The following is a 57,671-nucleotide window of genomic DNA, read 5'->3' as shown; positions in this document are numbered from 1 at the left end:
TGATCGTTCATTTTTAAGTACTTGGTAAGCCATATTCCATGCATCAACATCAGAAATCAAGTCTTCTCTTGAAAAGAAGCTCTTGGCATTTTCACCCGTACCACCAATCCAATCATAGCTAAAGTTATAAACAGATTCAATTATATCTTTTTTATTCCAATAATCAATTAGGAAAGTATCTAAATCACCCAACCAGCCACAGCCATCGCCAAGGTTTGCTCCGTTAATATCAGGTAACCCATGCTGTAAATAACCTGCAATAGCGGCGAAACAATGTGCGCCACCAATAGTATCGCCACTGCTAGGATCAATATAATCAAAATATCGTTCATTTTCAGGTACTTTCGAATGAACAAGTGCTACAAAGTTATCATCAATTGTACCAACACCTGTATCTAAGTAAAAGTTGCTGAATGAAGATAAAAATAAAACTTAGTAATATCGATGAACTCAGATTCTTCTATTTTTATATGTATCCATTGATTTGTAATACACATGTAAATATTATAAAGATAAAATAACCGAAGATATGTATAATGGAAGATAAAAGATACAAAAATCAGAAAATCTAGTAATAGTGCTGTCGCCGCAATTCCAGCTGAAGCCAAAGAGCATTTTGGAATAAAACAGGTGAAGCGATTAGCTACATTTTTTCAGATAACGGTACAGTGAAAATTATTAAGGCAGGAGAGAAGGTCGATATCAATTCCATTGTTGCTGCTATGGCGGAGCAATAGCAGCTATGATTAAGGTCTTAGTCTAACTAAAAAATGTGAATAAAGGAGAGATAAGATTGCTATTTTATATTGCGTCAGCATTGTTAGGAGTTTCATATATTACAATCTTTATCAACAGAATCAGAAATGATAACTATTTGAAGACAAAATCCAAGCTGATAAAAAACAATTTGAATAATGGTGAAACGAAACTATCTTATTTGGTAAATGATGATCGCCTTAATTTATATAAGAAATATAACAGAATTGCGAATATTAGTGCTATGATTGCGTTGTTGCTATTAATACCAATGAGTATTTTTGCATTAAATGGATATTATTTAGTCAGCTATATTGCGTTTATTATAGCCATCGCTGGATTTTTAGCGGGGTTTAAAAAGTTTGTTTATACCTATCATTTAATAAAAGAAAATTTTGTTGTAGCTAAGCTTGAGAAACAAAATATTTTGATTGAAATTGACGACACCGAAAAAGAATATATACGAAAAGTATATCTAAAATATATCTGTGGAATTTTATTCGGGATTATATGTTTGGTCACAGCTTTCTCTTTTATCCTTTCACTATGAAAAGAAGCGCCGCCCAAATGAAAAATAGGACGGCGCATTTATTTTAACCTGCTATTTTTGCAAAAATTCCCATTATTGAATTTCCTATTACTAATAATGCTTCAACGACAGTTACGATGACAGCAGTAATTCCAATAATTATTGTTCCAACAAAAGTTATAATCTCAGAACCAAAGAAGATTAAAGCCAATGTTGCTACTCCAACCATGCCAATGCCGAGAATCTGTATTACTGTCGGCTTGAACTCTCCAGAAGTGATATCCTCAACTAGTTGATTATAAGCTGGGTCTGGAATAGGAGAGCCAGCAAACGGTCGATTATAAAGCTCAATTTCTAATTGGAATTTTGATTCTATTTCGACTCCAGAATCTTCAACGGTTTTACTGAATGTTAATAGAATTTTTGTTCCAATTAAACCATCTCTTGTGGAAATACCGACTGCGATAGCTCCATCTCCAACTGTAGGAGCGAACTTATTTAATATATCTTCGAAATTTTTCGAATCACCTCTCAAGTATTTACTATATTCCAATATTGAACTATCCAGCTCATGATAGTAAGGTGTGAGATCCGCTTTATTATTTGATACTTTCACAGACAATCCATAATTTTCACCTGAAATATTCCATTCCATATGAGGCGTTACATACAAAATAGTATTGGTTGCTGGTTCTGTCCTTACAGTTTTTTCCCATTCGAATCCAGCAGAGTTTATATTTAAGGCTTTATATGTTTTAAGCAGCTCTTCTTTGGCAATAGTTTCCTTATTTACTAAAGAATTAGTTGTAACCAACGTATCAACGATTGCGGAATTTCTACTTGGCATTGGTGCAAAGTCTTCGAAATTTCTTCCATAACCTAATCTAATTTGTTGTGGCTTGGAAAGACCCAAAATTTCTAAGCTGACCGTAATTTCTACAAATCCATTAGTTTTTATCATTTTTGCATTACCAATTTCATCCCAATTGAAATCGCTGCCAGTGCCAGCATATTTATATACTTTATCATTTTGAATCATATAATTCATTTTAGCGTCTGGCCATGACCAGATATTGGCACCAGTATCCATTCCTGTATCAAGATAGAAATTACTAGATGTATTCATATTTGAACCACGAGCATATAGATATAAATTCTCTGCATCTTCTGCTGCACTCAAATCAAAAATTTCACCTGAACCAATTGCAAGAGATTTAATATTTACCCAATCGGAAAAACTTCCTGTTGAAGTGATTTTATCAGGCAATTCTTTAGCCATAGGAATTGTATATGAGAAAATGACACTTTCAGAAATAAAACCGCCGTCTACATATGCGATACGAATGTCTGTTGTCTTATCAATTTCAATAGGACTACTATAGATTTGACCAGTCTCCATTGTCGGATCTAAGCCGTTTAGCGTATAAATTAGTTGATCCGAATCACATGAGAAGCTAACCTTGAATGGTTGTGTATAATTCCCTCCTCTATGTGATGAGTAGATAACTTTAGGCTGTTTCCAGTTATCTCGCTTAACTTGAGCATAAGCCCAAATATATACTTCCGCAAAAGATTCATTAAAACCATCAACTAGAGCCTGATGGATATTTTTCCATACAAATGAATGCTCTTCATCTAAAACAAAACCAGAAAAATAATGAATTTTTTCCGAAGGATAGCCCAAATTATTTTGAATGAATTCTAATACATCTTGATGTTCACGCATCTGATTCTTAATCAAGTAATCATAATCTTCCAGCATAAAGAAATCAAGATTTGGATATGCCCACTCTACTTTAGGAAAATTTACCATTCCCATCATCATCGGTGTTCGAGTCTTATCCATAACAGAAGGTGGGAAGAATAATACTGTGAACTGTGCATTTGAATAATTTACTTTGACTGCGTCACGCAACATTAATGTAAAGGAACCAATTTTTGTTTGCAACCATGAAAGCATTGATTCATGACCAACGATTGATTCGTTAACTGTATGAAATTCATGCATATCTAATCCAGTTTCTGCTTTATAAAGATTTCTAGTGGCTTGGTCATAAAAACAAGGAGTTAATTCATCTTGATGCCACCACCAAGGTTCTCCTAATTGCACGATAGGCGTTAAGCCAAATTGATTGGAAATGTCAGCTAGGCCAACTGCTAGTCGTTGATAAAATGCTTGAACTTCTGCATTTGTGAAACTTAAAAAATGCGGGGTAGGTGTCCAACCACTTGTCCCTGGTGTTCCATCATATGTTCGTTGCCACCATTCTTCTTTCGCATCTACATTTTCCATGGAAATTGAATGAATAATAGCCATTTGGTTATCAGCTAATCGTCTTACATAGTCTTTATACCAAGCTTCAAATGCCTGATTGAACAATTTATCTTCGAGTAAAATCCCAGTACCATCTACAATTTTTTTATCATAGTAATGGGAGGCACCAATGTAAAAGTTCACAATTTTGGTATAACCTAATTGGAGATAGCTATCAATAATCCGCTCAGGTGTTAAATTATAACTATCATCATAATCATCACACATTCTGATTACTCCAGGAGAAGCGGCTACTGTTTCATTGCCAAGAAAGGTGTCCCCTGTAACTTTCCAGTTCGTCATACTCATAGCAAAAGGATAAGAATCATCTAAATATTGAGTAGTTCCTCCACCATTTCCAGTATAGCCAATTGGTGTGAACGCCCACATGATCGTTTTGATATTCGTTACATCAATTTTTTTCCATTCAGGATTTTTGTTCCATTTTCCATTTGCATCAAACGTATATGGACTCCAACCTTCATAAAGATTATCAAAATCTAATTGGATTGTCCCCAAATTTCCTGTTCCATTACCTGGTGTTCTTCCTTCTGGAAAGACAATTCCTTCTTGTTTCTCCCATTCGTCTTCTGGTCGATTAGTCACATAATTCCATAGTCGAATATAATGAATTTTTCCATCAACGGTTTGAATCGTTAAAGCTGATGCTTTATCAGAATCTAAGGCTTCTGTATACCCACTTAAAGCATAGTCATAGCTTAACGATACATTTTTAAAATTCGGATTTGTTGGATATTTTAAAGATTCATGGCTGTGAGTATCTTCCGTCTCCCAAATAAGTCCAGCCAAATCGTCTGTTGTTCGAAAATGTCCTTGTACGGAAAACGAATTTTCATTTTGTGTCACAACTGAAGCTGTCATTTCAAAATTGAAATTAATAGTTAAATACTTTGCTTGTAATTTGTACATACTCAAGATCACTTCTTTCCTGTTGAATCATCAACATAATTTTCATTTGATTATTTACATCTAAACTAACAGCACAAAATTGCAAAACACTTTTATAATATTTTATAATAAAAAATTGTGCGAACATCTCTGCAGACGCTGATAAATCACCTCCTCGAAAACAATTATACGAACATAAGTTCTTTTTAGCAAGCGTTAATCTCGGATTTTCACAATAAACTATAAAAATAAAATAAAAAAATAACTTAATATTTTTTTATTTCGTTATATTGTAAGTTAGCTAATTAAAATAACGTTTTTTAGATAGACTTTATTTAAAATTTTTTTCTTATTCATAACTGTGCACAAAAAAACTGTAAACAAAATTCCAAACTTGGATGGTTTACAGTTTTATTATTTTATTCAATTTTTTATCTGCGATTAGCTGTTGAAAAAGTTAATTGGCTATTTTGGTTACATTGGCTATGACATATTCTCTGATTTTTTCAGTATCATTCGTAAAGTACAGATTATAAGGAATGCTGAATCCTTTTTTCTTGGTTTCTTCATCAAGATATTTTTCATCTACATCTGTATAAATAATTAAATCTGCATCTAACACCTTAGGCTCTCTTATATCATAACTAATAAATTCTAAATCAACTTCTGGCATTAATTCCGCTTTGAGTTCCTTTTGAAATTTCATGCCATTTCCGAAAAGGTATTGCCCAGCTTTCGTTCCCATGTATCCTAATGGAGGTACTCCGTCAGCGTTGACAGAAAAGATCCATTTAGCTTTTTTCATGATATCCACCTCAATGTTTTGAAATTTTATGATAATCAATCCGGTATTTCCAAACGATTGACTAACCAAGTTGCTCTTAAAAAAAATAGGTATGAAACTTTTTTCAGTTAAGTTATTCTCTTACTCCACTCCATCATACTCCTTATTGCAGAAATGTAAAAGGATAAGCAGAATCAGATAAATTCGTTATTTGATAGTCCTGAGTAGGTTTTTTTATGATAGATACAAAACATAGCAATAATCTTTATGTAAGTGTATACTTTCTCTATAAGGAGATGATTACGTGCGTTATTTGTTCGGATTTATTTTTTTATTCTTAAGTGTTTGGCAATTCATTATGTTTAAGCGAGCATTCACGAATCTGAAAGAAAAAGGAAACCAGAATACTTCCCCTTTCATTATGTTAGGTCTGTGGAGTGGCTTGGTCTTTGCCATCATATTCTTAATTGTTGCCATCAATTGTTTTTTCGCTGATTTTTCAACTTTTTTGTAAAAGAATTCATGTAAATGATTGATTAAATCTTAGTAACACTTTATTTGTTTTGTTCATATAAATCTTCCAGACTTTAGTGACAAATAAAATGCTTTCCTTTTGTGTTATCCAAAGATGTTTCTTACGTGAACATCTTTGGATAACATTTTTTTACAATTATGTTTATATATTTTTCACCAAAAATTTTGATCAACTTGGTTTGCTTGATTCCAAAAAATCCCTTATAAATGATCTCTAACGGCTTTTGCCCACTATTACTATTCATGGAACAAAACAAGTTAGAAACAGATTAGTTTTACTAATTTTATTGAATTGGGTAGAGCAAATAAAAAAAAGGAAGCCTACAAAGAAGCTTTCCTTTTTATAGCATTAACGAAAATTAGAGTTGCTTACATAACTTCATATCCATTTACCTTTGCTTCACAGCAAAGGAATGAACAACTCACTCAACCGCTCTTTGATAATTGTCCATGTTGACCGCGTTTGATAGTAATGGTCCACGCTTATCGACTGTTCCAGATCTGTTGCAAACTGTCGATTTAATTCGTCAATCGTTTTTGAGGGACCATAAATAAACGCAGATACTTCGTGATTTAAGTGAAAGCTACGAATATCAAAATTCGTTGAACCAATCGTCGCAATTTCATCGTCCACAATCATTAATTTACAATGGATAAACGACTCTGGATCGTAGAAAAAGACCTCGATTCCTACTGCTAACAAACGGTTAATGAATGAATTCGAACCATGAAAAGAAATCCCTCGATCCCCTTTTCCAGGAATAATCAGTTGGATTTTGATGCCACAACGTGCTGCCCTTCGTAAAGCAGACAACGCTTCTTCATCTGGTACAAAATAAGGCATGGCCAACTTGATGGATTTCGTTGCTTTCCCAATGATGTCAATGAATGCATCCTTGATGACTCTTTCTGAATCATAAGGTCCTCCATATAAAATCTGAACTGCTTCTCCCGCCGAATATTGTTCTGTCAACAAAGGAAAATAACGATCTGTCTGTTTCAATAATTTATCTACCACTGTCTGATTGTCGTCTAGAAACAACCAATCATAGATAAAAATTTCTTGCACTTCAAGAACTGAAGGCCCTTTGATTCGCAGATTCGTATCACGCCAATAGTGAAACTTTTCTGTTTTGCTTAGGTATTCATCTCCGATATTCATGCCACCCATATGCGCAAGTTTTCCATCAACAACCACCATTTTTCGATGGTTTCGCCAATTGATACGTGTACTCAACAAAGGGGAATTAACGAGATCATATGCTCGCACTTCTCCACCAGCTTCTTCCACGAGATGGATCAATTCATAAGGAAGTTTGATTGAGCCCAAGCTATCATACATCAGGCGAACAGTCACTCCCTGTCGCGCTTTTTCAGCTAAAAGATGCAACAACTTTTCACCTGTAGCATCCCCTTTAATAATAAAATAAAATACATGAATGTGATCTTGCGCAACCCGAATATCTTCGAGGAGTTCAGCGAAAGCTTGCTTTCCATCATGAAACAGATCAACTTTGTTCCCAATCAACGCACGCTTACCTGATAATTGAAATAATTCTCTTGATAAAGGATGGTCTAAATCAGGAAAGCGGCTTTCATCACTGATTATTTTTGATACATGTTGTTGCAAAGTACGTTCGTTTCTTTTTTGTTGTTCAGAGAATTTTCTTGATTTTGGATTTTTTCCAATCAAAAGGAAACACAAAAGTCCAATATACGGAATAAGAATGATTGTTAAGATCCAAGCAAATTTTGATGTCGTATTTCTTTGGTCAAAAAAGACTAAATACCCACAAGTCAAAAAGGCAAACAGTTCAACAATCATTGTCACATAAATAAATTGTGGCACATACCAATAGAAAAGGATTAGTACACCTATCGTAATTATCGTTAACAATGCAAATTGTTGGAATTTATTCTTCATGGGCAGAGTCCTTAAGAACCGTTTTGCTTTCCGCTTTTCTGATTCGATAAACCTTGATTCCATAATCAATAATCACTTTCAGCGCGGCTACCAACGGCAAGACAATAATCATCCCTAAAATACCAAAAACTTGTCCCGTAATCAGCAAAATAATAATCACTGCTAATGGATGCATTTTTAATTCCTTACTCATGATATAAGGAGAAACCAGGTAAGACTCGCCTAATTGGACAATTAAAATACCAATAATAATAATAAAGATATTGACTTCATTGGACACCAAGGCTGACAAAATTGCTGGCAATGTACCAATCCAAGGTCCAAAATAAGGAACAATATCCATCAATCCGGCAATTACGGCAAAAACTAACGCACCTTTTAACCCCGCAAAGTAGAACGTCGCCCAAGCACCAAAAAAAACATAGAGACAAACCAGTGACTTTCCACCAATATAATCGGAAAGCGTCTTTTCAAGATCGTAGAAAAACTGTTTGGAAACACTTCGATATGATTTTGGAATCCACGCCGGAACTTCTTTTGGTTTATTTGTCTTTTTCAACATAAACAGCACCATGATCGGCACTAAGCTTACAACCAAAAATGAACTAGCAATGATTGCCATAATAATTTGGATACCATTTTGCAAGCCAAGAAAAATCAGATCAATCAGGTCTTCTATCGAGGTGTTAATCAATGAAAGATAGTATTGAACATTTCCTTCACCTAATAACTGGGACTGAATAAGCCACTTGTCAAATTCTTCGATCCATCTCGGAAACTCAGTGAGAATGGTATCTATTTGTACAAATAGTACCGGAATGACTTCTCTGATTAAAAAATAAATCAGCAAAGATAACACCGCAAAGGTTCCGATCAAACTAATGGTTTCGTTCTTCCCAACTTTCAAAAGGAAGAGATATAAAGGCCGTAACATGTAATACAAAAAAATTGAAATAATCACTGGAATTAATAACGTACTGAAAGTAACCCCCACTATCCTTGATAGAAAGTCACTATTTTTAATTTCCGACCAAACAAGCAAGCTGCTAAAAAGCAACACAAGAATATAAAAATATTTTGATTTTTTTAGATAATCCATTCTCGTTCCACCTTCTTTTTATTCTAATTAGAACTCTTTTTCTCAATTTATTGAGCATTTAAGGAGGTGTGACAAAAGTTTTGTCACACCTCCTTTTTCCGAATAAACGGTGTTCCCAAAGCAACTCCTACAGATAGCTTACATCCGCTTCAAAACACGGAAAGCTATTTTGAGCGTCTGCTCGCTATCTTGTCGAAGCTAAACGCTTTGCACCACAACCTCTATTCACGGTGTTCCCAAAGCAACTTCTTCGGTAATAAGTCCTCTTTTTATAAAAATATGAGAAGCTATTTTTATAAAAGATTCCTTATTACTTGAAGCTAACCACTTTGTGCCACAACCTTTCATTATGATGAAAAACGAAGTCCTTGTACTAGTTGAACAATCCCAAATAAGATGGCAAACCAGCCAACTAAAATTGGTAACGCCAATGTCACCACTAATGGGTTTAAAATAAGCATGACTGCAATGACTAAACAAACAATGTCTAAAATCAGAATGCCGATTTTGGCAATCCCTGATCTTTTAGAAAAACGCGCGGTCAAAAATAGATTTCCGATACTTTCAACAAAGAACCAAACGGCAAAAAAGATTCCCAGCCAAAAAGCACCCTTTGCTAAATTTGCGACAAAAATAAATCCAATAAAGATATCCACGATTCCGATAAACAGTCGCACACCTCGTGACTTGCCATCACCGTAAGCACCCATTCCAGTAAGTGTGGCAATTCCTCTGATAATCGAAAATACACCAAACCAGATAACTAACGCACCCAACGTTGCAATTGGGCGGTTTAATGAAAAGATACCTAACCCAATAAAAACAATTCCTAAGATAATCTCGACAATTCTACTTCTCTGACTTCTATCCATACATATTCCTCATCTCTTTTCTTTTTATTGACTCATTTCGTTGTTGGATGTTATTTTTACTAACAAATAACCTATTTTACCTAACCAAACATCAAACCAACAATCAAGCCACCGGTAATCACCGAAGTAATCGTAATCGTTGAAAAACCTGCGGTAACCATGATTGGTAAAATATTTTGTTCAATCACGGCAATTTCTTCGTCTGATTCGCCAACAGCTGCTGCTGCTTCTTTCGTTAACACCATCGTCCCCGGAAATCCGAAGAACGTCGTCATACCAATTGCTAGTGAAAGTGGTCCTGAGTACCCCACTCTTTTCCCAATTACGTAGGAAATGGCCAAAATAATTACGACTCCTGCCACTAAATAAAACAGAATTGGCCAAACTAACGTCAACAAATCGGCTGGGACGATATCAGCCAATGGACCAAATGCAATGACCATGATTGAAATCATTAATAACCCAAAGGAATCTGTCGTTGACAACGCATTAGGTTTCAACACTTTAAAGTGACGTAATAAAATACCAAGTAGTAAAGCAATCACAAACGTATTCACATAGCCATCTGTTAAACTACTCAGCAAACGAGCAACATAAACCGCTACCCCTAACATGAAGAGCGTTCCATAAGGCGTTTGTAAAAATTCTGGCAATACACTTTCATGTTCTGTTTTCGTATTTTCTTCTACTTCTTTTTCATAAAAAGTCAGATTTCCTTTACGGTATTCGCCTCGCACACGTAACGCTTCTTTTTTCAAAATATTGGCAGTAACTAAGAAACCAACTAAATTTTTCAAATTAAGAATCAATAATGGAAAAACCGCTAATAGGTAGCTGGATAACATACCTAAATTACCACCGGCAGAATTAATTTCATTTACCTTATCTTGGACCATCAAGATGGATAAAGTTCCTCCTGTGATTGAGGCAGTTCCTGCAATTGCAACATTTCGATCAAAGATTAATTCACCCGCAAAAATCAAGATGACCGTCATCAGAACAACTGTTAACGAGCCAATGACAAATGTCCGCCACTGTGCTTTTAAATCCTCAAGACTCATCATCGTTCCTAAATGAACGATAATGATACCAATTACTGCATTTCCGAGTCCTAATAGTCCAGAATCTTGAATCAAATCATGTGGCAGAAAATCTCCGGCAAACCCAATTAAAAAAATCATTGATGCCACGAGCATCATGGAGACAAGTGCTTTCGTTTTAGTTGAAACAAATTCACCAATCGTCCAAATCAACATAACAATCGTAAACGCTAAAATTGGTTCCATCTTTTTGCCCTCCTATTTTACTGTATTGGATGATACGTAAATCCTGCCCCATGAACTTCAGCAACATTGTACGTCATCATAAAACTTTTTGGATCAATCTCATCAACAATTCTTTTCACCTCTGGGTATTCTTGATTTGAAACAACAATCAACAACATTTCACGCGCTTGTTCCTGTCTACCACCTCGAATATCTAAAATCGTCAACCCTCTATTCACGTTTTCCATGAGACTAGCTCGTAAAACTGCAGCTTCTGTTTGACTAATAATCATAATAGCTTTACGTCGCTTCATCCCTGTTTCAATGTACGTCATCACAATGGATGTAATTCCGATTGATAAAATAGCAAACAAAAACTCTTCAAAGCCAAAAACGTATAAACTCATGGAAACAATAATAAAGTCGGTCACAAACAAACCTACGGACGTATTCAGATTAAAATACTTTTCAAAGATCAACGGCGGAATCGTCGTTCCACCACTGGACGCTTGGATTGTGTATAGAATGGAGACCCCCACCGCAAAAATCAAACTCCCAAAAATAACCGATAATAGCCGGTCACTCGTCAACATCACTTCCGGAACAATTCGTAAAAACAATGGAAAAACAACACTACCAACCACTGTATTTAAAAAGACAGTCTTGCCAAGAAAAATGGCTGCTAAGACCAAAACCAGAATATTTAATGACAAAACGACCCATGATCGCCCAATACCCAAAGCTGTTTCGGCTAAGATACCAATTCCACTGACACCACCGGCAGCAATGTGATGAGGGCCCAAAAACATGTTGATACTAACGGCCAAAATGAGCACAGCCAAGACGATTTTCATAAAATGTTTCACTTGTGCTACCATAGTTGATCACTCTGCCTTATTTGGTGAATTTTTTACTAATTCGATGACCAATTGAACAGCCTTTTCCATTTCTTCCACAGGAATGTATTCATCTGTCGTGTGAATTTTTTCATATCCTATAGACAAATTGACGACCGTCTTGCCTTTTTCATTAAAGACATTGGCATCACTACCGCCACCACTGACTTCACGAATTGCCTCAAACCCAAGATTTTTTGTAGCCTCTAAGAATAACTGCATTACTTGTTCCTCGTCACTAACATGAAAACCAGTTGCCATTTTTTTCGTGTCAATTGTTACCGAACCATTGTGTTTTTCTGCTGATTGTTGGAAAGCATCTGTCATTTCTTGAATCAATTTGTCCGCTTTTTGAGGATCTACAGCGCGAACTTCTCCTTTCACTAACAGATGGTCCAGCACAACGTTTGTGGCTTCCCCACCTTGAATTACCCCAATATTAGTCGTCGTCGTTTCATCTAACCGACCAATCTTGATAGTTGGTAAAGCATCTGCCAAAATGGCGACCGCAGAAACACCTTTTTCAGGTTCGATTCCTGCATGTGCAGCGACACCTGTGATTGTTACGTCATACATGTACAATGTCGGACTAGCAATTGTTACTTTGCCTACTGCTCCGCCACTATCTAATACATAGCCATTCGCAGCTTCGATTAAATTCATATTCAAAGCCGAAGACCCAATCAAACCAATCTCTTCTCCTGGAGATAACACGAATTCCAACGTGCCATGGGGGATAGATTGTTCTTTGATTTGTTGGATTGTTTCAATCATGATCGCAATTCCTGCTTTATCATCTGCCCCTAATATGGTATTTCCTTTAGAGAATAGCTTTCCATCTTTCTCAATTACCTCGATGCCTTCTCCAGGAGGAACTGTATCCGTGTGGCTCGAGAAAAATAGAGGCTCGATATCACTATTTCCAGCTAAGGTCGCAATAATATTGTTTCCGCCTAATCCAGTCTCTTTTTTACTATCGTCTTCTCTTACCGTTAAGCCCAACTCTTTGAATCCCTGAATCAAATATTCATGGACTTTTGCTTCATTTTTGGAAACAGAATCAATTTCAACAAGTGTGGAGAATGTGTTAATCAATCGTTCACGTGTCATTTTTTATTCCCTCATTTCGTCAAATTATTGTTCAATATCGTCCTACTTTTTTATGATTCTAGGATTATCAGAATGTCTTCGCGCATTTATATGAATTTCGTTGGAAAACGAAAGAATTTTTTGAAATTTTTGATTGTAGAAAAAATCACACTCGATATAGCTTTTCTACAAGAGCTTCCCATTCTTTTTCATTGGGGTTATCTGACAAACGAATCAGTTCACATCTTTTCCGATCCAATTGACGCTGGTTGATAATGACATTGGTAACGATAATATCAATATCTAGCGCTTGCAGTAACTCATTGGACACTGGCTTATTAAATAAGAAATGAGCACTAGCTTCATGTGGTAATAATCGATGGATAATCCCCTTATAATAAGGGATAAGTACGGGTTCACCGGTTAAAACGAATAAAACATTTTTGTAATTATAATCCCTTTGCATCAGTGATGTACAAGTCAAATAACTTAGACTTCTTGCCACATCATGTTTAAATTTCCAGTCGGAATTTTCCAACAATTCTTCCCACAAATTATATATTGGCGCATACGTTTCAGGAAAATGAGCCTCTACACCAAGCCGTTGATGTAATACAGTCGTATCTGTCAAAAAAGATAAATTCGTTAAAAAAGCTTTCAATTTGAATTCTAGTTCAGAATAGACGACACGATTCAATTGGTATTGGGAAAAAAACTCCGAGACAATTCCATGGTATTTTTCTAATTCTTCTATATATTCATCTACAAAATAGACTTTTCCATCTTCATAAACAACTGTACTTAACCTTGTTATATAGGCATAAACCAACTCAGACTTTGAACTATTTTTCCAAATTTCATTTGTCGAAAAAAAGAGTTGAAATGCTTTCATATACTGCTGAAAGTAAGATGTGTTCCAATATTGAGTAATGATCTTCTCATCGATTATCACTGTGTTTCCTTGTGACAATCGAGTTTCGATTACAAACATCCACAGCAACACTCGCGAGTAATCAACATATAAAGGAATTTGATATTCTAAAGCAAGATAGTCCAAATAATCGTATAAGCCTTTGGCGTTTATTTGATATTGTGGGCTTTCAGTAGCTAATTCGCCTGAATAATGAAAAAAATGAAAATAAAAATAACGAACATCAGCCTCCTTTCCTATCAAAATAACCACTGGTGATAGCTTCAAGGTCAGGTTATACTCCTCCACTATGTTTTCTAATAGTTTTAGATATGTTCTAGTCGATGATTCAGACAAAAAAAGTTGATCCGCATATTCCGTGATTGTTAGTTTTTCGCTATAGAAAAGTGCTTCAACGACATTGAACAGTGGACTATCTCCTGCCCAAGATTTCATTAGCGACGAAAAGACAAAATAATCCGAGACCTGTAAGATTAGAACAGATGATCTTAAAATTTCTACTTTAATCTCACTTGGTAACTCATCTTCTAAAATAGCTAATAATCGCCGAACTGTTTTTTCTGAAGCATGAATGTGTTTTGCAGTATCCTGAATGGTCTTTGGTCCTGCTAATAAGTAATTCAGCATAGCTATTTTTCTTTTTGACGTCTTACTTAAAACTAATCGACGACCAATTTTGTACACATCCTTTCCCCTCCTTACTTAATGCCTTTTTATGTATTTCAGCTCTCTCAGCACATTATTTGTGGGCGTTTACAGTATTTATAAAATTATCATACCATGAATTAGAAAATTCTCCTTTTTTGAGCTACTTATCGTTCACCTTAGCGAATCAAATGTTTATTTAATAAGTCTGTACTTATAAATAAAGTCTTATGCTAAATACTTTGATAACAGATAATCAAAGTATTTAGCTACGACTTCATATATAGATTGCATTGTTCATGACTATTCATTGATATTTTCGTCAGTGTCTCGACTTTTTTCATTTTACTGTTTCATCAACTCAGTCATTTTCTTAATATTAGACAATAGTCTCCTGTGTTTTTCATTGTGTTAAACCAACTAAAAAAATGCTATGGTCCTGTCACTAACTGCCAATGAACAGTTGTTTCGTAGCTGTTCACCCCAGTTTTTCCGGGCACTCTGAGACGCATTGGCTTCCCTTCACTCTCCATTCCCATCGAAACAATACCAAATGGATTTGATTGGTTAGTGGTGGTTCCTGCGAATCGTTGAGGTGCATCATTTAAAACTAACTCTGAAGACGGGTCTATGAGTAAGTTGTCTTGATTGGCTTGATGAATAAATGGATTCATCACGATTTCTGCACCATTCATAAACGATGTATCTTGACTCACCAACAATTCCCAGCCAGAACGTTCTGATTTTGGTCGCATATCTTGGATCGTTACCATTGGTTGATTTTCTTGAGTATCTAAAAATAAATCTTGGTCAGATACGCTAAATGGTGCTGACTTGAAGTGAATGTCACTTGCATAGCGAATCGATAATCCGGCAACATCTGGGTTCACATTTTCTGGTGATGCAGGAGGCTCACTTGGATCAATCGCTGGAATTTCCGGTTCTAATTCTGGAATAACTTCTAGCTGTAAATCAGGAAACGGCGTTCCATCCACAATTGCTTTATAGATTCCACTGTCTGATTCTTGAACATTTAAAAGCTCTAGGAATGGAGAAGTCGCTCCCTCAATAGCTGATTCATTTTTTTCCCATTGTACTTCTGGTAGATGCGCATCCCATACGCAAGTGTCCACTGATCGAAGTCGATACTGTTGCGAAATTGCATAATCAATCGTTTGGCCAACTAAAACAGATCTTTCTTTCTTCGTTCCGATTTCGTACTCAAGTGCACGAAGAACCGTTCTGTCAATAACGCCATTCATAACCGTTGAAGTTAGTAGGTTCTTTAATGTATCAATGTTTTCTAAACTGGTTTCGATATATTGTAGCGGACTTCCTTGAAATACGCCTGTCCCAAAACTTGTTACAGATTCAGGAATATAAATATCTGTTAACTCATTCAAGGCAAAGGCATTATTTCCTATACTTATAATGCCCTCTGGAAGGGTTACATTTGTGAGATTATTTCCTAGAAACACGTGATCTTCTAACACTGTTAGATTCTTTGGGATATTTACATGGGTAATTCTATTATTGGCAAAAGCATAAGATCCCATATTCGTTATAGTATCTGGCAATTCCACATTTGTAAGCTGATTATCATAGAACGCAAAGACACCTAAGCTCGTCACGCCATCTGGTACGTTCACGTTGGTAAGTTGCTTACCGTAAAACGCATTGCTTTCAATTACAGTAACTGGTGAAGGCTCATCCCAGCCTGCTTCTGTATTCACAGTTTCTGATGGAATCACTACATCTCCACCTGCACCGTTATAACCAATAAGAGTTGCAGTCGAATTTCCATCTGTACCGCTAAATTCGAACTCAAATTCGTTCTGTCCTTCTACTTTTAAAGTGAGTTCAGGAAATATCACGCCATCAACTACCGCATGATACACACCACTGTCGTTTGCAGTTACTGAATCAAGGGCTAGTAGTGGATTGATTTCACCAGATAAGGTAGCTCCGTTTTTCATCCACTGAACTGTTGGTGTATACTCTTTCCAAATTTCATTGGATATTGATTCAATCTGATATTGTTGGGAGATTTCATAGCCGACATCTTCACCAAGTCCCACCTCAAGTGCCTTTTCAGTCCCGGATTTATAGTCAAGTGCACGTAGAATTGTTCTCACACTCACAAAGTGCATTGCCGATGGATTGAGCACTTCTAACAATTTGTTTACACTTTCTACCTCAGTTTCTATATACTGTACCGGACTATTAGCAAAGACACCGCTATCGAAACTTAATTCATCATGGGGATTGAGAATTTTTACATTTGCCAAGGTACTATTACTCGAAAACGCATTGGTTCCGAGACTTGCTATACTAGCTGGGATTTCTATACTATTAAGTTTATTAAACGAAAATGCAGCCGTTTGGATCTCTTCTATTCCGCTGGATAGATTTATGCTTGTTAGGTTATTACCTTGAAACGCGTTGTTCAAAATCACCTTCACGCTAGCTGGAATTTCTAAACTAGTAAGGTCATTTTCTCTAAATGCACCAGATCCAATCATTTCTATACTATTGGGTATTTTTACACTCGTTAATCCTTTCTTTTTGAGCGCATTAGATCCGATTCCTGTAACTGGCGAAGGCATCGTCCAACCATCAGCACTGTTTACAACCTCCGATGGAATTACTACGTCACCTCCGCCACCATGATAACCTACAAGCTTTGCAAATGAATTTCCCTCGCTCCCCCCAAAACTAAATTCCATATCGTTCACGATTACATTAGTTGATGTAATCTCCAGCTTCGGTTCAACTTGTTCACTTTCAGACTCTTCCGTATTTACGGTTTCCTCTTTTATAAACTCATTTTTATTTCCTGTTCCCGGATCTGGTGACTCATTTTCATTTGAGTGATTATCTGTTTTTAAATCAGCAGAAGCATCCCCTTCAACAATGTATTCTGCTTCGCTATCTTTGTTCACCAGTTCCTCATCGAAAATTTCTATCTCCTCTTCAGTTTCAGAAGTTTCTTCTGCAATTTTATCAGTGCTTACTTCCGCCTCACTTGTGGCGACGATTTCTGTTGCTTGCACGATACTTGGCATCATCAAAGCTAAAACCATACACAGAACGGAAAACTTCTGCCAAATTTTCTGTTTCATATTTTCACCTACTTCTTTTTTCGTTTTGAGTACACTAACCAAGCAATCACTAATAATAACAACACGACCACACCACTAGCAATTGCCAAGTAAAGACCGGTTCGATTCGTTTCTAAATTCACCGCTTGTTCATTTAGTTCTCTGGCTTCTTTTGCGGTGATGGTAAAATTTTTTTCGAATTGCCACTCTTCCTTGCCAGAAGCAACAACCATTTTTAGTCGATAGTCGCCAGCCTGTAATGGTTTCGTCCCTGTACTAATCCCAAAAGGTAAAGTCGAATTAGGTGCCATGCGCATATCGCCTCGTGCCTCTGTATAAATCGGTGTCTCGTTTCCTTTTTCAAACACTTGTGCTTCTACCTGTACGTCATTCAAAATCATTGCTGCTTGATTTTGAATCGAACCAATCACAAAACTTCGACGGTTTCGTTGGTCTACGTTTACTTGTGTTAGGTCTACCACAGGTGAAATTTCTTGATCCGTTTGGTTAATGACCACAGCTAAGGAATAGGAAAAGCGGTTTGTGATTTGGCTCTCATTTTCCGATACTTGTTCAGAAACCGTGATTCCCCCCAGTAAGATGCCATCAAAAGATTGTTCTGGCATCTTTACTTTCGCTTCAACCGTGCGCGTTTCGCTTGCAGCTAGTGTGATTGATTGGTCTTCAAGTTCAACGATTCCAGCAAAATTAATCGGCAAGGTATCGTCTGGTTCTGCCTCACTAAATCCATAGTTGATCACACCATTACTATTGGTTGTTGCAGTATTCACACCTATGTCAAGGGTCATTTCTTCTTCCGAATTGTTTGTAACTTGAACTGCCAACATCTCTTCCTGTTTTGGTTCTAAGTTGATATCAAAATACGAAACGCCTTCATTCGTTTGGCTTTCGGGCAACACTGCTTGTACACTAAAATCAGGTGAACTTGCTTCTACTACACTGCCTCCCGTAAAAAACAAACCTACTACAGAGGCAACGCAAATCAATCCCACTACTACTCGTCGCACGTATGCATCTTCCTTTCTTTTTTGACTGTTTTTTAGTTATGAACAAGAAAAGGGAATAAGTACCCTTTTCTGTTGTTCATTCTTTTTTGCTTTTTTGTCTTGACTTACTCAGGTCCGTTTGTCAAATTCCACATCAAACTTGTTTCGTATGCCCCTACACCTGCACGTGCGGGTACATCTAGTGTGACATTCCCCATCCCCATGGAAATCACACCAGCATCGGCCTCTTGATTATCCGCTTGTGCAAAAACTTCATCTTCTGTATTGACAATTAGCGCACCCGAAGTAATTGTTACGCCATAGTCATTGTTTGCCACATGTGGATTCAGCGTCATAACAGAGCCGTCCATGAATGCTGTTGCTTGACGAACGGTCAATGTCCAGCCATCTCGTTCCCCACGAATATCTTCTACCGTGACCATGTTTTCAAATTCTTGTACTTCTGACTCTTCATTAAGCCCAGAGTCTAGGCTTGCCGTCAAACGTTGAGCCTCTGTTGAGAATTCCGCACTTCCAAAGTCTAATGAAGAGACATAACGAATCGATAACCCATCTCCACGATCTGGGTTAATCACTTCTGGATCAATCGGTGGTTCCGGATTTTCTGGATCGATTGGCGGAATCTCTGGATTTTCTGGATCAATCGGTGGAATCGTAATTTCCGCTGTAACTGAAGAGTTTGCATCAAGCGGTCCATTATATGTCGTTGCAGAAACTTGAATACCTGTTCCTACTAGCATTGCCATTAAGGCAGCTGTGCTCATTAATTTGATTGATTTCATCTTTTTCCTGCTTTCTAATCTTTATTTTTCTAAGTTTGTTGTTGTTATTTTAAATACTTTTTTCATAAGGAGTTTTAGTTTGAGTTACCCAATGTTTAGCCCAACGGACCGTCTGTTAATTCCCAGATAATCGTCGTTGTATACTCACCTGAAGCATAATCTTCTCCAGGAATAACTAATTGAACAGCTTGATCTGGTTGTGCCATTCCCATGGAAACCGTGTGACGTGCATATGGTACTTGACCAGCTTCCGCAAAGGTTGTTGCATTAGTGCTTAATGAAATTTCTCCGCCAGTTTCAATCCCAAATTCTTCTTGGTTACTACTATGAACATATGGATTCATTTTGATTTCTGCACCATCTAAGAAATCAGCTTCGTACCGAACCGTTAAAGCCCAGCCTTGACGTTGCGCATCTGCGCGTCGATCTTGAACGGAAACCATTGGTGAAAAAACTTGTCCTGCTTTATCTACATCATCTGCAGCATCAATCACTTGTTCTTCACCATTCAACACAACTGTGCCAAAATCTAAAGGAGATACATACAAAACATCTAGTAAACCAGGTTCTGGATTTGGATTTTCTGGGTCAATTGGTGGTTCTGGCACCTCCGGATCAATCGGTGGAATGACAATTTCTCCATCATCTTCAATCAATACTCGTACAGAACTCTCTGCTTTTCCTGCTTCTGGAAACTCGGTTGTAGCTTGTGCAACAACACTACCTCCTGTAATAGCTAAAATACCGACAGCTGTTAATCCAATTTTTTTCATTATTCCTGTTCCTTCTTTCTTTTTCTAGTTTTGATTAAATATGCTCCACTCAACAGTAGTAATACACCGCTAAAGAAGAACTTGTTATTTGCAATGCTCCCTGTTTTGGGAAGCAAATTGTTCTCGTTATTGACCAACTTACTATCTTGCGGATTGATGATTCTCACACGTACTTCAGATTCTCTTTGGACCGTTGTTCTGGCATTTACCTCCGAGGTATAACCCAAGGTCAGCGTAAAAAGAAGTACTAGAAAACATGAACGAATAAATTTACACACTATTTTACTCCCATCTTCTTTTTAGCAACTTAATTACCAACATATGACATCTCGCTCAATTTCATCAATATATTCAATCGATAAAATTCTTCCCATACGAGCAAACAAAAATTTTTTGATTTCTGCTTCAGTCATCTCTGGCTCAAATCCAAAAGCTCGTTCTACATGTAACATCCCACCATTTTTTCTTTGACTACAAAATCCCACACGATAAACATTAATATTTTTCATTTCCATACTGCCCATATTATCCCCCCTTTCGCATTATGGTGGTGGCTGGCGAATCAAGTACTTCAACTCTATAATTTATGTTAGCAAGCGCTCGAAATTTCCGCATTTTTCTTTTGTCCGAAATTGTCCATTTTTCTGTAGCAAGGAGGAAATTTGCTTTTTTAACGACCAAAACCAGCCATTTATTCCTAAATAGCTGGCCAAATGATTTTAAATGAAATTTATTCAGTCAGGACTAGTACGATAAGCCATTTTGTTTTTCTATAAAACAAAAACCTCTTTTGCTCACACAAAAGAGGTTCCAGACTATAAATAAAGTCCCAAAAAAGGGGTGACATCTACAGTTTTTTTATTTTACACTCAATACACGAAAACGCTTTAAATAAATACGGAAGAAACATGTCAAAACTCTCAATGAATGAAATAAATCAATACATGATGGTTTCCTTGTTGGGAAAAGTCACAGTGCATACGGGGCTAAAAGAAAAGCCTTCATCTTTCTTTTTTTACTTTGATACTAAGACAAAGAATACGTTCAACTCTCTATTTTCTAAATGTTGAACGTATTTGTCTACAGTCTGAGGGACTATCTATTGAAGGTAGTCCCTTTTATCACGTAATAAATAAAGAGCTTAGCATCTAAATCAGCTAAGCACTTTCAACACCATCTATTCTTGCAAACTTACCTTTAAAGCTTTAACCTCAGTAAGTGTCATCAAAACCAGCAAACTAACTAGATAAATACTACTTAAAAAAATGATAACTGCGGTCAAATCATAATGATCCATCAAAAAACCAATAATAATAGAAGAAAAACCACCAACTGCACGTCCTAAGTTCATAATGAAATTATTCGCAGTTGCTCTAATTTCAGTTGGATATAAACTACTAATAATTGCACCGTACCCGCCATACATGCCGTTGATAAAATAGCCAACGACAACTGCAGCTGCGATTAAACTCCACTGACTGTGAGCCATTACCAGTAGGAATACTGACAATGAAGAACAAATCAAAAATAACGTAAATGCAGTTCTAGGTCCTAATTTGTCCATAATGATACCAAAAGTCAACATTCCTAGTGACATCCCTGCAATCGTACTAACCATCCATATTGAAGAACCTGAGACAGATAAACCTAATTGTTTCTGCATAATGGAAGGTAACCAATTCATCAAACCAAAGTAACCAGCAATTTGCACTGTCACCATGATACTTAGACCAATTGTTTGCCAGGCTAGTTTCTTTGTTTCAAATAGATTAATCAGTTTCGTTGGTTTACCAGTCACTCGCTTTTTCTGGAATTCCTCTGGTTCCTTCAATCCTCGACGTATAAATAAAACCATTAGTACTGGCAGTACCCCAATAACATACAACATTTTCCAACCTAGCAAAGGAATAACGAGAGCTGCTAAAATAGCTGCTAAAGCAGCCCCTACCTGAGCGCCAATTCCTGCAATCGAAGAAGCTCTTCCAATTTGTTTTTTCGAAAAGCTTTCAGAAATTAAGGACATACATGCGCCATATTCTCCTCCTGCACCAATCCCTGCGATAAAACGAAAAAGATAAACGAGATAGATATTTGAAGCAAAAAACATCAATAATGAAGCAATTGAGAATAAAATGACTGTTTGTGAGAATACTTTTACTCGTCCATATTTATCTGCCATGAGCCCAAAAAAAATACCTCCAACGAGCATCCCCAAATTAGTGATTGTAGCGATCATTCCCGCCTGTGTTCCACTAATATGAAAAGTTGCAATCATTGAAGATAAAGAAAAAGCTAAAAACATGATATCCATATTTTCTAATGCGATTCCCGCTGATGTTGACAATAAAACTTTCCGTTGATACTTTGACATTTCACCTTACCCCTTTTCCTGAAAAATAACCCTAAATTATCGAAATTATACATATAAACGAAAAAAAATGCAAGTACTTTTGAATTTTAAATTGAGTATAATTTCAGCAATCCAAGTATTATGAATAAACGGCTCACTCATAACTGTCGCTAATTAGTGCTTTAACTGACTAAATAGTCAATGAATTGTTGCAAGTTTGTCGGTATAGTGAATTCAAATAAAAGAAGCTTTTCACTTGAAGGTTCCTCCTCTCCTAACTGATTATTCTATTAAATAGAAAAACGCCCAAAGTTCGTTTTGAAAACGATAATTTTAGGCGTTTTTTAAATTGGAAACTGTGTTAAGAACGGCTGGATTTTAATTTTGTCCCTGTCTTGTCTTTTACTTATTTTACAACTACTGCATATTTTCTTGCATTGTAAATATTCTCAAATGTTGTTCGGCTTAGCCAATATGAGCCACTGATTGGATCAGAAACATGAACTTGATTACTGCCCTTGTTGTAGCCATCGAGTGTTACTGCGTGATTATTATTGGCCGCTACCCCAAAATTCCAGTTACCCCAGCGTATCGGTTGGAAATTAATCGTTACCCAAGCAACAACTGGGTTCCCGCTTTTCACTTCATTTAAAAGAATATTCATCGAACTTCCAGAAATGTTTTGAACATTGCCATACTTTTGTCCCCAAGTTGTTAATGGTGCAGGATAGATTGCGGAATAGGTCCAAGAATTTTCTACAAAAGGACTGCCAACAAAACCAGTATTTGGATTTCCATTTGTAGATTTAGGAATCGTATTTAAAAATTGAGTTAAGCTCCAGTTAGTGATTTTTCCTTTGTATTGTAAAGCTTGCAGTAATGAAGCACCCTCACAACCGCTTGGTGCACCTAAAGCGTATTGGTTGTAATTTTTTACACCAAGAAGCTTATAGTCATCATTCGTTTGTTGGCCATTCCCTACCGCATACCAACCTACATCTTCATAGTTCCAGCCTTGTTTACTAATCACATTTTTTTCGTTTTCGTCTAGCGTGTAATGATGCCAGTTGACCCGTTTACTATACAGACGGCTAACGGGGATTCCATTTGTGCCAGTGTAAGAGTACCAACCAATGCCTTCATACTTCCAACCATATTTAGTGATATTGTCGCGCTCTTTCGCATTTAGCGTGTAAAAATGTTCCCCATTGTAACGGTTGTACAAACGATAAACAGGTGCACCAGTTGTTGGCGCTTGCCAGCCAACTCCTTCATAGTTCCAGCCAATTTTTCTCAGTTTATCACGCTCACCAGTATCTCTTGTGTAAAAATGTTCCCCACTATAGGGATTGAATAAACGATACATCGGAAATGTTTGAACAGAACTTTGAATCGCACTTCGCGCATAAAGACTTGATCCACCTTCTTGCAACTCTTCTTTTGGTGCCTCCGTTGCCTCTGCCTCAGCTTGACCTTCTTTGACTGGTGGTTCAACAGTTACTTGTTCCCCATTGACAATAGTTGTCTGTACTTCTTCAACTTGGTCTTCCTCTGTAACTGTACTACTTTTCGTTTGTTCCTCCGTATAAGTAGACATTATCGTCTGCTTATTCATTGTTGTATTCGTCGTTGTATCAATTGTTTCTTCAGCAAGAACACTTGTCGTTGCTAACATCATTGTTGACAGCAACGTCACACATACTAAATACCCTACACCCTTTTTCATTAAACTGTTCCTCCGTAAAAATATGTCTCATTTATGATAACATTCTTTTTTACATTTATAAAAAAAACATGAGTGATCCAAACGGACGCATACCTGCTCTTATCTTCACATACCAGTGTTCCTTTTTTATAGGGTAACCTTCTCTTCTGTTTCTTTATATTTACTTACTTAAATAAAAAATAGCTCAAGAAACCCCGTTACTGATTTCTTAAACTATCTTTCATTTAGTCATTTTGGCGTCACATCTTCCCCAAACCATCGCTGTGACAGTTTCTGAAACTCACCTGAGGCTTCTAGTTGATTAAACGCCTGATTGATTTTTGTCACTAATGTCTGATCTGATTTTCTCGCCCCTACTGCAAAATCCTCGCTTGCATAATCTCCAGTTAAAATGTGATAATCTTGCAATTGATTTTTTTGTTTCAAATAATAATTTGCATACACACGATCCATTAATAAACCATCAATTCGACCACTTCTCAAATCAATCAATGCTTCATTAAAGCTATCATATAGAACAGCTTCCTGGTTTTTAACATAATCTTTTAGGACTTCCGGTTGCTTCGTAAAGACATCGTAACCTGATGAACCATTTTGAGCACCTAGAATCTTCCCCTTCATGTCTGCAAAACTTGTGATTTTAGAACTTTTAGGCGTTATTAAAACTTGCATGTTTTCCATGTAAGGTTGTGTAAACTGTACTTTTTTTTCACGTGCAGGGGTTTTGGAATAGCCATTCCAAATCAGATCAATCGTTCCATTAGTCAACTCAAACTCCTTCATTGACCAGTCAATCGGTTGAAAGTTGACCTTGATTCCATATTCTTTAAACACAGCTTTAGCTAACTCGATATCAAAGCCAGTTAACTTACCATCTTTATCACGAAACCCCATCGGAACAAACGTATCGTCTAAGCCAATCGTGATTTCTTTTTCTTGATTGATTGTCGCCCAACTGTCTTCTGTTGGCTTTCGTCCACAACCAGAAAGTCCGAGTAAAATAAAAAGAACTAAAAATAATGCCTGAGTAAATTTTTTCATCTATTTTTTCTCCCTTTCTTTTACTGGTTTGGTGTTACTTTTAATAACTGATCGCTCACATTTTCTGCAAAAACTAAATCATGGGTCACGATAATTTGAGTTACACCTTCTTCTTTCAGAGATACAATCAACTTTTCAACTTGTTGACGCAACTCAGGGTCTAGTGCACTTGTTGGCTCATCGTAAGCTAACACTCTGGGATTCATAGCTAACGCGCGTGCGATTGCAACACGTTGCTTTTGCCCACCTGACAATTGGAAAGGATAGCTGTCTAATAAATCACTGATACCTAAAGACTCTGCCAGCTCTTTTGCCTTTTTGGTATACACTTCTTTTGGCTGTTTTAACACATTCTTAGGCGCTAAAGTGATGTTATCGAAAATACTTAAATGTGGGAATAATTGAAAATCTTGGAATACAACGCCTACCACTTGTTCCCGATTTTTTAGTTCCGCTGGGTTAAATGGTTCTTGATCTAAATAAAACTCACCACTATCTGTTTTTTCAAGCCCAGCTAATACACGAAGGAGGGTTGTCTTCCCGCCACCAGAAGGACCAACGATAGCTAATGTCTTACCATCAGGAATGACTAAATCTAACTCTTTGATTACTTGTTTTTTACCAAATGTTTTACTTACTTTTTTTAATTCGATCATCTTTTTTCCTCCTAGCGATAATAGTTCAACTTCTCTTCTACTTGTTTCATAATCAATGTCAAGATTCCTGTCAGTGCAAGATAAATTCCTGCCACACCTAGTAATGGTAATAAACTAGCATCCCGTTCCATGGCAATTTTTCCTGCACGCATAACGTCCCCTAAACCTAAAATATAAACTAATGAAGAATCTTTCACCAAGTTGATGACTTCATTTCCTACAGAAGGAAGAACAATTTTTATTACCTGTGGGATCACGATTTTCGTCACTGTTTGAAAAGGACTAAATTGTAAAACTTGTGCTGCTTCATACTGTCCTTGTGGAATAGATTGGATTCCCCCGCGAAAGATTTCGGCAAAGTATGCCGCATAATTTAATACAAAAGCTAGTAAAGCTGCTTCAAAACGATCGAAGACAATCCCAATCGTTGGTAACCCATAAAAAACAAAAATCAATTGTAAAAGTAATGGTGTTCCTCGCATAACCCAGACATACGTTTGAAGAAGATAACGAATTGGCTTAAAGTTGAGCGATAATCCTAACGCTAAAATCAATCCGAGTGGTAGTGAGCCGACTAATGTCAAACAAAATAATTTCAAGGTTGTCAGTGCTCCAACTAATAATTGCGGCATAACTTCAATTAAATCTTTCATTGTTTTTCCTCCTTTAAATAAAAAAAGCCCTCTTGGCTTGATGCCAAGAGGACGTTTACACGTGGTTCCACCTCTGTTTGCTTTTTCCTTGCAGAAAAAACCTCTAGCGGTCTTGTTTCCAGAAATTGGTGAAAAAAAAAGCCTTTGGTCGTTATGACCAAAGGACGAATAAACGTGGTTCCACCTTTTTTTGTTGGCACTTCACAGTCAGCCAACCTCATCTGGTCATCAAACAATGACCGCAGCTATAACGGGCTACCCGGGTTCTCCTACTTCTCAATTTCAAAAAACCGACTCCAAGATGTGTTTCACAATTAGTTGCTATCTCTTCGCACCAACCAGAGACTCTCTAAAAACTGCTAATGGCTACTCTTCTTTTCGATGTCATTTCATTTACTTACGTGTAATTTACAGGATTAATTTTCATTTGTCAAATTTTTTTTACCTGTTAAAATAAAAATAAATGAAGGAGGTCGAATGAAATATGCCACAAGCAACTGAACAAGAAGCGTACGAGCTACTTTCTCACCTAGGAATTTCTTATCAAAAAGTGGACCATCCAGCAATTACATCTGTTAAAAATTTGACATTTGATTTACCTGGTCCTCAAGTTAAAAATTTATTGTTGAAATCAAAAAAAGGCAAGCAAATTTATCTTGTTATCTTGCCTGATGAAAAACATGCTGATTTAAAAAAGTTAGCCGATGAATTAGCTGAGAAGCGTCTTTCTTTTTTATCAGAAGAACAAATGACCCAATTATTAGGCGTTCCTGCTGGCACCCTCACGCCTTTAGCCCTTATGCACGATACCGAAAATCAAATTCAAGTAGTTATTGATGCGGCAATCGACCAAAAAGACACAGTTGGCTTTCACCCAAACATAAATACAACAACATTAATTATCGATTTTGTAGATTTCCAAAAAATTCTAAAGTATTTAAATCATCTGCCAATTTTTGAAAGTTTATAGGCATTTGAAATTAAGTAAATAAGTCTGGTTCAAATTTTCTTTATTCATATCAAACAATCTGCTGAAAAATAGCAGAAATCTTATAAAAAGCCACGCAGCTTCTCATGTAGAAGCTTGCGTGGCTTTTTTGATTTTCTTTTATTCTTTAGTTGTTTAACTAATTTTGAGCTATTATTTTTAGAAAAGTGTTCTTACTTGTTTGAAGCAAGACGTTTTGTGCCACAACCTCTATTCACGGTGTTCCCAAAACAACTCCTCCAGATAGTTTGCATACACGTCAAAATATGAAAAGCTATTTTGCGTGTTTGCTCACTATCTTGTCGAAGCTAAACATTTTGCGCCACAATCTTTATTCACGTTATTCAAGAAATAACTCCTTCCAAATAAGTCCAAATTTCACAAAAATTTGAAAAGCAATTTCCGAAAATTTATTCTTGTTTATTGGAGCAGAGCACTTCTTTCACAACCTTTTTCACGGTGTTCCCAAAGCAACTTCTTCGGCAATAAGTCTTTTTTTCATAAAAACATGAGAAACTATTTTTAGAAAAAACTCCTTATTGCTTGAAGTTACACGCTTTGCGCCACATCCTTTATTCACGGTGTTCCCAAAACAACTCCTCCAGATAGTTTGCATCCACGGCAAAATATGAAAAGCTATTTTGCGTGTTTGCTCACTATCTTGTCGGAGCTAAGCATTTTGCGCCACATCCTTTTTCTACTACTCTTTCATCGCAGCTTTTAAAGCAGCTGCCAAAGGACTTTCTTCCGGCTCTTCCGCCTGTGAATATTTTTTCATCAGACGACGCTCTTCATGCTTCGTCATCTTTTTCTTTTGCTCTTTTTTCCCTAACATTTTTTCTGTCGTTCCATCATATTTACAACGGAAATAAGTGCCATTTTTCCCCTCAATGATTTCCATTTTTCGATGACATTGTGGGCAACGATGGTTCGACACCTTAGGATCTTTTCGTCGACGATAACTACAGTCCGCATTCGTACAGACATAGATTTTACCGTCACGCGTATTTTTTTCTCGTAAATTTGAACCACATTCAGGACATTTCTTTTGTGTAATTGAAAAATCTTGATAAGATTGCTTGCTTGTTTTGATTTCTTGAACTAAACGTTTCGTTTCCTTTTCAATTCCTTGTAAAAATTGACCCGCCTGTTTTTTTCCTGCGGCAATGGCTTCCAGATCTTTTTCCCAACTTTCAGTCAATTCTGGTGTAACTAATGAAGGATTAACTAACTCAAGTAATTGCTTACCTTTCGGCGAAACTTGTAGACCAGCTGGTGTCCGCTCCATTAATTCTGATTTAATCAATTTTTCAATAATCTCCGCACGAGTCGCTGGTGTGCCCAAACTATACTTCTCCATAAATCCAAGTAAACTTGCTTCAGTTAATGGCTTTGGCGGTGCAGAAAGTTCTTTTTTGATAGTAAAGTTTGGCGTAATGCGCTGCCCTTTTTTCCATTCAACTTCGTTAACCGTTTCTTCCGCTGATTTCTTCCAGCCAGCTTGAACCACTCGATTTTGACGAAAAACAAATATTTCTTTTCCAAAATTTACGGTGATTTTTGTCTGGCTCACTTTATGTGGTTCAGCAAATAACGTTAAGAAACGTGTTACGATCATTTGATAAATTTTTTGTTCCTCGTTGCTCAATTTTTCATAACGTGGACGATTTTCCGTTGGTAACAGCGCATGATGATCAGTTACTTTGCTATCTTGAAAAACTTTTGTTTGTTTCACTACTGCGCCATTTTTCAAGTAAAGTTTCACTTCTGGTGCAAAATCACTAACAGCTTGTAGACGCTCTTTCATCGTGCTTTTCATATCATTTGTCAAATACTTACTATCTGTACGCGGATAAGTCACGATTTTGTGTGTTTCATACAAACTTTGAACTAAACTTAATGTTTTTTTCGCTGAATAACCATGTCGTTGGTTCGCTTCACGCTGGATTTCCGTCAAATCATAAGGCAACGGAGCAGGTTCAGTCTTTAGCTTTTCTTGAATCTCTGTTACCGTACCATTCGACTGACTTAATGTTTTCACAAGTGCTTGTGCTTCTTCTATTTTTTTCAACGCAAATTGATTTTTTTGAATCATTTTCGCTTGTTCGTTAGCAACCGCTAAATGGATTGTAAAATAAGTCTGTGGTCGAAATTGTTCAATCTTCTTTTCTTGATCACGTACTAAAGCTAAAGTTGGTGTTTGCACACGGCCTGCAGATAAATTATCCTGATATTTAACCGTCAATGCTCGTGTCACATTTAAACCGACTAACCAGTCTGCTTTTGCTCTTGCCAAAGCAGACGCATAAAGTGCATCGTATTCTTTGGCTGGCTTGAGGTGCTTAAATCCATCTTTGATTGCTTTATCTGTTTGAGAAGAAATCCATAAACGTTTTACTGGTTTATTAAAATGTACGTATTCTAAAATCCAGCGCGCGACTAACTCGCCTTCTCTTCCAGCATCCGTTGCAATGACAACTTCATCCACATCTTTTCGGGTTGCTAATTGCTTGATTGCCTTTAATTGATGCCCAGTTTTTGGTAGTGGTTTGATTCCTAGATTTTTGGGAATCATCGGTAATGTTTCCATCTGCCAACTCTGCCATTCTTTGTTCAAGTCTTCTGGCATTTTCAGTCCCAATAAATGACCAAGGGCCCAGGTCACAATCACCTTGGGTCCTTCGTAATAATTTTTATGTTTTTGATTAGCTCCAAGCACCTTGCTTAGGTCTTTGGCAACGCTTGGTTTTTCCGCTAGAATTAGTTGTTTCATAAAATTCCTTTCCACTTTCTACGCTGAGTGGTTGATTTTCTTTTAATAAAGCTAAACCTTTATATTGTTGGAGATCATCATCACATTCTTCACACCAGCGCTCTTCTCCTTCATTCCAAAAGGCGCTTAGAAAGTTGCTCTTCGCATTGATATATTCATATTTTTGATGGATTGCGATCCATTGTTTTTCATACTCAGCTTTGGCTTCTTCAAAAGAATCAAAGATTTTCTCATCTTGAATATCTTCTTCCCAATTCTCGAAAAACCACCATGGCTCATTATCACCAAACATGGTTATTACTTGATACATATTTGCGTTCCCTCTTTTCAACTTAGACGTAAGCATTTTGTTCTGCTCGTTTCACAATAGCTACATCTTAGTCACTTTTCAAAAAAGTTGCAAGAAATCACTCTTACGAAAATCAATCTATTTTAATTTTCATTTATCCAAACCTTTTTTAGATGACAATGTCGCAATAAAATCTTCAATCATCCAGCGATAGCTTTCTTCTGGATCCACTTGTGGTTCACGAGTAAAATAGCCTAAAAAACGTAAAGATAAATACCCATGGATCAGACTTCTTAGCTCACGGCTGCGATGAACTTTTTCTTCATTTGTTAATTCAAATACTTCAAAAATCTGCAAGATGATTTGATTCGTTTCATGGATCCCATCGAGTAAAATTTCTTCATTCGTGTGGGGAATACTAATCAATAACTCATAGACTGCGCGATTGGCAAAAGCAAATTCTTGATAAGTTTTTGCGTATATTCGGAGTGCCTCAGCACCACTTTTCCCAACTAATGCTCGTAACAATTGGTCATTCAGTTCACGTAAAAGCTGCGCAGTCAACGCCGTTTTCACCTCACGAATATTTTTAAAATAGTTATAGAGTGAAGGCGACTTGATGTCTAAACGTTTTGCTAAATGTTGAAAAGTAAGTTGTTGCACATCCATTTCTTCTGCTAACTCACGAAAACAGTCGATGATTTTTTCTTGAGACAGATTTCTCTTTTTCATTTCTTTAATCTCCTCATAAGTAAAAAAATCCTTAACATTCATAGTTTAACATGAAAAACTCGGATAAAAAAGGAAGTTTTGTTGATAAACTACAAGTTGTAGTTTATAATAATCGACTGTAGATGAAAATTTTCAGAAAGAAGGATTTTGCTTGACTACGGAAATAAAAAGAAAAATATTTAGAAGAAGAGAAGTTTGGGAACGCAATCTACTCGTTTTATGGTTTGGAACTTTTATGGCTGGTATTGGGTTCAGTCTGGTCATGCCATTTATGTCACTTTACATAGATACGTTAGGTCATTATAGTACCGCTCAGTTGAATTTTTGGAGTGGCTTAACCTTTTCTTCTACTTTTTTGGTAACGACGATTATCTCCCCATGGTGGGGAAAACTTGCCGATCAAAAAGGGCGAAAATTGATGCTGTTACGTGCTTCTCTTGGGATGGCAGTTGTGATTGCCTTAATGGGTTGCGTCAGCAATGTTTATCAACTTGTTGGCTTACGTCTTTTGCAAGGTATCTTTTCGGGCTACATCAGTAATGCCACCGCTCTCGTTGCGACAGGTACTCCTAAAGAAAAAAGTGGTCAAGTTCTTGGAACACTGGCTACTGGATCAGTTACTGGAACATTACTCGGTCCGCTGTTAGGTGGTATTTCTGCTTCAACCTTTGGCTATCGTCCAACATTTTTCATTACTGGAATTATTTTATTTTTGGTTTTTCTACTTAGTCTATTTTTTGTTCATGAAGAATTTATACCTGTGAAAAAAGAAAACATGGTTTCTGCTAAACAAATTTTTCGAGAGCTTAAGTATCCTCAAGTTGTCTTGGGAATGTTTATCACTACAATGATTATCCAAGCATCTAATAATTCAATTAGTCCAATCATTAGTTTGTATATTCGTCAGTTATTGAATGGACATGGAGACGTGACTTTAGTTAGCGGAATTATTGCATCGATTCCTGGGATAGCAACTTTGATTGCAGCACCTCGTTTTGGACGGCTTGGTGATCGAATCGGTAGTGAACGAATTCTAGCAATCGGCTTAGGCTTTGCCGTCTTAGTTTATATTCCAATGGCATTTGTCACAAATGTTTGGCAGCTTGCTGGTTTGCGTTTTTTAGTTGGGATCTCGGATGCTTGTCTTCTTCCAGCGGTTCAAGCATTGATCACGAAATATTCACCACATCACGCTGCTGGTAGAATTTTTAGTTACAATCAATCTTTCCAAGCGACAGGGAATGTGATTGGTCCAATGATTGGTTCAAGCGTTTCAAGTGCTTTTGGTTATCGGGGCGTGTTTCTCTCAACCTCGTTACTCGTTATGGTTAATTTTTTATTAGTCCGTCATAATACACAAGAAATCCATGAACCCGTTGTTGAAAAGTCAGTTTCTTTAGATGATTCAGCATTAACAGAGCATTCTTTGAAAGAAAAACAATTACATTAACTAAAAAATGAAAAGGTTGGTTGCCATGTCAGCCAGCCTTTTTTACACCAAATTCTCTTAACTTATCTGCTAGTAAATAAAAAAATAGCTACTCCCAATTAGGAGCAGCTATTTTTTTATTTATTTTTTTGTTACTTGCGTTACTTAAAATAATCATTAATGTTTGTTCTAAACGATGACAACTGTTTTTGAACATCATTCCTTATCTTCTCGGAGTTAAACGATTTGGGCCGCAACCTTTGATATTCGGTGCTCTCAAATCAATTCCATGTGATAACTCTTGATTGTTCCAAACGATGGCAACTGTTTTTGAACACCACTCCTTATCTTCTCGGAGTTAAACGATTTGGGCCGCAACCTTTAGATATATTGCAACACTTTTGCTTCTTGGAAGGCATTATCAATTAAACCGCCACCCAAACATTCCATTCCATCATAAAAGACAACTGCTTGCCCTGGTGTGATCGCACGTACTGGTTCATCAAAAATGACTTCTGCACGATTTCCAGGAAGTAAGCGAACCGTTACAGGAACATCTTGTTGACGATAACGGAATTTCGCTGTGCATTTGAATTCTTTCGGCATTTCATTGTTGGTTGTGAAATGAATTTCACTTGCTTCAAGACTTGTTGCATACAAGGCAGGATGATTAAATCCTTGTCCAACATATAACGTGTTTGTTGTTAAGTCTTTTCCAACAACAAACCATGGTTCTTGTGTCTTTCCGCCACCACCAATTCCTAATCCTTGGCGTTGACCGATTGTGTAATACATTAAACCAGCATGTTGTCCCATGACTTCACCATCAAGCGTCACCATGTTTCCTTTTTTTGCTGGTAAGTAATTGCTTAAAAATTGTTTGAAATTCTTTTCTCCAATAAAACAGATCCCAGTTGAATCTTTTTTCTTTGCTGTCGCTAAGCCAGCACGTTCAGCAATGGCACGTACTTCTGATTTTTTCATACCGCCTAGTGGGAACATTGTTTTTGCTAATTGTTCTTGTGACAATTGGCTCAAGAAATAGGTTTGATCCTTGTTATTGTCCACACCACGAAGCATGTGAACCACACCATTTTCATCACGAGAAACTTGTGCATAATGCCCAGTTGCTACATATTCTGCACCTAAATCCATTGCGTAATCTAAAAATGCCTTAAACTTGATTTCTTTATTACACATCACATCTGGATTTGGTGTCCGTCCTGCACGGTATTCTGCTAAGAAATATTCAAACACTCGATCCCAATATTCTTTTTCAAAATTCACAGAGTAATAAGGAATCCCAATTTGCGCTGCAACTTTTGCAACGTCTTTGTAGTCTTCCGTCGCTGTACATACGCCATTTTCGTCAGTATCGTCCCAATTTTTCATGAAGATACCAACGACATCATACCCTTGTTCCTTTAGTAAAAGTGCTGTTACTGATGAGTCAACTCCGCCACTCATCCCTACGACAACGCGTGTTTTGCTGTTGTCTGTCATACTATCACCATCATTTCAATTAGATTTTCTGAAACATCTACGAGTTGAAGGTCGCAACTTTTCAGTGCTTTCCATTATACGTCATTTTTTTGAAAATTTCATCTCTTTGTTCTTAAGATTTTACCAAAAATAATTTCAATAATTTATAACAAAAAAATCACCGTTTTATATAAGATGAAGTTTGTTCATAATCGGTTAATTTTTGCTAATTCTTCTTGCTTTGCTTGAAAAATTTCATCAATGTTTGCTTCTGATAATGGCGATCCGAATGGTAAGGTTTTGGCTAATAATTTCCTTTCCGGCGCATCTACACCCACATTTACGTCATTGCCGATTGGAACACTATAATTATGGATGTGACCGTGCAAATTACGAACGGCATCATTTTGCCCCAACAATAAAGGATAATGCGTTAAGTAATATTGATGGTGATTAAATTTAACGATTGCACCGACATCATGAAAATAAAACTTCTTGTCTTGATTCATCATTCCAGGATCATTTTTTTCTAAATAACGAAAAAAGGCACGGCTATCATGGTTGCCTTTAATAAAATGGATTTCCCCATTTAGTTGTTTCACTTGTTCAAGTATTTCCTGACTCCCCTTTTCATACTGAGGATGCATGGCAAGATCACCTAAGTGATAAACGGTATCTTGCTCTTTTACAATAGCATTCCAGCTATCGATAAGTTGAGCATTCATTTCATCAACTGTTTTAAATAAACGTGGAGCAAAATCATTTTGTCCTAATAGAGCCTCATGAAAAAAATGAAGATCACTAATAAAATAATTCATGTTCTCGCCTCTTTCTAAACTTATCAAGTTCTCTTTATTTTAGCGTTCTTTTGCTAAAATCACCAAAGTTAAAGCCAAATAAAGGGAAGTTGTTTTTCATTCATGCTAAACTGAACGTAGCTATTGCTTAAACTAAACGAGAGAGAAGGGAAAACATTATGACAATCTCATTTACTGGAACAATCAAACCAGACCAAACAATTATCGAGTTAGCTGAGAGCCAAGGAACCTTAACCATTTCAACTAAGAAAGTAGAACCTATGGACAACTCTTTTGAATTATACTTCCAAAATCGCCACTGTGTTGGAATTGATTCCGTACCTAAGGACTTCGATACGCTTATTTTGGTAACGCTCCCTTGGGAAATAGAAGCAAATTATTTAAGTCACTCCTTTTTAGTACTCGCAGAAGAAAACAACTTAACCATTTCGAAACCAGAAGAAATTGCCAAGCAGATCCCTACAAATGTTTTACCGAAAATCGAGGAAACACGCGAACAATTTTTGCGTATACTGACAACAATCGGTTACTTCTTCTTGCCAGCAGAAACAAAGAAAAAGAAACCAGCCAAAGCACGTCATCGTTGGACAAAAGAAGTCAGTGAGATTCCATTCACTGTTCATTTTCGTGGCAGTAAAGCCACCCTTTATTGGAAAAGTCGAAATGAAATGCTAGTTAAAAAAGGCGCTATTATGATGGAGGAAGCTCCGCTTAATAAAGATGGTTCCGTGAGTTACGCCGCAAAGTATGGTGACAAATTACGTGCCGATCATCAAGAAAAAATTTCTGGTAATAAAACAACTGCTGATATTATTTTGAAAAGTGTCAATGAAGTGAGTCTGTTCCTTTACTTTGGCGGGACAAACAGTTGGCTTGAAATTCTGGATGAGAATGGGAAAAGTCTAGATGAATGGACTAGAGTAGACTAATTAATTGATAAAAAATTCAAACAAAAAAAGTAGCATCAAACATAGTAAAACAGGAGCTGTGACAATAATTTTGTCACAGCTCCTGTTTCTTAATAGGCGATATTTCCCAAATCAGCTTTTTAGGCAACAAGTCCTCTTTTCATAAAAATATGAGGAACTTTTTTTAGAAAAATTTCTTATTGCGTGAAGCTGACCGCTTGGAGCTACAACCTTTTTTCTTCGGTGTTCCCAAAACAACTCCTCGCAATAGCTTGCATCCACTTCAAAATATGAAAGGCTATTTTGAGTGCCAGCTCGCTATCTTGTCGGAGCTAAACGTTTTGCGCCACAACCTTTTCCTCGGTACTCAAGAAGCAACTCCTTCAAAATAAGAATAAATTTCACAAAAATTTTAGAAGTAATTTCTGAAAATTTATTCTTATTTATTAGAGCTGAGCGTTTTGAGCCACAGCTTTTATTCACGGTGTTCACAAAGTAGCTTCTTCGGTAATAAGTCTTTTTTTCATAAAAACATGAGAAACTATTTTTAGAAAAAATTCCTTATTACTTAAAGCTAACCACTTTGAGCCACAGCCTTTTTCTTAACGAATCAAATCTGTGTCTGGATGTTCCAATAATTGCTTGACTTGTTTTCGCGTTGTCAATGGTACATCCCCTTGAATCGCATGCGCAAGTCGTGCATTGGCAATAGCAAATGCAACAGTTTCTTCCAATGACCAGCCTTCTGCAAAACCAAGTAGGATTCCTGCGGCATACGCATCTCCAGCACCAATTCGATCTAAAACCTCTAATCGTTGTTTGGGTATTTCAAATGCGTCTGTCGGCGTTATCAAATAACCGCTCAAAAATTTTTCGTGATTAATCACTTGGCGTTTTGTACCAGCAAACCACGTAATATCATAATGTGCTAAAAAGGATTGGATAAAGGCTGTTTCATTTTCTGAAACGGAGACTTCTGTTTTCCATTGCATCAACTCCACCAAATCTCGGGTGGAACCAAAAACTATCGTACAATAAGGCAATATTTCTTCGTAACGCTGTTTCATTTGCTCTTTTTTCCCTGGTTCTTGGTTTAAACTTGGGCGAAAATTAAAATCAAAACAAACGATTTTCCCCGCAGCATGTGCCTCTTTTGCCAACGTAATCGCCGTTTGTGCTGTAATTTCAGTCAAACTTAAACTAATTCCGCAGATATGAAGCATATCCACTTGCTCAATGAATTGTTTCACGTCATAAGCTTCGATTGGAGACAAACTAAACGAACTACTTTTTCGGTTTTGGTAAGTCACTTCGGTTGGTCTTGCACCAAATCCCATCTCCGCAAAGTACGTACCAATATGTTGATGTTGTTGAACGATATACGCTGTTTGAATACCTAAACTTTTTAAATTAGCTAAGGCAGCTTTCCCCAAACGATTATCGGGTAACGCCGTCAACAGATAACTTTCTATTTCAAAATGTGCTAAATTTCCAACCAGATTCACACCTGTTCCCGTATACGCCATTCGCAAAGTATGTGTTTGTTCCAATTGCAAATGTTCAGGGGGCGTCAAGCGTAACATCACTTCACCATATGCACCAATCTTCATTTTTTTCACTTTACTTCACCAGCTTCTCCATCATTTCCAATAACGTTTTAACATCTTCAACTTTTGTATCTCCCGTTTCTGAATCAATAATTGAGCTATAAACATGGGGAATGATTTTTTTCACACCAGCATCAACGGCAATCTGCACGATCTCTTCGAAATTCGCCAAATCAATGCCACCAGTTGGCTCCAACGCAAAATCGAATTCCGCACAAGCTTTTGCGACTGCTTGATATTCTTCTTTGTGCGCAAGTCCCTTCATAGGGAAATATTTAATGGATGTCCCGCCCATGTCTTTTAACAACTGAATAGCTGTTTCAATTGGTACTTCAGCTGCAGGTGCTTGTGAACTTAATGGCCCAGTTGCGATATTGACATAGCCCACTTTTCCAGTCGGTGACACAAGACCATTGACAACTGTTTCTTCTTGTTGTAGTAATGCTCGTGAAGCACCTACTCCCGTAAATACTTGGTTCACATGTTGTGGTTGCAAAACAGCCGACAGTCTTGAGACCATTTGGCTTTGATTGGGATCGCCCGCACCCAAACCAACGGACAAAGCATTATTCGTTGCTTCTTGATATTTTTTCATATCAGTAATTGCTGCTTCATCTGTTTCGTAATTTTTTGAAAGAACACCTAAAACAATATGACCATTGGCTGCTTCATAACATGCTTTTGCATTTTCGACAGAGTTTGCTAAAACGTTTAGACAAATTCGATCGGCTAAATAATTTGGACTAAGTGACATCTTCATTCTCCTCATCAATTGGTTTTAGTTTAAAATTTCTGCTAATCGTGTAATAATTTTTTTCATTTCGGCTTCTGTGACTGACCGAATATCAAATTCGATCACACCATTGTTTGCCTGATATTCTCTTGTATAGATGGCAGGATCTTTTTCTTTCAACTCAGTAATCACTTCTTTAGCTGACTTTTCACCTGAAACTTTGATGCTTGCCCGATAAATATCCCGACCAGCACCATCCTGCACGATTTTTGCTTCAATATTTGGTAGTTGGTTCATCGCCTCAACAAAAGGAAGTAATCTTTTTTTCATTGATTCCCCAGTTTCACTTCCTGTAAGTAAATAGTCCTCAACGGCTTGAGTAAAGCCTAGTAAATTATCTTTGCCGATTTTCATCGCACGTCCGATTCCTTTGCTTTGCAAACGAACCCATTCCACATACGTTTTCTTGCCAATCACTAAGCCAGCACTAGGGCCTTCAATTGCTTTCGCGCCAGAGTAAATTACTAAGTCGGCACCAAGTTGACTATAAGTAAACAAATCTTCTTCTGCGGCTGCATCAACAATTAAAGGAAGATCATGTTGATGTGCCACTGCTGCAGCTTCTTGGACACTCAGCATACTTTTTTGAACGGTGTGATGACTTTTAATATATAAAATTGCTGCTGTTTCTTCCGTAATCATCATTTCTAGGTGATCAGGTGTACACATATTGGCATATCCTGCCTCGACAACTTGTCCACCACCTTGTTCAACCATCACTTCAACAGGCGTACCATAATCCACATTATGACCCTTAGGTAAAATGATTTCTCGCTTGGTGATTTTTTTGGTATAAGGGTGATACACGTGATAGGCACTTCCTTGCCCAATAATGCCAGCAACTGACTGTGCAATTCCAGCTGAGGCACTCGAAACGATTTGAGTATCTTCGACTTGAAGTAGCCCAGCCAAGTAGCTCCCTGTTTCTTTCACTAATTCACTCATTTCAAAAAAGTGTTCACCGCCAAAACGCTGCGCTTCCAGCACTTTTTCTGAAACCTTTGATACACCTAGAATGGTCATTTTTCCAGAAGCGTTGATGACTTCTTTTAAGTGAAATTTTTCATAACTGACAGTCATAAATTTCCCCTCCAATAATGGTTTTGACTGGTTTGATCTGACTATCCGTCGTCCGAGTAAAACCATTGGAATCTGTTAACACTTTTGGTTCTTCTAAAAATTCAAAAATCGTTAAATCTGCATCAAATCGTTCTTTCAACTGCCCTTTATTGGCTAGATGAAAGTTTTCCGCAGGTGCCTTTGTTACTTTTTCAATAATTTCTTCCCAAGAATAACCAACGACATGTAACTTTTCCATCGTGGTTGCTAAATCATAAACTGGTCCATTTTCACGATTACGAATATAGATATCCGTACTAATTGATGATGCTTTGATATTTGCTTGTTTTGCGACTTCTGCCACATGAAAATTGAAACTATCTGTCCCATGACCAATATCAAAAATGATTCCTTTCGCAAAGGCTTCTTTAGCAATCAATTTGATTTCATTTGTTTCTGAATCAAGGATACCATTACTTTTTCCATTGAAACAGTGAGTCAAGACATCTCCCTTTTCCATTCTAGCTAAAACTTCGGCTAATTCTGGTGGCGCAGAACCAATATGAACCATTAAAGGTAGATGCTGATTCTCATTTTGGATTTTTTTAGCTAAATCTAGTGGTGTGATGCCATTTTTTCCTACCACAGTTTTACTCATTCGTGCCTTGATTCCAACAATGAATTCAGGAAGTTCATTCATTTTTTGTTTCACTAATGTTTCTTGCACTTTACTTAAATCAGCTAACTCATCTTGCGTGACAATTCCCCATTTAGAGATATTCAGTAGCGCATAGACATTCGTTTTTGCTTGCTTGGCGTAACGATAAAACGTTTCGATATTTTCTGCGCCAGTTGTTCCGGCATCAATAACGGTCGTCACGCCTTTTTCAACGCCAATTTTATCCGGATAATCATAATAAAGCGTCATTTCTTCAAAACAATGTACATGATCATCAATCCAGCCAGCTGATAAATATTGCTGTGAGGATAAGGTCAACGTTTCTTTTGTCTCTCCCGTAATTTTGGGTGCAATTTGGCTGATTTTCCCATTTTCAATACCAATTTCAAAGGACGGACCTTTAAGTTCTTTTGCATTTTTTATTACTAAATCAAACATGGCGACACCCTACTTTTCAATAAATTTAAATTTTGACCAAGGATGAATAAATGGCAATAAAATAAGCTCTTCTTCACGAATTGTTCCTACTTTATTTTTTCTTGAATCACTATGAGGCTCTAAAACGACTTGAAGTTCATTTTTGTATTTGCCAAATTGATCATTGCCAATCACAACGTCACCCACTTGAAATTCAAAACTTGCATCATGGACAGGATTGTCTACATTTTTATATTTTTTTCGTACTTCAGTTGAACGAATCACTTGGTTGGTAATATCTCCACGACGAACATGTTGCTCATTCAATACGATTTGACGCTCTACTTCATTTACTTCTGGTACAAATTCAATCGCAAAAACAGTTTGATAACGATCAATCTTGCCTAAAGCTTCTAGCTCTTCTTCTGAAGCATATGCATTTCCGATAATAACGTCATCAATCAAGTCTGTCGCAAATAAATGTTTTGCAGCAACATCAACAGGTAAATGGCGATGCATTTCTAATGTTGGTAACCCATCGTTGATGTCCCAAGGGCCAATTTCTCCAACTTGTGAAGTAATGAATGCCGCTGTGCGAATACCTTGACGTTTAAAACGTTGGCTACATTTTTCAAAAAATTCAAAAGGTAAAGCCGTGCCTTCTTGGGGATAAAAATTATGACAACCATATAAAAATGGTGTATTTGCTTGATAAGTCAAAATGTTATCTAAGTAAGCAACATCATTACTCATATTTAATTCGATTGCTAATTCATAAGGATTGTATGTTAGCATTGCTTCCTTATTTCCATCAAAACCTAAATCTAAACGAATGCCATCCGCACCTAATTCGTGGAAAAAACTCAAATCATCATACGAAATGCCAAGCTGTTCAAAAATCGTTGGTGCAACATCTAAAATCGTTTCGTAACCAAGTGATTTGGCGAAAAAAATCAAATTTTTGAATTTTTCTTTGACAACTTCACTATCTTCATTGATTTCTAACATACTCATAAAAATTCGACGGAAACCATAACGATGTGCCAGTTCGATATAAGCACGATCTGTCTCACTATCACTGTGGTCTGGATAAACTGAAATACCTAAAACTCTCTTCATACTTCTTCTCCTCGTTCCATTTTTTCAAATTTTTTTCGGTACTTATAAGCAATACTTGTGGCAAAAAGAATGGTCACAATTCCTACAAGTTGGTGTAAACCAGCAAAAAGTCCACTCAAAATAATCACAGTTGAAATACCAATGATTGCAATAACTAGAAAATAACGTAATTTCATCTGCTCCATTTTTGGAGGTAATCCTCTTTTTTCCAAATAAGTATGTGCTGCAATTAACACAACTATGCCAACGATCAGTTCCATTTTTTCACCACCATTCACTTTTACTGATTCAATTCAATAAAGGGCAGGACTGCATCCCGCCCTTCGTTGTTTATTGTTCTTGCGTGATCCCAGTATTCAATACTTCTTGTGTTGCTTGTTCTTGTGCCTGTTCTTCAGCTTCTCTTGCTAGCTGTTGTTTTTCAAATACTTTAAAGAATGGATAGTAAATTCCTAACGTAATGAAGAAGTTCACCACAACTAAGATTCCTGCGGCTACGCTCCAATTCGTGCTCATCCAAGCAGCGATTGGTGCAGGCATTGCAAATGGTAAGCGTGCGACCATCATCGGTACAACTCCGCTGATTGTTAAGACATAAGATAAAGTTGTTGTAATCAACGGTGCTACGATAAATGGAATACCTAAAACAGGATTCATCACGATTGGAGCCCCGAAAATCACTGGTTCATTGATGTTAAATAAGCCAGGGAGAATGGATAATCGTCCTAAACTCTTCAAATATTTTGATTTTGAGAACATGAACAACACAACTAAAGCAAGGGTTGTTCCAGCGCCACCAATCCAAATGAACCATTGTAAAAATTGTTCTGTGAAAATATTTGGCATGTTTTGTGCACTTGCTCCAGCATTGAATGCATCAATGTTTTCAGCAATTGAAATATCCCAAAACGGACGGATAACTGGTCCCATGATTGCTGGCCCATGAATCCCTAAAACCCAGAAGAAGCAGATTAAGAAAACAGTTAGTAAACCACCAAACAAGCTATTTCCAGCTAAAATCCCTTTTAGAGGCATCAAAATTTGACTTAAGAATCCATTCAAATCGAATCCTAGCATATGACGAATAACCCAGAAGAAAATCAAGATTACTGCACCTGGGATCAAAGCGACAAATGAATTGGTAACTTCAGGTGGCACGCCATCTGGCATTTTGATGGTAATTTTCTTTTCAATAAAAAAGCGATAAATTTCTACAGAAATAATTGCAGTTACGATTGCACCAAATAATGACCCTGAACCTAAATTAGCAATATTGATATAGCGTCCTGCACCAATCACGTTATCCACATCTTCAAATACACGTGTTGGTGGTGCTGCAACGATCAAAAATGACATTAATGCTAAAATTCCGGCTGTTAATGAATCGACTTTGTAGCTTTTTGCTAATGATGAAGCAATCCCGAAAGTTGCATATAATGCTAAGATCCCAACGGTGTAACGAAATGGAATATCTAAAATTTCTCGGTATGGTTCAATCACTGCAGCAACTGATTCAATCGGAATATTTAACAAAATAGTGAAAAATGAACCAACAATCGTTAATGGCATTGTTGCGATGATTCCCTTTCTGATTGCAGTCATGTGTCGCTGTGTTCCAATTCGATTGGCTACTGGCATAATCTTTTGCTCAATAATGCCTACAAATTTATCCATGTTGCTCCCCCTCTAGTTCCTTTTGTTGTTATAACATTATAATGTTTACACAAAGAGAATAACACATATTTTTTATAATGTAAACGCTTTTTAAAATACAAAAAAGAAAAAGTGGAATCATTGTCCTCCCACTTTTTCTTTTTGATGTACCTTCTTACTTTTCGGTTCAGCTTCCTTACGTTTCATAGTCAATATGATAAGGATGTAAAGCCGTGTGATAGATAGCTTCTGAATACTCAACTAGCTGACCGTCTTCTGTCAATGAACGTCTGATTCGTTTCATTCCTAGCGGTTCAGTTGTTTTCAAGATTGCTTGTTCTTCTTTGCTTAAAAATACCGCAGAAAAATCATCCGAAAATTGATCAATTGCATAACCTTTTTGCGTTAACAAACGATATAAAGATTCTTGATGGAACATTTTTTCCTCTAGCTCAGTAACTGCTTTTGGCAAATAATGCACAAAATAAATATATGGCTTTTCGTTGAGATAATACAATCGCTTAAATCGTACCGCTTGATTTCCAAAAGAAGAAAATAATGGATCTTCTTCTGCCAAATCAATTGGGGTAAGCTCTAAAGTTTCTTTGCGTACTTCATGTTGTGAGTTTTCTAAAATTTGCGTAAAACTTGCTGCTTTAGATAAACGATTATATGGACGATTACTTAAAACCGTTGTGCCACGCCCACTTTTCTTTTCCACATATTCATCAGAAGCTAATAATTCAATTGCCTTACGCACAGTGATTTTACTTACCTGAAACATTTCTTCTAATTCATTTTCCGTCGGTAGCATGGAACCTACAGGATATTTTCCAGAGAAAATATCTGCTTTAATTTTATCTGCAACTTCTAAGTATAATACCCGCGTTCTCTTCATAGTTTCACCCTTTATTTTACTCTTAGTAAAAGAATAGCACATAAAAAATAAAATACAAAAAGAAGAACATAAAAGCCTGGGATTGAATAGATCTCCCAGACTTCTTTATTGTATATACAACAGTGATACCGTTTTTCTTTTTGAGTAATTTCGCGATTTTAGGAAAAATTTTTATCAATTAGCGTTGAGTGTTTGTATCACAATTTCTATCTGCGGTGTTCAAGAGTCAACTCCCAACTTTCTAAAAACATGAAAAGCCATTTTGAGTGTCAGCTCACTATCTTTTCAGAGCAAAGCGTTTTGCGCCACAACCTTTTTCACGGTGTTCCCCAAGCAGCTCCTCGAAATAATTCATAACTGTCCAAAAATATGGAAAGCTATTTTTGTCAGTTACTCTTTATTTTTTCGAAGCTGACCGCTTGGAGCCACAACCTTTTTCACAACCTTATGCTCTTTCACCATTCGTCTTAATAACTTCTTTATACCAATCAAATGATTTTTTCTTTGAACGGTTCAATGTACCAGCACCATTATCATCCAAATCAACATAGATGAATCCATAACGCTTGCTCATTTCACCAGTAGAAGCACTCACTAAATCAATACAACCCCACGGCGTATAGCCCATCAAGTCAACACCATCTGCCACCGCATCCGCCATTGCATCAATATGTCGACGTAAATAATCAATTCGATAATCATCAGCAATTGTTCCATCTGGCTTTACTTCATCAATTGCACCTAAGCCATTTTCTACAATAAATAGTGGTTTTTCATAACGATTATATAATTCGTTCAATGCAATTCGAAGGCCATCTGGATCAATTTGCCAACCCCACTCACTTGCTTCTAAGAATGGATTTTTGACCCCGCCTAATAAATTACCAATTGATGTATCTGCTTCTGGACTAACTTCATCAACCGCGCTAGACATGTAGTAGCTAAAGCCAATGTAATCTACAGGATAACTTTTCAACAACTCAAAGTCTTCAGCTGTTTGTTCTAGAAGGCTCGCATCCACGCCATATTTTGCATAAGTTCGAGCGGTATATGCAGGGTATTCACCACGAACTTGCACATCCGTACAAAAGAAATTAAATTCTTGATTTTGGATCATTGTTGCAACCTGATTCACTGGGTTGGCATCAATACTATAAGTGGTCGCATAAATAATCATGCATCCAACTTCAATATCTGAACGTAATTCATGCGCAATCTTCACTGCTTTACTGCTAGCAACAAATTGATTGTGCCACGCCTGAAAAATATTTTGATAATCTGCTGCCCCATTGCTTTGGACTAAGCCTTGGCTTAAAGCAGGAAAATGGAAAGCTGAATTGATTTCATTGAACGTCATCCAGTATTTTACTTTTTCGTGGTAACGAGTCAACACTGTTTCTGCGAATCGTTCATAAAACGTAATCAATTCGCGGTTTTTCCAGCCACCATATTTTTTAGCTAAGTTCAACGGCATTTCATAATGAGAAATCGTAATCACAGGCTCAATACCATATTTCAAACATTCATCAATCAACTGATCGTAAAAGCGTAAACCTGCTTCATTTGGCGTCAACTCGTCTCCTTGAGGAAAAATTCGTGACCAAGCAATTGAGAAACGATAACATTTAAAGTTCATTTCAGCAAATAAAGCAATGTCTTCTTTAAAACGGTCATAATGTTCGATTCCTCGGTGATTTGGATAAATATATGTTTCTTCATCAATTGTCCAGTCAAAGTCCTCACTACCGATAATCGCAAATCGTTGCTTTCCACCCGGCATTGCATCGGCAACGGATAAACCTTTGCCATCACGATCAAATGCACCTTCTAATTGATTGGCCGCTGTTGCGCCTCCCCATAAAAACTCTTTTGAAAAACGTGTTGTCATCACTTATATCCTCCTAGTGTCTTTATTTTACGATTGCTAGAAAATCTTCATTCGAGATAATTTCTTTTTGATCTAGTTCTAAAACATCAGCAAATTGATCGGTATTCGTAATTACAATTGGTGTCACGGTACTGTAACCCGCAGCATGAATTGCCTCAATATCAAATTTTACTAACAGGTCACCCGCTTTCACTTGGTCCCCTTGTTTTACGACCGTTTCAAAACCAGTACCATTTAATTCCACCGTATCCATTCCAATATGCATCAAGATTTCAATACCATCCGTTGTTGTTAAACCAACTGCGTGACCCGTTGGGAAAATCGTAGTAATTTCACCATCTGCTGGTGCAACAAGTTCCCCTTTTTCTGGCTCAATTGCGATTCCTTTTCCCATCGCACCAGATGAAAAGACTTGATCGGCCACTTCACTTAATAGTAACACTTTTCCTGTCAATGGGCTCTTTAGATTATGACGACCAGAAGAAAGTGTTTCTCCTGCTGTGGCTTTCTTCTTTGTTTCTTCTGCAGGATCTTCAAATCCAACCAATAAAGTTCCTACAAAGGCAAGAATGAAAGAAATTCCTGTCGCAATGATTGCCATCGTTACATTGGACTCTACACCATCAATTGTACTGATGAACGACGGGATCGTTAGCAAGCTGACTAATCCACTAGCAAAAGATTTTACGCCTGCAAAACCGATCAAGGCACCACCAATCCCACCAGAAACACAAGCTACGATAAACGGTTTTTTCAATGGTAATGTTACCCCATATACAGTTGGTTCTGTAATCCCAAATAACGCAGTAATTGTGGATGAAATACCTAACGAACGTAATTTACTATCTTTCGAACGAACTGCAACAGCTAATGCTGCACCCCCTTGTGCTAAAACAGCTGGTAATAGCATTGGCATCAAAATATCATAACCAAATTGATCAAGGTTCAAGAACATAATTGGGACAAATCCCCAATGCATTCCAAACATAACAAACACTTGCCAAAAGCTTCCCATAATCAAACCAGCGACAATTGGACTAAAGTCATAAATTGAGTTGAACAAGCTACCTAACGCATTCCCAGCAATTGTTCCAATTGGTCCTAAAGCTAAGAAAACCAAAGGAACCATGACTACTAAAATAATTAAAGGAACCAAAATCATTTGTAAAAATTGTGGAATAATTTTTTTTACAAGTGGTTCAAACTTACTTTGGACCCAAACAGCCAAAAGAATTGGAATAACAGAAGAAGTATAACCAGATGGCGATAAAATAACTGATATCCCAAAGAAATCTAATGCTGTTCCAGCACCAGCTGCTGCCGTGATTGCTGGATAAACCAGTGCCATTGCAATAGCTACTGCTAAAAATTGATTCGTTTTAAATTTCTTAGCTGCTGTAAAAGCCAACATTACTGGTAAAAATGTGAATACGCCATCAGCCGCTGCAAACAAAATCTGATAAGCCCCACTATCTGCAGCTAGCCAGCCAAGAACAGTTGCCAAAGATAGAAATCCTTTTAAAACCCCCGCTGCTGCCATTGCACCTAAAAATGGTGTAAAAATACTTGAGATGATATCAATAAACTTACTTAACAAATTACCTGATTTTTCTTCCTCTGTTGGTTGATCCGCCAAGCCTTCTTCATCCACAATTGCTTGATAGACATCAGCCACATTACTGCCAATCACCACTTGATACTGACCGCCACTTTGAACAACCTGAATCACATCTGGATCACTCTTCAATTTTTCTGTGTCTGCAATAGATTCATCCTTTAATTTAAAACGTAATCGTGTTGCGCAATGAACCAGACTGTTGACATTTTTTTGCCCCCCAACTGCTTCCCATACACGTTTGCCAACTGCTTTGTTATCCATTTTTCTTCCTTCTTTCTACTAAATTTTGATAAAATAAAAAACCTAGATTGAAAAAACGGTCACGAGCTGCTTGCTCGTGTCCATATTTTCAATCTAGGTTTTGCCTGCCTGACAGTAACAACCCTTATGATTGGATCTGTTTTTCATTCACTACACGTTGAATGTGAATCGTCAAATAAATTTGTTCTGCAACTTCCATCTCTTGCTGCTGCGTATGAACTAAATAATCATTAATTCGTTGCACACAACGAAAGGCTTGTGGGTATTTTCCCTGAACTAACGCGTAAAGAAACTCATCTTTTTCGTCAGAATTCTCACCTTTTAGGTAACGCTGTGCAAAAAATTGTAGATGTGTGATAATTCGTTGATAATTCAATGATTCTTCATCAAAAACGACACCGAAAAATTTACTAATAATACTCAAGATATCACGTACCATGGTTGTCGCAGTCATTGTCACTTGCATATCACCATTTCCTTGCTGGCTATTCACAAAATGAAAAGCGATAAATCCAGCTTCATCTTCAGGAAATTCAATAGCAGTCTTTTCTTCAAGAAAATGCAAGGCTTCTTTAGCAATCTGATACTCTTTAGGATAAAACTTTTTTGTTTCAAATAATAACGGATTTGGCAATTGAATTTTTTCTTTTGCTCGTCCAATTGCATAATGAACGTGATCCGTTAGTGTTAAATAAATATTTGGTGAAAAGTTCACAGCTAATTTTTCTTCCGCTAAATCAACGATTTGCTTTACTAGCTCGACTTCCTCAGAGGGAATGTCAGCCATCAGCTGTTGAAATTGGTTTCTTGAAAAAGAATCCTTGAGTACAAACTCTTTTTGGATTGCTTCAGGTGAAATCGAATCGCCGGGCTTCTTTTGAAACGCCAGTCCTTTACCCATGTAGACAATTTCTTCACCTAATTCATTTTTCGAAATGACGACATTATTATTCAACACTTTTTCAATAATCATCTCGTCTTCCCCTTTCCAAAAAATAAAAAAAACCTAGAATTCGCCTGTAAATCCTCAGCTGAATTCTGGTTTTGCCTGCTAAGCAGTAACAATCCATTTCTTAACTGAATTTATGATAACACTTTCTTTTCTTCTTTGCAACCCCTTCCAAGTTTTTTTATTTTTTGTTTTGGCTTTCTTCTATTGTTAACTGTTGACAACTATTAAAATAAAAAAACTGAGAACCTTTAGTTCTCAGTTTCTAGGCCTTTCTATTCTCCAGCAGCGCTCACACTTTTTATGAAATTTCGTACTAAAAAGTTTTTGTTTCTAAGTTAAAGGCTTGTTTCATTTCATCTGTTGCATCTTTTATCGGTGTTACTTTTTCTAATGCGCCTTGTACAACTAAGCGAGTTACTGCATTATTATCTCCACAAGTAATCAGGGTCACGATTTCTTTACCGTCCACTACATCTAATAACTCAGTTTCTGTTGGTGCTACTTTTTCTTTGAAAAAAGCTTTATACGTGTACACATTCTCTAAATCAGTCAAATAGATTGTAGCACCCATTGATAGATTTTCTAAAGGAGTGAACAATAGCTCTGGATTGGTTGAGCGGTGACTAGCCAGCGCATAATTTCCTTTTCCCATTTGTTGATCAGGTGATAAAGTTCCTGCACCATACAATAACGCTGTATTTGAAAGTCCCTTAAAAATTGGTAAGTTGATTGATACAGATGGAACTGCGACACTAGCAATCACTGGCAGATCCTTACTTTCAGAACTGGCCTCTGCTCGAATCACACGTTCAGAACTCATTGGTTCAACTGCATCAAAATCAAACGTTGTTTCTCGTTCGTTGTTTTTTTGCAAATCTTCTTTAGTTACATTAGCTATCGCGTATTGATCACCAGTATTCTTAACAAAAAAATCTTTGATTTGTTCATTAAAAATTAAAGCAATTCCTACTAGTAAGAGTAACAGCAAAAGTAAATTCATTAGCCAACGTCTCACGCGTTTTCCTTTTTTCTCTTTATTCGTGTTGTTGTCAGTCGCCATTGTACGACCTCCTCTTTCCACACCATATTTTCTTCATTTTAATGGATGTCCCTACTTCTGTCTATCATTCAAGCGTAACTTACTACTCATTTGTTTTAGAGTTCCGTGTATTTTTCGCGCTTTCCTATACTCTTTTCGACAGGATATTTTCTATTATTTTTGATTAACTTTTCTTCAATGATTTCATCCAAATCGAAATCAAGATTATCCGCTAACATGTACGAATAGATTAAAACATCTGCTAGCTCTTCCTTAATTCGTTCTACCTGATTTGTCGTAACTTCCTCAGGTTGCTTCCATTGAAAAAGTTCCAGTAGTTCTGAAGCTTCCAAAGAAATCGAAATCGCTAAATCTTTTTCGTTATGAAATTGTCGCCAATTCCGATCATCACGAAATTTATTTACTTTTTCCATACTGTTCATTTGTCGGGCCTACTTTCTTTTTATCACTAAGTTTTTTAGTAGACAGTCTTTGATAATTGGTCTTCATATTCTTGATGCCATTTTTCGCTGACTTGTCTTGTTCCTGGTTCAAAAAAAACTGTTTCTGTTCCAACTTCATTTGCTTTTTGATAATACCATTTCTTCCAACGTAAAAAAGCCAAATTAGCTTCTAATACTTGAATTTTTGCTTCTAAAATCGTTTCTTGTTCAACAATAAAGGCATAGCGATCAGGTAGAGTCCCATCACCTTGCATACACCATTCCATAAATGTTGCAATATCTTTTACTGGAATAGCCGATTTTTTTAAACACTCAATGACATTCAAGTAACCTAAATCATCCTCGGTAAATACACGTCGCCCCGCTGAATTTTTTTTCACGAATGGCAACAAGCCTTCTTTATCATAATAGCGTAAGGTGTCTGTTGATAATTGATACTTTTCAGCAATTTCGCCAATTGTATAAGTTTTCATTTTTCCTCCTTGACTTGGAGCTAACTCCAAGTTGTATACTACGTTTATCTTAACAGAAGAAAGCAGGAAATGAAATGAATAAACCCCTAATCGTGATTACTGGAGCAAGCTCAGGCTTTGGAGCAGAAATCGCCAAATTATTTAATAAAGAAAACTATCCCATGTTATTGCTAGGTCGTCGTACAGAAAAAATCTATTCCTTACCGCTTGATTTTGATCAAGTGCTTGTTGACTCTGTCGACGTGACTGATGAACAAGCTTTCAAAGCCAGTATTGCCGCAGCAGAAGAAAAGTTTGGAAAAACTGATTTATTAGTAAATAACGCTGGTGTGATGTTATTAGGTAATGTTCAATCACAATCTCCATCGGAATGGAAAACGATGATGGACACAAATGTTTTAGGTGTGTTAAATGGTATGCAAGCTGTACTAGCAGATATGGTTGAAAGAAAGCACGGTACAATCATCAACATGTCTTCATTAGCTGGACGTAAAACTTTTGTGAATCATGCCGCTTATGTTGCCTCAAAGTTTGGTGTTCACGGATTAAGCGAAACCATTCGCGAAGAAGTTTCAAAAGATAATGTTCGTGTAAGCTTAGTTGCCCCTGGCGCTGCCGAAACGGAATTATTAACTCATGTTACAGATACTGGTGCTTTGTCGGACTATCAAGCATGGAAAGAAACAATGGGCGGAATCACTCTTGATCCTGTCCACGTCGCAGAAGTGGTTAAATTTATTTATGATATGCCACAAGAAGTGAACATCAGAGAAATTGACATTGCAGCAACACGCCAAGATGGCTAATCATTCTGATACTAAAAAAGGTTGGAACAAATGGTTCCAACCTTTTTTCTATTTAAGGAGTAGCTCCTAAAAATAACATGCTACTCTTACCATCTATGAAAAGTTTTTGTCATCTCTGTTTGGTATTTTTGTCAGTTGTTCTTTCTCTTTTCGGAACTGAACGCTTGGAGTCACAGGTTAAGCCTTTTGCGCTACAACCTTTTCCCTCGGTGTTCCCAAAGCAACTTCTCGAAATAACTCTCAACTGGTCAAAAATATGAAAAGCTATTTTTTGTCAGTTGCTCTTTATTATTTCGAAGCTAAACGCTTGGAATCACAACCTTTTTTCTCGGTGTGCCCAAAACAACTCCTCCACATAGCTTTCATCCACTTCAAAACATGAGATGCTGTTTTGAGTAACTGCTTGCTATCTGTTCGGAGCTGAACGTTTTGCGCCACAACCTTTTCCTCAGTGTTCCCCAAGCAACTTCTTCGACAATAAGTCCACTTTTTCTAAAAATATGGGAGGCTATTTTTAGGAAAGTTTTCTTATTGCTTGAAGCTAAACACCTGGAGCCACAATCTTTCTCTCAGTGTTCAAGAAGTACCTCCTTCAAAATAAGCCCAAATTTCACAAAAATTTGAGGAACAATTTCTGGAAATTTACTCTTATTTATTGGAGCTGGGCACTTCTTTCACAACCTTTCTCTTAATAATTCAAATAACCGCCGTGCGTATGTAAAAGTTTGACTGACTTGCCTTCTTCTTGCTGCTTTTCAATTCGCTCCTCACCCCAAACAGACATTGCAACCAAAATCTCCCGTAGTGATTTTCCTTCTTCTGTTAATGAATATTCTACTTTAGGAGGCACTTGATTATAAATCTTTCGATGAACGATACCGTCTTGCTCTAACTCACGCAATTGTTGCGTTAACATTTTTTGAGTAATTGTAGGAATTTTTCGGCGTAGTTCACCCGTGCGAATAGCCCCATTTCCTAAATGGCAAAGAATAATTGGTTTCCATTTTCCGCCAATCACTTCTAAAGTTGCTTCAACACCAATATGATAAATTTTTTCCATTCACTTACTCTCCTCCAAAAAAGATACGCTCCAAATACTAGCACCTTCTATCAACTTTTGAAAGCAAAAAAACTTTTTTCAAAGATTATCAATTAATAATCAGCGTCTTAAATAAAAAATGAAAAATTTCTAATACTACAATAAAACGATTTTTTTCGCGTACTTACGCAAATGTTACAAAAAAGTACCTATTGCACTAAAAAGTAGGTACTTTCTACTTTCATAAATAAGGTCTATATTTTCTATTCGTCAGGTATCAAACTTTTAGGAGGAAAAAAATGAAAAATAAAATCTCACCCACGCTTACATTGATGGCATTAGTTATCAATGCCTTTGCCATTGGTTCAACTGAATTTATCAGTGTTGGCCTTATGCCTTTGATTGTAAATAGCTTTCACGTTAGCTTGGCACAAGCAGGACTGACTGTTTCCCTTTACGCAATTGGCGTTACTGTTGGCGCGCCACTCTTAACTATTTTAACTGGAAAATGGAATCGAAAATTTTTAATGATGATGATTATGTCTTTATTCATTGTTGGAAATCTATTTGCTGCATTCGCTGCAAGCTTTGCCATGTTACTAATTGGTCGTGTTATTTCTGCCCTAGCTCATGGTATTTTCATGTCCGTTTCAAGTGTCATTGCAGCAGATGTTGTTCAGCCACATAAACGTGCCAGTGCAATTGCCATCATGTTTACTGGATTAACCGTGGCTACCGTTACAGGTGTTCCATTAGGTACCTTCATCGGCCAACAGACCAATTGGCACATGACATTCATTTTTATTGCAGCTGTTGGTTTCATTGGGTTACTCGCCAATTTATTCTTGATTCCAAGTGGCTTACCTATCCCAGGGTCGGTAGACTTGAGAGGTATTCTAAGAATCTTTAAAAATAAATTTTTAGTTGGTTCCTTTTTGATCACTGCACTTGGTTATGGTGGTACTTTTGCTGCTTATACTTACCTAACGCCAATTTTGCAAGACAAAATTGGTTATTCTGCACATGCTGTCGTTATCTTATTAGTTATCTATGGACTAATGGTTGCCATTGGAAATACGATTGGTGGGCATTACTCTAACCGGCAACCTTTGAAAGCTTTAGGTGTTATGTTTGGTCTGTTAGTTCTTTCTCTACTTTTCCTATTTTTAACAATTTTGAGTGGAAATAAACTAGTAGCAACCGTTGCAACACTCGTCTTAGGACTCTTCTCTTTCATGAATGTTCCTGGGCTACAATTTTATGTCGTTCAACTAGCTGAAGGCTATACACCAAAAGATATTACTCTAGCTTCAGCATTTAATATTTCTGCATTTAATATCGGAATCGCATTCGGCTCGTTTGTCGGAGGACAAGTAACAAAAACTGTCGGCGTTGGTTACACGCCAATTTTCGGAGCAGGTATTGTCTTACTGGCTGTTTTTTTAGTTCTAAAATTGATTGCTGAAAATAAAAAAATAGAACAACTGTCTTTAACTGCACAGGAAATGAATCCTGAAAATTCAACTAGTGTCACAAAATAAAGAAGAGGACGAGCCTAAGACTCGTCCTCTTCTTGCGTTTTCTTGATGCTTTTTTCCTATACATACGTTATGTCTATTTAAGCGTTTAATCGATACTCTTATCGATAATTGCCCGCAGTACCTTTTCCCTTAACTCAATCGAATCAACGTTATTTTTTCGTTCATAACCTTGAACCAGAATATCGCAAAGATAAAGCTGAGAGATTTTTCCAGCTAAAGACGCCCCGTTCAGAAACTCTTCAATTGCTGTTTGTAAAACAAAATCGGCGGTTCGTCCAATTGGCGATTGAAGATAATTCGTAATTGCCAAAATTTTGGCACCATTTTTTTTCGCAATTTTCATTGAATCATACGTATCTTTTGTTTTCCCTGACAGTGAAAAAACAATTACTGTGTCTCCTTCATCCAATAGTGAAGCAACCTGTGCTTGAATATGCGGATCTACTACTGCATGCGCCTTTACACCAACTCTTAGAAACATAGTAGCTAAATCTAAACTAGTCGTTCCACTTGATCCCACTCCAAATATATAAATGTTGTTTGACTGGCTAATCAGTTGAAGCGCATCGGCTAATGTTTCCTCGTTAAGTAATGATTCTGTTGCATTCAATGCCTCTTTTACTCCAACTGCGATTTCAGTAAAATATTTTGCTTCTTTCGGTAGCTCTTGTTTCTGGCTAAAGTCTTCTTTCGCAATTTCGATTTTCAAATCAGAAAAACCAGAAAAACCTAATTTTTGACAAAAACGAATAATTGTTGCATCGCCAACTTTTGTTTTTGCCTTGATGTCACTCATTGTATTATAAATAACTGATTTCCCAGAATCCAAAATATAGTCAGCTACTTTTTTTTCAGATTTTGTTAAAAATGGATAGTGCTCGCGAATCAAATAGGTATACTTCATGACTTCTCCTTCACTACAACGTATTCGCTTCATTATACTCCAAAACAAAAAAATTCTCCAAAATTCTCCAATTAAGGCTTTACATGATTGTAAGCGGATGCTACACTATGTTCGGAGTTATTATCCAAAAATAAAACAAAAAACGGAGAATTGAGGAGAATGAAAAAACAAACATTTTTAGATGCCATTTCTGGCGGGTTGATTGTTTCTTGTCAGGCTTTACCTGGCGAAGTATTTTACAGCGAAACTGGCGGAATAATGCCTTTATTTGCTTTGGCTGCTCAAAAAGCAGGAGCTGTTGGTATTCGTGCAAATTCTGTTCGTGATATTTTGGAAATCAAAGAACAAGTTGACTTGCCGATGATTGGTATCATCAAACGTGATTATTTACCTGAAGAACCTTTTATTACTGCAACCATGCGCGAAGTTGACGAGCTTGTTGCAACCGGTGTGGAAGTTATTGCTCTTGATTGTACTTTACGAAAACGTCACGATGGCTTAAAAATCAATGACTTTATTGTTCAAATTAAAGATAAGTATCCCAATCAACTATTGATGGCGGACATCGCCACATTTGCAGAAGGTGTCAATGCTGCTAAGGCAGGAGTTGACTTTATTGGGACAACATTGAGTGGCTACACAGCAGACAGTAAACACCAAAACGAGCCAGATATTGAGCTTATCAAACAATTGGTTGATGCAAATCTATGTGTTATCGCAGAAGGAAAGATCCACACACCTGAACAAGCAAAAAAAATCAAAGACTTAGGTGTTGCTGGACTTGTTGTTGGTGGTGCAATTACGCGACCGCAAGAAATTGCACAGCGTTTTGTTGATGGATTAAACTAGGAGGAATCACTATGTTCAAAAAATTTTCACAGCTTGGTCGTGCTTTCATGCTCCCGATTGCTATCTTACCTGTCGCTGGTCTTCTTCTTGGACTGGGTGGCGCGCTAACAAATGAAAGCGCCATAAATGCCTACCCACTTTTAGCACAACCATGGCTACACACGATTTTGAGTATTATGAGTGTTGCTGGTAATGCTGTTTTTGCAAATCTAGCGTTGATTTTTGCGATTGGTATCGCAGTTGGCTTGGCAAATGGCGATAAAGGAACTGCTGGATTAGCTGGCGGTGTTGCCTATCTCGTGTATACAGCAACAATTAGTGGCTTTCTGGAACTTTTTTCTCCAGAGGGTGCCTCTTTGGATACTGGAGTTGTTGGTTCAATTGCCATTGGTGGCACGGTCGCCTTTTTGCATAATCGTTATCGAAAAATCGAATTACCACAGTTTCTTGGTTTTTTTGGTGGCTCTCGTTTTATTCCCATCGTTTCTAGTTTAGCTGCAATTCTTATCGGTTCATTTTTTTATTTGATCTGGCCGCCAATTCAAAACGGCTTAGTCATTGCTGGAGAGCAAATTGCACAAATGGGTAGTTTGGGTACATTTTTATATGGCTTTTTACTTCGTCTGACTGGTGCAGTTGGTTTGCACCACACGATTTATCCACTGTTCTGGTATACTTCGTTGGGCGGAACAGAAACAGTTGCTGGTTCAACGATTTCAGGTGCACAAAATATTTTCTTTGCTCAGTTAGCCGATTCTAGCCACACAGGTCTATTCACTTACGGAACCCGTTTCTTCGCAGGAAGATTTGCTACGATGATGTTCGGTTTACCTGCTGCATGTTATGCAATGTATCGCGCGATTCCCAAACAAAACCGTAAGAAGAATGGTGGTTTGTATTTTAGTGGTGCGTTGACCTCTTTTTTAACTGGGATTACTGAACCTATTGAATATATGTTTTTATTTGTAGCTCCATGGCTATATGTCATTCACGCATTTTTAGATGGGCTCTCTTTTTATTTCGCTGATATTTTAAACATTCGAATTGGTAATTCATTTTCTGGAGGCCTCATTGACTTCTTATTATTTGGTGTTTTACAAGGAAACGACAAAACAAATTGGTTGAAATTACTACCTTTTGGTCTTGCTTGGGCAGTTATCTATTATGTTGTCTTTTCATTTTGTATCAAAAAATTCAAAGTGGCGATTCCAGGTATGGAGTTAGCTACAGATGAAACTCCGAACGAATTTGAAAAGGAAAACAAAAAGAAACCAACTACTTTACATGACGAGTCACTAACCATCATTACTGCACTCGGAAGCCAAGAAAATATTGAATCAGTCGAAGCTTGTGCTACTCGTCTGCGTGTTTCTGTCACCGACGGACAACTGGTCAATAAACAAGCTATCCAAGAATTAGGCGCTACAGCTGTTTTTGAAGTTAAAGGTGGCATCCAAGCCGTTTTTGGTGGTAAGGCAGATCTTTTGAGTCAGGAAATCAACCAAATTTTAAATAAAGATAGTTAGCAGTTTGCTA

Annotated in this window: 51 protein-coding genes, 1 pseudogene and 1 other annotated feature (1 of these 53 running past the window's edge); of the genes and pseudogenes, 10 read left to right on the top strand and 42 right to left on the bottom strand. The window is 37.0% G+C overall.

The genetic code is table 11. The features are described 5' to 3' along the window. A protein-coding gene (locus AB3I20_RS06150; RefSeq protein WP_067482610.1) for a hypothetical protein crosses the window boundary here: on the bottom strand, positions 1 to 192 show its beginning. Its footprint begins 306 nt before the window's first position; the window shows 192 of its 498 coding nt (coding positions 1–192); the start codon lies at positions 190 to 192; its stop codon lies beyond the left edge, outside the window. A 351-nt stretch (positions 193 to 543) separates the two neighbouring features. Here AB3I20_RS06150 and AB3I20_RS06145 point away from each other — a divergent pair. Together AB3I20_RS06145 and AB3I20_RS06140 are read left to right on the top strand one after the other, a co-directional pair. Continuing rightward, positions 544 to 737 (top strand): annotated as a pseudogene (locus AB3I20_RS06145) (addiction module antitoxin). 56 nt (positions 738 to 793) lie between these two features. Next, on the top strand, positions 794 to 1,306 hold the full coding sequence (locus tag AB3I20_RS06140; RefSeq protein ID WP_067482612.1) for a hypothetical protein: 513 nt from the start codon (positions 794 to 796) through the stop codon (positions 1,304 to 1,306). Between the two features lie 43 nt (positions 1,307 to 1,349). On the opposite strand, the gene AB3I20_RS06135 is transcribed toward AB3I20_RS06140, so the two are convergent. Together AB3I20_RS06135 and AB3I20_RS06130 are read right to left on the bottom strand one after the other, a co-directional pair. Continuing rightward, on the bottom strand, positions 1,350 to 4,529 hold the full coding sequence (locus tag AB3I20_RS06135) for a chitobiase/beta-hexosaminidase C-terminal domain-containing protein (RefSeq protein ID WP_067482614.1): 3,180 nt from the start codon (positions 4,527 to 4,529) through the stop codon (positions 1,350 to 1,352). 436 nt (positions 4,530 to 4,965) lie between these two features. Next, positions 4,966 to 5,313, bottom strand: coding sequence for a hypothetical protein (locus AB3I20_RS06130; protein WP_067482616.1), 348 nt, complete (start codon positions 5,311 to 5,313; stop codon positions 4,966 to 4,968). A gap of 283 nt (positions 5,314 to 5,596) precedes the next feature. On the opposite strand from AB3I20_RS06130, the gene AB3I20_RS06125 reads away from it, so the two are divergent. Then, the gene (locus AB3I20_RS06125; RefSeq protein WP_067482618.1) at positions 5,597 to 5,806 is read left to right on the top strand and encodes a hypothetical protein; all 210 of its coding nucleotides are present in this window, start codon (positions 5,597 to 5,599) and stop codon (positions 5,804 to 5,806) included. Positions 5,807 to 6,226: 420 nt separating this feature from the next. Here the strand turns inward: AB3I20_RS06125 and cls are convergent, their stop codons facing one another. The 18 genes from cls to AB3I20_RS06035 all read right to left on the bottom strand — a co-directional run bounded on the left by cls (position 6,227) and on the right by AB3I20_RS06035 (position 26,657). Further along, complete coding sequence (cls, locus tag AB3I20_RS06120) at positions 6,227 to 7,750, bottom strand: cardiolipin synthase (RefSeq protein WP_067482621.1); 1,524 nt, start codon at positions 7,748 to 7,750, stop codon at positions 6,227 to 6,229. Further along, positions 7,740 to 8,849, bottom strand: a complete 1,110-nt coding sequence (locus AB3I20_RS06115; protein WP_067482623.1) for an AI-2E family transporter — start codon at positions 8,847 to 8,849, stop codon at positions 7,740 to 7,742. The genes cls and AB3I20_RS06115 overlap by 11 nt, the downstream gene beginning before the upstream one ends. A gap of 347 nt (positions 8,850 to 9,196) precedes the next feature. Then, on the bottom strand, positions 9,197 to 9,721 hold the full coding sequence (locus tag AB3I20_RS06110; RefSeq protein WP_067482625.1) for an HdeD family acid-resistance protein: 525 nt from the start codon (positions 9,719 to 9,721) through the stop codon (positions 9,197 to 9,199). Positions 9,722 to 9,801: 80 nt separating this feature from the next. Beyond that, positions 9,802 to 11,007, bottom strand: coding sequence for a hypothetical protein (locus AB3I20_RS06105; protein ID WP_067482627.1), 1,206 nt, complete (start codon positions 11,005 to 11,007; stop codon positions 9,802 to 9,804). Positions 11,008 to 11,024: 17 nt separating this feature from the next. Next, a complete protein-coding gene (locus tag AB3I20_RS06100; protein ID WP_067482629.1) occupies positions 11,025 to 11,864 on the bottom strand; it encodes a YitT family protein in 840 nt (279 codons plus the stop codon). Positions 11,865 to 11,870: 6 nt separating this feature from the next. Further along, complete coding sequence (locus AB3I20_RS06095) at positions 11,871 to 12,992, bottom strand: M20/M25/M40 family metallo-hydrolase (protein ID WP_067482631.1); 1,122 nt, start codon at positions 12,990 to 12,992, stop codon at positions 11,871 to 11,873. A 145-nt stretch (positions 12,993 to 13,137) separates the two neighbouring features. Beyond that, positions 13,138 to 14,586, bottom strand: a complete 1,449-nt coding sequence (locus tag AB3I20_RS06090) for a helix-turn-helix domain-containing protein (RefSeq protein ID WP_368027093.1) — start codon at positions 14,584 to 14,586, stop codon at positions 13,138 to 13,140. 392 nt (positions 14,587 to 14,978) lie between these two features. Next, entirely contained in the window at positions 14,979 to 17,669 is a 2,691-nt protein-coding gene (locus AB3I20_RS06085; protein WP_368027092.1) for a leucine-rich repeat protein, read from the bottom strand. An 8-nt stretch (positions 17,670 to 17,677) separates the two neighbouring features. Further along, positions 17,678 to 18,676 (bottom strand): DUF916 and DUF3324 domain-containing protein, encoded by a 999-nt coding sequence (locus AB3I20_RS06080; protein ID WP_368027091.1) that lies wholly within the window; start codon positions 18,674 to 18,676, stop codon positions 17,678 to 17,680. Positions 18,677 to 18,780: 104 nt separating this feature from the next. Then, positions 18,781 to 19,458 (bottom strand): WxL domain-containing protein, encoded by a 678-nt coding sequence (locus AB3I20_RS06075; protein WP_067482639.1) that lies wholly within the window; start codon positions 19,456 to 19,458, stop codon positions 18,781 to 18,783. A 95-nt stretch (positions 19,459 to 19,553) separates the two neighbouring features. Then, a complete protein-coding gene (locus AB3I20_RS06070; RefSeq protein WP_067482641.1) occupies positions 19,554 to 20,231 on the bottom strand; it encodes a WxL domain-containing protein in 678 nt (225 codons plus the stop codon). After that, on the bottom strand, positions 20,231 to 20,398 hold the full coding sequence (locus AB3I20_RS06065; RefSeq protein ID WP_368027101.1) for an LPXTG cell wall anchor domain-containing protein: 168 nt from the start codon (positions 20,396 to 20,398) through the stop codon (positions 20,231 to 20,233). The genes AB3I20_RS06070 and AB3I20_RS06065 overlap by 1 nt, the downstream gene beginning before the upstream one ends. Before the next feature lie 144 nt (positions 20,399 to 20,542). Continuing rightward, a complete protein-coding gene (locus AB3I20_RS06060; RefSeq protein WP_368027090.1) occupies positions 20,543 to 20,755 on the bottom strand; it encodes a hypothetical protein in 213 nt (70 codons plus the stop codon). A gap of 653 nt (positions 20,756 to 21,408) precedes the next feature. Further along, positions 21,409 to 22,602 carry an MFS transporter gene (locus tag AB3I20_RS06055; protein ID WP_067482647.1) on the bottom strand — a complete coding sequence of 398 codons (1,194 nt, stop codon included), beginning with the start codon at positions 22,600 to 22,602 and terminating at the stop codon, positions 21,409 to 21,411. A gap of 385 nt (positions 22,603 to 22,987) precedes the next feature. Then, positions 22,988 to 24,307 carry a C39 family peptidase gene (locus AB3I20_RS06050; protein ID WP_368027089.1) on the bottom strand — a complete coding sequence of 440 codons (1,320 nt, stop codon included), beginning with the start codon at positions 24,305 to 24,307 and terminating at the stop codon, positions 22,988 to 22,990. Between the two features lie 228 nt (positions 24,308 to 24,535). After that, positions 24,536 to 25,348 carry a transporter substrate-binding domain-containing protein gene (locus AB3I20_RS06045; RefSeq protein ID WP_368027088.1) on the bottom strand — a complete coding sequence of 271 codons (813 nt, stop codon included), beginning with the start codon at positions 25,346 to 25,348 and terminating at the stop codon, positions 24,536 to 24,538. Positions 25,349 to 25,368: 20 nt separating this feature from the next. Beyond that, positions 25,369 to 26,004 carry an amino acid ABC transporter ATP-binding protein gene (locus AB3I20_RS06040; RefSeq protein ID WP_368027087.1) on the bottom strand — a complete coding sequence of 212 codons (636 nt, stop codon included), beginning with the start codon at positions 26,002 to 26,004 and terminating at the stop codon, positions 25,369 to 25,371. 11 nt (positions 26,005 to 26,015) lie between these two features. Further along, positions 26,016 to 26,657 carry an amino acid ABC transporter permease gene (locus tag AB3I20_RS06035; RefSeq protein WP_067482655.1) on the bottom strand — a complete coding sequence of 214 codons (642 nt, stop codon included), beginning with the start codon at positions 26,655 to 26,657 and terminating at the stop codon, positions 26,016 to 26,018. A gap of 157 nt (positions 26,658 to 26,814) precedes the next feature. Continuing rightward, positions 26,815 to 27,048, bottom strand: a binding site (T-box leader). A gap of 93 nt (positions 27,049 to 27,141) precedes the next feature. Here AB3I20_RS06035 and AB3I20_RS06030 point away from each other — a divergent pair. Beyond that, positions 27,142 to 27,627: a prolyl-tRNA synthetase associated domain-containing protein gene (locus AB3I20_RS06030; RefSeq protein WP_368027086.1), complete on the top strand. Its 486-nt coding sequence runs from the start codon at positions 27,142 to 27,144 to the stop codon at positions 27,625 to 27,627. 718 nt (positions 27,628 to 28,345) lie between these two features. Here AB3I20_RS06030 and AB3I20_RS06025 read toward each other — a convergent pair. The 3 genes from AB3I20_RS06025 to AB3I20_RS06015 all read right to left on the bottom strand — a co-directional run bounded on the left by AB3I20_RS06025 (position 28,346) and on the right by AB3I20_RS06015 (position 31,439). Beyond that, a complete protein-coding gene (locus AB3I20_RS06025) occupies positions 28,346 to 30,418 on the bottom strand; it encodes a DNA topoisomerase III (protein WP_368027085.1) in 2,073 nt (690 codons plus the stop codon). Then, the gene (locus AB3I20_RS06020; protein WP_067482663.1) at positions 30,351 to 30,728 is read right to left on the bottom strand and encodes a DUF1033 family protein; all 378 of its coding nucleotides are present in this window, start codon (positions 30,726 to 30,728) and stop codon (positions 30,351 to 30,353) included. The genes AB3I20_RS06025 and AB3I20_RS06020 overlap by 68 nt, the downstream gene beginning before the upstream one ends. Positions 30,729 to 30,857: 129 nt before the next feature. Then, positions 30,858 to 31,439: a TetR/AcrR family transcriptional regulator gene (locus AB3I20_RS06015; RefSeq protein ID WP_071868838.1), complete on the bottom strand. Its 582-nt coding sequence runs from the start codon at positions 31,437 to 31,439 to the stop codon at positions 30,858 to 30,860. A gap of 151 nt (positions 31,440 to 31,590) precedes the next feature. Between AB3I20_RS06015 and AB3I20_RS06010 the strand changes: the two genes are divergently transcribed. After that, complete coding sequence (locus tag AB3I20_RS06010) at positions 31,591 to 32,889, top strand: multidrug efflux MFS transporter (protein ID WP_067482666.1); 1,299 nt, start codon at positions 31,591 to 31,593, stop codon at positions 32,887 to 32,889. Between the two features lie 360 nt (positions 32,890 to 33,249). Here the strand turns inward: AB3I20_RS06010 and mnmA are convergent, their stop codons facing one another. Next, a complete protein-coding gene (gene mnmA / locus AB3I20_RS06005) occupies positions 33,250 to 34,371 on the bottom strand; it encodes a tRNA 2-thiouridine(34) synthase MnmA (protein ID WP_368027084.1) in 1,122 nt (373 codons plus the stop codon). Between the two features lie 185 nt (positions 34,372 to 34,556). After that, positions 34,557 to 35,168 carry a metallophosphoesterase family protein gene (locus AB3I20_RS06000; protein WP_071868836.1) on the bottom strand — a complete coding sequence of 204 codons (612 nt, stop codon included), beginning with the start codon at positions 35,166 to 35,168 and terminating at the stop codon, positions 34,557 to 34,559. 158 nt (positions 35,169 to 35,326) lie between these two features. On the opposite strand from AB3I20_RS06000, the gene AB3I20_RS05995 reads away from it, so the two are divergent. After that, positions 35,327 to 36,097, top strand: a complete 771-nt coding sequence (locus tag AB3I20_RS05995) for a hypothetical protein (protein ID WP_270492848.1) — start codon at positions 35,327 to 35,329, stop codon at positions 36,095 to 36,097. 581 nt (positions 36,098 to 36,678) lie between these two features. Here the strand turns inward: AB3I20_RS05995 and AB3I20_RS05990 are convergent. The 14 genes from AB3I20_RS05990 to AB3I20_RS05925 all read right to left on the bottom strand — a co-directional run bounded on the left by AB3I20_RS05990 (position 36,679) and on the right by AB3I20_RS05925 (position 50,996). After that, entirely contained in the window at positions 36,679 to 37,686 is a 1,008-nt protein-coding gene (locus tag AB3I20_RS05990; protein WP_067483112.1) for a sugar kinase, read from the bottom strand. Positions 37,687 to 37,696: 10 nt separating this feature from the next. After that, positions 37,697 to 38,437 carry a KDGP aldolase family protein gene (locus AB3I20_RS05985; protein WP_067482674.1) on the bottom strand — a complete coding sequence of 247 codons (741 nt, stop codon included), beginning with the start codon at positions 38,435 to 38,437 and terminating at the stop codon, positions 37,697 to 37,699. Between the two features lie 24 nt (positions 38,438 to 38,461). Further along, positions 38,462 to 39,556: a DgaE family pyridoxal phosphate-dependent ammonia lyase gene (locus AB3I20_RS05980; RefSeq protein WP_067482676.1), complete on the bottom strand. Its 1,095-nt coding sequence runs from the start codon at positions 39,554 to 39,556 to the stop codon at positions 38,462 to 38,464. Next, entirely contained in the window at positions 39,540 to 40,652 is a 1,113-nt protein-coding gene (locus tag AB3I20_RS05975) for an amidohydrolase/deacetylase family metallohydrolase (RefSeq protein ID WP_067482678.1), read from the bottom strand. The genes AB3I20_RS05980 and AB3I20_RS05975 overlap by 17 nt, the downstream gene beginning before the upstream one ends. A 9-nt stretch (positions 40,653 to 40,661) precedes the next feature. Continuing rightward, positions 40,662 to 41,750, bottom strand: a complete 1,089-nt coding sequence (locus AB3I20_RS05970) for a DUF871 domain-containing protein (protein ID WP_270608215.1) — start codon at positions 41,748 to 41,750, stop codon at positions 40,662 to 40,664. Then, positions 41,747 to 42,010 (bottom strand): hypothetical protein, encoded by a 264-nt coding sequence (locus AB3I20_RS05965; protein ID WP_067482682.1) that lies wholly within the window; start codon positions 42,008 to 42,010, stop codon positions 41,747 to 41,749. Before AB3I20_RS05965 ends, AB3I20_RS05970 begins: the two co-directional genes overlap by 4 nt. A gap of 70 nt (positions 42,011 to 42,080) precedes the next feature. After that, entirely contained in the window at positions 42,081 to 43,424 is a 1,344-nt protein-coding gene (locus AB3I20_RS05960) for a PTS sugar transporter subunit IIC (RefSeq protein WP_067482684.1), read from the bottom strand. Between the two features lie 175 nt (positions 43,425 to 43,599). Then, positions 43,600 to 44,301 (bottom strand): GntR family transcriptional regulator, encoded by a 702-nt coding sequence (locus tag AB3I20_RS05955; protein ID WP_067482686.1) that lies wholly within the window; start codon positions 44,299 to 44,301, stop codon positions 43,600 to 43,602. A gap of 445 nt (positions 44,302 to 44,746) precedes the next feature. Further along, positions 44,747 to 46,189: a glycoside hydrolase family 1 protein gene (locus AB3I20_RS05950; RefSeq protein WP_368027083.1), complete on the bottom strand. Its 1,443-nt coding sequence runs from the start codon at positions 46,187 to 46,189 to the stop codon at positions 44,747 to 44,749. A 22-nt stretch (positions 46,190 to 46,211) separates the two neighbouring features. After that, the gene (locus tag AB3I20_RS05945; RefSeq protein WP_368027082.1) at positions 46,212 to 48,068 is read right to left on the bottom strand and encodes a beta-glucoside-specific PTS transporter subunit IIABC; all 1,857 of its coding nucleotides are present in this window, start codon (positions 48,066 to 48,068) and stop codon (positions 46,212 to 46,214) included. A 124-nt stretch (positions 48,069 to 48,192) separates the two neighbouring features. After that, complete coding sequence (gene licT, locus AB3I20_RS05940; RefSeq protein ID WP_067482690.1) at positions 48,193 to 49,041, bottom strand: BglG family transcription antiterminator LicT; 849 nt, start codon at positions 49,039 to 49,041, stop codon at positions 48,193 to 48,195. 292 nt (positions 49,042 to 49,333) lie between these two features. Further along, positions 49,334 to 50,080 carry a class A sortase gene (locus tag AB3I20_RS05935; protein WP_071869161.1) on the bottom strand — a complete coding sequence of 249 codons (747 nt, stop codon included), beginning with the start codon at positions 50,078 to 50,080 and terminating at the stop codon, positions 49,334 to 49,336. Positions 50,081 to 50,175: 95 nt separating this feature from the next. Next, the gene (locus AB3I20_RS05930; protein ID WP_067482694.1) at positions 50,176 to 50,502 is read right to left on the bottom strand and encodes a nucleotide pyrophosphohydrolase; all 327 of its coding nucleotides are present in this window, start codon (positions 50,500 to 50,502) and stop codon (positions 50,176 to 50,178) included. Between the two features lie 35 nt (positions 50,503 to 50,537). Next, positions 50,538 to 50,996: a MerR family transcriptional regulator gene (locus AB3I20_RS05925; protein ID WP_067482696.1), complete on the bottom strand. Its 459-nt coding sequence runs from the start codon at positions 50,994 to 50,996 to the stop codon at positions 50,538 to 50,540. 74 nt (positions 50,997 to 51,070) lie between these two features. Here AB3I20_RS05925 and AB3I20_RS05920 point away from each other — a divergent pair, with 74 nt between their 5' ends. Beyond that, on the top strand, positions 51,071 to 51,802 hold the full coding sequence (locus tag AB3I20_RS05920) for an SDR family oxidoreductase (RefSeq protein WP_071869162.1): 732 nt from the start codon (positions 51,071 to 51,073) through the stop codon (positions 51,800 to 51,802). Between the two features lie 688 nt (positions 51,803 to 52,490). Here AB3I20_RS05920 and AB3I20_RS05915 read toward each other — a convergent pair. Further along, positions 52,491 to 52,862 carry a helix-turn-helix domain-containing protein gene (locus tag AB3I20_RS05915; RefSeq protein WP_067482702.1) on the bottom strand — a complete coding sequence of 124 codons (372 nt, stop codon included), beginning with the start codon at positions 52,860 to 52,862 and terminating at the stop codon, positions 52,491 to 52,493. 278 nt (positions 52,863 to 53,140) lie between these two features. Between AB3I20_RS05915 and AB3I20_RS05910 the strand changes: the two genes are divergently transcribed. After that, positions 53,141 to 54,382, top strand: coding sequence for an MFS transporter (locus AB3I20_RS05910; RefSeq protein WP_082294047.1), 1,242 nt, complete (start codon positions 53,141 to 53,143; stop codon positions 54,380 to 54,382). Between the two features lie 85 nt (positions 54,383 to 54,467). Here the strand turns inward: AB3I20_RS05910 and AB3I20_RS05905 are convergent, their stop codons facing one another. Beyond that, positions 54,468 to 55,286 (bottom strand): MurR/RpiR family transcriptional regulator, encoded by an 819-nt coding sequence (locus AB3I20_RS05905; protein ID WP_067482704.1) that lies wholly within the window; start codon positions 55,284 to 55,286, stop codon positions 54,468 to 54,470. 159 nt (positions 55,287 to 55,445) lie between these two features. Between AB3I20_RS05905 and AB3I20_RS05900 the strand changes: the two genes are divergently transcribed. Both AB3I20_RS05900 and AB3I20_RS05895 read left to right on the top strand, forming a co-directional pair. Next, positions 55,446 to 56,135: an N-acetylmannosamine-6-phosphate 2-epimerase gene (locus tag AB3I20_RS05900; protein ID WP_067482706.1), complete on the top strand. Its 690-nt coding sequence runs from the start codon at positions 55,446 to 55,448 to the stop codon at positions 56,133 to 56,135. An 11-nt stretch (positions 56,136 to 56,146) separates the two neighbouring features. Beyond that, a complete protein-coding gene (locus AB3I20_RS05895) occupies positions 56,147 to 57,661 on the top strand; it encodes a PTS transporter subunit EIIC (RefSeq protein WP_067482708.1) in 1,515 nt (504 codons plus the stop codon). Positions 57,662 to 57,671 lie beyond the last annotated feature (10 nt).

It is taken from the genome of Enterococcus sp. C50 (assembly GCF_040887505.1).
In the GTDB taxonomy this organism is placed as follows: domain Bacteria; phylum Bacillota; class Bacilli; order Lactobacillales; family Enterococcaceae; genus Enterococcus_B; species Enterococcus_B thailandicus.
The sequence above is the reverse complement of the archived record's forward strand: the minus strand, read 5'-3'. Positions and strand labels throughout refer to the sequence as shown.

What these genes read in the sequence shown, in the direction of transcription:
- AB3I20_RS05895 (WP_067482708.1), top strand. Translation starts at nt 56,147, where the DNA reads ATGTTCAAAAAATTTTCACAGCTTGGTCGTGCTTTCATGCTCCCGATT.
- AB3I20_RS05995 (WP_270492848.1), top strand. Translation starts at nt 35,327, where the DNA reads ATGACAATCTCATTTACTGGAACAATCAAACCAGACCAAACAATTATC.
- AB3I20_RS06020 (WP_067482663.1), bottom strand. Translation starts at nt 30,728, where the DNA reads ATGTATCAAGTAATAACCATGTTTGGTGATAATGAGCCATGGTGGTTT.
- cls (WP_067482621.1), bottom strand. Translation starts at nt 7,750, where the DNA reads ATGAAGAATAAATTCCAACAATTTGCATTGTTAACGATAATTACGATA.
- AB3I20_RS06070 (WP_067482641.1), bottom strand. Translation starts at nt 20,231, where the DNA reads ATGAAAAAAATTGGATTAACAGCTGTCGGTATTTTAGCTATTACAGGA.
- AB3I20_RS05975 (WP_067482678.1), bottom strand. Translation starts at nt 40,652, where the DNA reads ATGTTTGATTTAGTAATAAAAAATGCAAAAGAACTTAAAGGTCCGTCC.
- AB3I20_RS06015 (WP_071868838.1), bottom strand. Translation starts at nt 31,439, where the DNA reads ATGAAAAAGAGAAATCTGTCTCAAGAAAAAATCATCGACTGTTTTCGT.
- AB3I20_RS05920 (WP_071869162.1), top strand. Translation starts at nt 51,071, where the DNA reads ATGAATAAACCCCTAATCGTGATTACTGGAGCAAGCTCAGGCTTTGGA.
- AB3I20_RS05945 (WP_368027082.1), bottom strand. Translation starts at nt 48,068, where the DNA reads ATGGATAACAAAGCAGTTGGCAAACGTGTATGGGAAGCAGTTGGGGGG.
- AB3I20_RS05960 (WP_067482684.1), bottom strand. Translation starts at nt 43,424, where the DNA reads ATGGATAAATTTGTAGGCATTATTGAGCAAAAGATTATGCCAGTAGCC.
- licT (WP_067482690.1), bottom strand. Translation starts at nt 49,041, where the DNA reads ATGATTATTGAAAAAGTGTTGAATAATAATGTCGTCATTTCGAAAAAT.
- AB3I20_RS06115 (WP_067482623.1), bottom strand. Translation starts at nt 8,849, where the DNA reads ATGGATTATCTAAAAAAATCAAAATATTTTTATATTCTTGTGTTGCTT.
- AB3I20_RS05990 (WP_067483112.1), bottom strand. Translation starts at nt 37,686, where the DNA reads ATGAAGATTGGTGCATATGGTGAAGTGATGTTACGCTTGACGCCCCCT.
- AB3I20_RS06135 (WP_067482614.1), bottom strand. Translation starts at nt 4,529, where the DNA reads ATGTACAAATTACAAGCAAAGTATTTAACTATTAATTTCAATTTTGAA.
- AB3I20_RS05900 (WP_067482706.1), top strand. Translation starts at nt 55,446, where the DNA reads ATGAAAAAACAAACATTTTTAGATGCCATTTCTGGCGGGTTGATTGTT.
- AB3I20_RS06055 (WP_067482647.1), bottom strand. Translation starts at nt 22,602, where the DNA reads ATGTCAAAGTATCAACGGAAAGTTTTATTGTCAACATCAGCGGGAATC.
- AB3I20_RS06040 (WP_368027087.1), bottom strand. Translation starts at nt 26,004, where the DNA reads ATGATCGAATTAAAAAAAGTAAGTAAAACATTTGGTAAAAAACAAGTA.
- AB3I20_RS06050 (WP_368027089.1), bottom strand. Translation starts at nt 24,307, where the DNA reads ATGAAAAAGGGTGTAGGGTATTTAGTATGTGTGACGTTGCTGTCAACA.
- AB3I20_RS06045 (WP_368027088.1), bottom strand. Translation starts at nt 25,348, where the DNA reads ATGAAAAAATTTACTCAGGCATTATTTTTAGTTCTTTTTATTTTACTC.
- AB3I20_RS06100 (WP_067482629.1), bottom strand. Translation starts at nt 11,864, where the DNA reads ATGGTAGCACAAGTGAAACATTTTATGAAAATCGTCTTGGCTGTGCTC.
- AB3I20_RS05935 (WP_071869161.1), bottom strand. Translation starts at nt 50,080, where the DNA reads ATGGCGACTGACAACAACACGAATAAAGAGAAAAAAGGAAAACGCGTG.
- AB3I20_RS05965 (WP_067482682.1), bottom strand. Translation starts at nt 42,010, where the DNA reads ATGGAACTGATCGTTGGCATAGTTGTGTTAATTGCAGCACATACTTAT.
- AB3I20_RS06095 (WP_067482631.1), bottom strand. Translation starts at nt 12,992, where the DNA reads ATGACACGTGAACGATTGATTAACACATTCTCCACACTTGTTGAAATT.
- AB3I20_RS06000 (WP_071868836.1), bottom strand. Translation starts at nt 35,168, where the DNA reads ATGAATTATTTTATTAGTGATCTTCATTTTTTTCATGAGGCTCTATTA.
- AB3I20_RS06035 (WP_067482655.1), bottom strand. Translation starts at nt 26,657, where the DNA reads ATGAAAGATTTAATTGAAGTTATGCCGCAATTATTAGTTGGAGCACTG.
- AB3I20_RS06030 (WP_368027086.1), top strand. Translation starts at nt 27,142, where the DNA reads ATGCCACAAGCAACTGAACAAGAAGCGTACGAGCTACTTTCTCACCTA.
- AB3I20_RS06060 (WP_368027090.1), bottom strand. Translation starts at nt 20,755, where the DNA reads ATGGGCAGTATGGAAATGAAAAATATTAATGTTTATCGTGTGGGATTT.
- AB3I20_RS05925 (WP_067482696.1), bottom strand. Translation starts at nt 50,996, where the DNA reads ATGAAAACTTATACAATTGGCGAAATTGCTGAAAAGTATCAATTATCA.
- mnmA (WP_368027084.1), bottom strand. Translation starts at nt 34,371, where the DNA reads ATGACAGACAACAGCAAAACACGCGTTGTCGTAGGGATGAGTGGCGGA.
- AB3I20_RS05915 (WP_067482702.1), bottom strand. Translation starts at nt 52,862, where the DNA reads ATGGAAAAAATTTATCATATTGGTGTTGAAGCAACTTTAGAAGTGATT.
- AB3I20_RS05950 (WP_368027083.1), bottom strand. Translation starts at nt 46,189, where the DNA reads ATGACAACACGTTTTTCAAAAGAGTTTTTATGGGGAGGCGCAACAGCG.
- AB3I20_RS06105 (WP_067482627.1), bottom strand. Translation starts at nt 11,007, where the DNA reads ATGGAACCAATTTTAGCGTTTACGATTGTTATGTTGATTTGGACGATT.
- AB3I20_RS05970 (WP_270608215.1), bottom strand. Translation starts at nt 41,750, where the DNA reads ATGAAGAGAGTTTTAGGTATTTCAGTTTATCCAGACCACAGTGATAGT.
- AB3I20_RS05930 (WP_067482694.1), bottom strand. Translation starts at nt 50,502, where the DNA reads ATGAACAGTATGGAAAAAGTAAATAAATTTCGTGATGATCGGAATTGG.
- AB3I20_RS06025 (WP_368027085.1), bottom strand. Translation starts at nt 30,418, where the DNA reads ATGAAACAACTAATTCTAGCGGAAAAACCAAGCGTTGCCAAAGACCTA.
- AB3I20_RS05955 (WP_067482686.1), bottom strand. Translation starts at nt 44,301, where the DNA reads ATGAAGAGAACGCGGGTATTATACTTAGAAGTTGCAGATAAAATTAAA.
- AB3I20_RS06085 (WP_368027092.1), bottom strand. Translation starts at nt 17,669, where the DNA reads ATGAAACAGAAAATTTGGCAGAAGTTTTCCGTTCTGTGTATGGTTTTA.
- AB3I20_RS05905 (WP_067482704.1), bottom strand. Translation starts at nt 55,286, where the DNA reads ATGAAGTATACCTATTTGATTCGCGAGCACTATCCATTTTTAACAAAA.
- AB3I20_RS06130 (WP_067482616.1), bottom strand. Translation starts at nt 5,313, where the DNA reads ATGAAAAAAGCTAAATGGATCTTTTCTGTCAACGCTGACGGAGTACCT.
- AB3I20_RS05910 (WP_082294047.1), top strand. Translation starts at nt 53,141, where the DNA reads ATGAAAAATAAAATCTCACCCACGCTTACATTGATGGCATTAGTTATC.
- AB3I20_RS05985 (WP_067482674.1), bottom strand. Translation starts at nt 38,437, where the DNA reads ATGTCACTTAGTCCAAATTATTTAGCCGATCGAATTTGTCTAAACGTT.
- AB3I20_RS06075 (WP_067482639.1), bottom strand. Translation starts at nt 19,458, where the DNA reads ATGAAATCAATCAAATTAATGAGCACAGCTGCCTTAATGGCAATGCTA.
- AB3I20_RS05980 (WP_067482676.1), bottom strand. Translation starts at nt 39,556, where the DNA reads ATGACTGTCAGTTATGAAAAATTTCACTTAAAAGAAGTCATCAACGCT.
- AB3I20_RS06110 (WP_067482625.1), bottom strand. Translation starts at nt 9,721, where the DNA reads ATGGATAGAAGTCAGAGAAGTAGAATTGTCGAGATTATCTTAGGAATT.